Source organism: Streptomyces sp. NPDC014894 (assembly GCF_043080985.1).
Classification (GTDB): domain Bacteria; phylum Actinomycetota; class Actinomycetes; order Streptomycetales; family Streptomycetaceae; genus Streptomyces.
This window is the reverse complement of the sequence record NZ_JBIBWD010000017.1, coordinates 1-54,557: the sequence shown is the minus strand read 5'-3', so window position 1 is coordinate 54,557 and position 54,557 is coordinate 1. Positions and strand designations below refer to the sequence as shown.

Genomic DNA, 54,557 nt, shown 5'->3' with positions numbered 1-54,557 from the left:
AACCCGCAGGCGTAGTAGCCGAAATCGCTGGATCCGGATGTCACCTTGCTGCTGTCTCCTCGGTACGGGGCGTGGGGGAGGTCCGGGCCGAGCGGATCAGATCCGGCGGATGCGGTGCGCCATGGACGCCCGGATGCGCCCGGCGAGGTTGTGCGGGTCGGCGGGCGTGCGGATCTCCGCCAGGGCGGCCTGCACATCCGTGGCGAACCGGATGCCGAACAGCTCCGCCTCGACCTCCTCGTGCACATTGCGGGCGTCGGCGCGGGCCGCGAACTGCAGAGCGGCGTCCCGGCGGGTGGCCGGATCGCCCTCGGCGTCGTCGGCCCGCGCGATCTCGGCCGCGAGATCCGCCAGCGCGCCGGCCGGCTCGTACTCCGCGGCGCGGGAGGCCGCCGGACCGTGCGCGGTGGCGTTGCCGCAGTGGCCCTGGAACATGTGCCACGCCTCGTGCCCGATGATCACCAACTGGTGCTCCGGGTCGGTGTTCTCCTCGTACGCGATCAGATCGTGGCCGGTGCGGTCGACCCACAGCCCGCTCGCGGTCCCGGGCGGAAACGCCGCCTTGCGTAATCGGACCGGCCGTCCCCGCACCTGGGTGAGGACCTCGCCTATCGCGGGGATGACATCGCCCTCGTCGGCGGGCGTCCGCAGATGGCGGACGAGCCGCGCACTGAGCTGCCGCATCGATCTCGCTGCCGTACTCATGGCTCTCCTTCGGCCTCGTCGAGCTCCAGCAGCGCCTTGAGGGTCGCGTTGAGTACGTTCCAGCGCTCCTGGGGGAGTTCGCGCGCCTGGCGGAGGGCGAAGCCGCGGACGTCGTCGAACCCCGCCAGGGTCTCGGCCGGCGGGTCCGCCGCCGGGCCCTCCGGTCCCGCCGGCTGCCGCGCGGCGACGACGGGCAGCAGAACGCGGTTGAGGGCCTCGGCGGCCGGGGCGGTGAAGAACGCCTCGCCGCCCCCGACCCGGAAGAAGTCGACCAGGCCGTGGAGGAGTTCGACGCTGGGCATCTTGTCGCCCGAGCAGACCTGGCGCGCCCAGACCCGGGAGACTCCCAGCTGCTGGGAGATGCTGCCGGCGAGATCCTGCATCCGCCCGCCGGTACGGGCCAGATGGGCGTCGGAGAGGGCTTTGACGCGTGCCCGGACCCGGTCGTTGACCGTGTCCGCCGGCGCGCGGCCGCCCTGGAGCAGCACACGGACGGTGTGGACGGGCAGAGCCGTCTCGGCCGCCAGCTCCTCGGGGGTGGGCAGATCCGATCGCTCCAGGTACCGCTGTCGGATCAGCGCCTCAAGGTGCTCAAGGGTCTCGCGCAGTGACCGGGCAGGGTCCACCGACGTGCTCCCAGGTGCTCTGGATCGAAAGCTGGTGTGCATGCAGCGGTCACGGTACGTGCCCCCGGCGCATATTTCAACGATCGTTGGCCGGGTGGAAACGATCATTGACATCGCCCGGGCGGGGCTCGGACGGCGCTCGCGCGGCGGGCGTCCGCGCGGGCGCGGGCGGGGCGGACCGTCGCCCCACATCCCTTGCGCGGAGGGCGTGTTGCCGACGGCCGGGAGGGGAGGGCGTGGGTACGCGCCGCCCGGTCGGGGGCTTCTGTACGCGCTGCCGGGCCGGGGCTTTCGTCCGCGCCGCCGGGCCTGGCGCTTCCGTCCGGCGGGCGCTCGGTGCGGCCCGCGTCGGCGCGTACCGCCGTCCCCGCCCCGGTCGTACGCGGTCGTGGTCGGTGGCCGCCCCGGCGCTCAACGATCGTTGCTCAACTGAAAACGATCGTTGACAGGTTGAGGTCGCCCGTAGGAGGATCACGCCACGCCGCAGCCCGGCCGAGCGAGTCGAGATCCGAAGCCCGGCAGGCCGTGGACGGTCCGGGCCTCGGGGGAGCCCGGACCCCGTGGGTACGGGACTCCCGCGGTTCGGCCGCCCGGCCGATCCCTCCGACGAAGTCCGCGCCGAACCGGAGCCCTTGGCGGAAACAGGATCGGAAGCGGAAGCGGGAACAGCGCACCGGGCGGGCGGCGCCCCGGCCGGGCCGGTTCGGCGGCCCCGCCGCGAGGCCCGTGGCCGGGACCCGGTTCCGGACGACCGCGAAGTCCGGTGCGAGCGCGACCACGTGACCTCGGACGCCGATGAGGAGAAGACGTTGACGACCATCGATACCGTTTCCCCGGTCCATGACCTCGCGGCCGCCCGGACCGGAGCCACCCGCCCGGATCCGGCGGCGAGAACCGACCGTCACCCGCCGCCGTCGTCGTCGTACCGCCCCGGTCGACAGCCGCGACCCGCTCCGGCGCGGCCGGCCGGCCGCCGGGACCGGCGCTCCGGCGCACACCGATCCAACCGGGCGGAGGCCCTCATGACCGGCACGGCTCGACCCGTATGTTCCGCGGACCCCGGCAGCTGGGATCCGGGGGTCCGGCCCGGCGGCCCGCTCCGGTCGCTGACGGCGTGACGGCCTGACGGCCTGACGGCATCTCCGCGCCCGCGGCCGAGGCCACCGGGTGGATGAGCGAGGCGCGGGTGAAGCAGACCCTCGACCGGACCGGGATGTGCTCGGCGCGTCCAATCTGGATCCCGGGGTGCCGCGCGGGGAGCATCCCACGGCGGCCGTCGCGCTGATCAATCCGCGCCAGAAGGACGTCAAGGACTTCCTGTCGACCGCGTTCCGCGCGCCGGACGGGGCGAACGACCCGCTGATGCTCTTCAGCCGGTTCGACCGGACGCGGACGCGCCTGGTCGGCGACGACATCAGGACCCGCGGCCGGATGACGTTCCGGGAGGGCGAGCGGGGCGCCCTGGAGGTGACCGCCGATGTCACCTTCGTCCATCCGGTCGCCCGGGCCGGGGCGGACAGCGACGAGGTCACCCGTACGATCGTCCGGCGCGAGGCGGTGCTGAGCCGGGGCGACCCGGCGAAGGTGATCACCGAGCCCGGGACCTTCTCCCTCGTCTCGTACGCGGTCCGCACGGCGAACGGCGGCTGCGGCGAGGTCGCCGGCTACCTCGCCCCCCGGTTCTCCGCCGATTCGGCGGCGGCCGACGGCCCCGCCGTCGACCCGTACGACCGCAGCACGCCGACGGCCGAACGGACGCGGGACTCGGCGAAGGGGGAGCGCGGGGCCGCCACGCGCTCCTGAGGACGCCCCTCCTCCGTACGGGGCGTCCGCGCCGTCGGCGGGGCCCGTTCTCGTGAGCCGCAGGCCGGCGCCCGCCCGGGCCCGGTCAACCGTCCGCCGGGGCCGTCCGCGCCGGCGGCGACGCCTGTTCCGGTGAGCGGCGGTTCGAAGCCGACCCGACTCCGTGAACCGTCCCCGGTGTCTCCGGACGCCGGTCCGGTCGTGGACCGCCGCCGGCTCCGGCCCGTACGAGCCCCCGCCCCTCGCCGATGCCCGCCGGCCCGCTGCCGCAGCCGTGTTCGCACCGGCTCGGGCCGAGGCGGTGCGACGGCCGACGCCGGTGGCGCGCGCGGGGGTTCGCCCGCCGGGCGGCCACGCCGGGTTCGCCCGCCGGGCGTCATGGAGCGGGGGTGCCTACGCCCAGCCGATGCCGTGCCGAGCTGGGTCAGCCATCCGGATCAGGTGACACGCCATACGCCAGGAGCGGCTCAGGTCCAACGATTAGTCCACTGTTGGGACAGCTCCCGACGCGGCCGGCCAGTTCCTGGCCAGGTCTGGGGCCAAGGGCGCGTACTTCCTGCGGGCCAGCTCGGTGGGGGAGCGGCTGGACAAGCTGGAGTGAGTGTCGGGGCTGGGCAGACCTGCTTGCGGTGGGGCGAAGAGCGGCACTGGTGCAGACGCCGTGCCGGACGCCGGTGAAGGGTGGACGGCAGGCCCGCTTCTTCCGGCTCAGAGACCTCCGTGGAAACGCTGGATCACGACCAGCTGCCTCCTGGATGATCAATTCCAAGGGGTCGTCTGGCGGCCCGCAGTCGGGCTCGGTGTGGTTCCGAGGGGGCGGTCACCACTTTCGGTGCACGGTTGCCTTGCTGCCGGTCACCAGGCTTTCGGGTGGAACGTCATCAGCCACGACTGCGCCGGCGGCGACCACGGCGTCACGGCCGATGCTGACGCCGGGCAGAATCGTGGCACCGGCACCGATCCACACGTTCTCCGCGACGTCGATGGGCGCGCCGGTGAGATACAGCCGCCGCTCCCCGGGATCAACCGGGTGGCCGCTGGTGATGAACGTGACCTTCGGTCCGATCATCACGCGCTCGCCGAGCCGGATGCCGGCGTAGTCCAGGAACGTGCAGTTCTGGTTGATGAAGACACGGTCGGCGAGGTCAAGGTTCAGGCCGTGGTCCGTGTAGAAGGGCGGATGGATCGTGGCTCTCGGCGGCAGTGGCTTGCCGAGGATCTGCTCGAACAACTCCGCCTTGCCCGCTTCGTCTTCGAAAGGCAGGACGTTCAGGCGGGAGGTGAGCCCGGTGACCCGCAGGACCCTCTCGGCCATGGCCTGGAACTCGGTGCTGTGGATGCGCATGAGACGGTCGCTGGACATGCCGCGATCCTGTCTGCGCAGCGGTGACTGGGCAACTCCCCGAGTGATCAGAGTCAAGGGTGCCGCCGGGAGCGAAATGCCCTCGGGCCGTGCGCGGGTCCGCCCGCCGGGCGTCGTGCGCTCCGGCCGCGCCGGGCCCGCCTGCCCCCCGGTCGGCCGGCCCTGCTCCGGGGCCGTCGTCGGCGCGGCCGGCCGACGGGCTGAAATCCACACCCCCGCACCGCGATTCACAAGCGCACAAGCGTTCAACGCGTGAACGCCCCGAACGCGAATACTCCGTTCCCGGCGGGCAACCCGATGGTTTGTATGGGGGAGCCGATAAACCGTCGGCCGCCCTTCGAGCCGCTCCGGAAAGCTTCGCCGACCCCGCACGGGGGCGAATTCCATGCTGCGGTTCGCGCAGCGGCGCATTGAGTTCCGCGCCCCGCCGGAGAGTCCGGCGTATCCCCCTCTTTCAGGAGGCCCGATGAGCAAGGATTTGCAGAGCTTCGACACCAGGAACACCTACAGTGTGGCGTCGTCCGACTATGCCGTGGCCGCGGAGGAATTCTGGGGCTTCATCTCCGACGACACCGTCGCGAGTCTCGATCTGCGGCCCGGCATGCGGGCGCTGGACTTCTGCTGCGGCCCGGGGCCGATGACGGTCCGCATGGCCGAGCGGGTCGGCCCGACCGGCCATGTCGAGGGCGTCGACATCCTGGACGAGATGCTCGGCATCACCCAGCGCAGGGTCCGCGAACGAGGGCTGGACCAGGTCACGCTGAGGCACGGCGACATCGACGCGCTGCCGCCCGGCGGCGAGCGCTTCGACGTCGTGAACTGTTCGCTGGGCATCTACTTCGCCGAGGACATGGTGCGCACGCTTGCCGCCTTCTGGTCGTATGTCCGGCCCGGCGGAACGCTCGCGATCACCACCATCGGCCGGCGGCTGTTCGAGCCGGTGCTCCCCGTCTTCTTCGAAGCATGCCGGTCCGAACGGCCCGGCATGGGGACCTATCTGCCCTGGGTGCGGACCGAGGACCCGGACGTCGTGCGCGCGCTGCTGGACGAGGCCGGGGTGACCGGCGCGGAGGTCACCGCCGCGGACACCCCGCTGCCGCTGGGCTCCCCCGAGGCCTGGTGGCCGATCGTGCACGGCAGCGGGCTGCGCAGGCTGGAGACGGAACTCGGCCCCGAGGCCGAGGAGCGGGTCAGGAAGACCTGCGAGGAGTGGATCGCGGAGCACCGGGTCGACCGGATCAACGTCGGCACCGTGCGCGCCATCGCCGTCAAGCCCTGACAACGCGGTCGCCCGGGCGCCGCCGGAGCGTCCCTTCCACGGCAGGAGAGAGAACATGCTCAACAGGTCCGACATCGCTTCCGTGACGGTCAAGGCCATCACCGAGATTCTTGAGGAGGAGGGGGAGAAGCCGTCCCGGATATCGGGCGGAGACAGTCTCACCGGCCTCGGCGTGAGTTCCCTGGTCTTCGCCCGGGTGGCCATCGAACTCGAAGACGAACTGGGCGTCGACCCTTTCAAGGAAGGGCTGGAAGGAGAGGTCTCCGTGCAGACGGTGGACGATCTGATCGACGCCTACGAGAACGCTCTGGCGAAATCGGGTGCGCAGTGAAACTCCACCGCTATGAACTCACCCCGCAAATGAAGCAGTACGACGACTTCGACAATCGCGGGCACACCCGGTATCTGCCGTATCTGATGTACTTCAACCACGCGGACTACCGCTCGGAGGTGCTGAACACCGACCGGTACGGCTTCCGGTTCACCCACGGCCCCTCCGGCGAGCGCGCGGCGGTCGACGGCGAGACGGCGCGGGGGCCGGTGCGGCTCTTCGTCGGCAGCTCGGTGGCGCTCGGCATCGGGTCCACGAGCGACGCGACGACCATCCCGTCGTACCTGTGGTCCCGGTACGCCCCCTCCACCCCCTGGCTCAACTTCAGCGGCCGGAGCTTCAACTCCGTCCAGGAGCTGATCCTCATGCAGCTCTACCGCCATCTGCTGCCGCGGGTGGAGGAGATCGTCATCCTCTCCGGGGTCAACAATCTGCTGCTCAGCAGGTTGCCCGCCGAACAGCACGGGGACCACGGCGCGTTCTTCTACTGCAATGAGTACTACGAGCTGATGGAGCAGCTGCGGACCCGGCACCGCAGGCCGGGCCGCCGGCTCTGGGGCCGGGCCGCGCGGTCGCAGGACCCGCCCCCGCCGCGAAGCGCCCCGGCCCCCGTGCCGGACCTCGACCGGCTGATCACCCACGCCACCGCTCTCACCGAGCGGCACGTGGACGGCTGGCGGCACCTCGCGGCCGCCACCGGGGCCCGGGTCTCGTACGTGCTGACACCGCTGGCCCCCTGGATCCGCGAGGAGCCCGCCGAGGAAGAGGCCCTGCTCTTCGCGGAGCTGGACCGGCTGTCGGGATTCGGCGTCCCGCTGGACGAGATGTTCGGCGAGATCGCCACCCTGGACGCCGGCCGGCAGTACGCCCAGGCGCTGCGCACGGTGTGCGAGAAGCAGGACGTGCGGTTCCTGGAGATCGCCCCGCTCATCGCCGAGGCGACGACCCCGAAGGACTGGATCTTCGTCGACCGCGGTCACTTCACCGACAAGGGCAGCGACATCTTCGCCAGGGTCCTGGCGGAGCGGCTCGCCCTCTCCTGAAAGGACGGTTCCGCGATGCGGTTCGTTCGGAAGCTCATCACCGGCTGGCGTCGCCGCAAGGCCAGGCGGAAGACCGACGACTCGATCTACCCGATGTTCTGATCGCCCGCCGGCCCCCGAGGGCCGGCGCCGGTCACCCCGTACCGAAGGAGATGAGGCGGATGCCTGTCCAGGCCGCCATCGCGCCGATCGCATCGGCGAAGCCGGACGACTCGGCCTGCCGGTCCCTCTACGCTTGGGCCGCCGATCCGGAGGGGACCTTCCCCGCGGAGGGCTCGGCCGAGGAGATACGCGCCGAGTTACTGCGGCTCCGGGCCCCGGACACCGAGGGGCCGGGCCTCGACGGACTCCGGATCCGCCTCGCCACCTGGGCGGCCGACGAGCGGCGGCGCTACGGCGCGCTGCCGGCCGAGTCCGGCGGGGCGCCGGACGCCCGAGCCGAACGGGACGCGCCCGACGAACGGGACGCGCCCGCCGAGGGGGACGCTCCCGCTGAACGGGACACCTCGGCGAATCGTGACGCGCCCGCGAAACGGGACGCGTCCGCCGAGCGGGACGCCCTCGCCGAACGAGCCCTGCTGGCCTGCGCCCCGCTGGCCGCGCAGAACGGGGCCTGGCTCCAGTGGCTGACCTCCCCGGCCCGCGCCGACGACCCCACGGCACTGCGGATCCTCGCGCTCTACGCCTCCGACGTCGGGGTCGGCCACCCCCGCGCGTCCCTCGGCAGCGCCTATGTGACGGCGCTGCGGAGGGCGCGGCTGGCCGAGTACGCCGTACCCGCCTCCCGGCTGGCGCTCGACCGGCGGATCGCCGACCGGAACTTCTACCTCCCCGGACTGCTGCTGGCCATGAGCAGGCTCCCCGAGCACTTCCGGCCGGAGATCCTCGGCGCGGACCTCGCGCTGCGCACCGTCGGCGTACTGCCGCCGCTCGTCGTGGCGGAGGGGGCGCCGGCCCCCGGCCCGGCCCAGATCGGCGAAGGGGCCCCGAGGGAGGGCTCGGACGCCGATCACGGCTGGGCCGCGACGCAGGCGTATCTCCGGGTCAGGGGCGAGGAAACGGACCGGGTCGCCGCGGGCTTCGGCTGGGCGTGGGGGGCGCTGGCGCGCTGGAGCGACGATCTCCACGCCGAGCTGCGGTCCGCCGAGGACCCCGCCCACGACATGGCCGAACTGCTGCGGGGACGGGCCCGGGAGGCGGCCGTCTACCACCACGGCACCGTGCTCGCGGGCCGTTCGCTCTCCGAGTGGCTGCGGGAGTGCGGCCGGGACCCGTCCGGCTTCCTGGGCGCGCTGGCCGCCAGCGATCTGATCCGGCCCGGCAGGTCCGACCGGAGCCGGCTGGTCAACGGGCTGGTCATGCAGCGGGGGCCCATGTTCCGGGTCTTCTCGCCCAAGGACCTGGCGGTGATACGCCGATGGATCGACTCGCTGCCCGCCGGGCCCGGCGCCTCGTCCGCGGAGGCCGCCGCTCCGTCCGCCGGACCGGGCGCCTCACCCGCCGGGCCCGACACCCCGCCCGCCGGGGCGGCCCGGGCCCCCGCCTCGTACCCCCTTCCCGCCCTGTTCACCGCCCCCGCCCCCGCCGGCCGCGCCCCGACCGGCCTCAGGTCGGCCTTCCACCTGCTCCAGCACCGGCGGCGGACACCGGAGCTGAACCGGTACACACGGGACTACGTCCGCGGCTGGCTGGCGCGCTCCCGGCACGGCATCGACCAGGACCCGAAGGCGCTGCCCCGGCGGTGGCCGGCGACCGGCCTGCGCCCCTGGCTCCTGGACCAGCACGACCGGCACGACCGGGATCTGGAGACGGCCGCCGGCGCCCCGCTCCCCTCCCGCGAGGAGCTGATCGACGCCACCGTGCAACTCGCCCCGCTCACCCTGATCGACGGCTCCTGGCTCCAGGGCTTCACCGACTACGAGCTGGCCTCGTCCGAGCACGGGCACTTCCTCTTCGAGACGTACTGGGACGAGCTGGGCAACGGCGTGCCGAAGCTGAACCATCCGCTGATCTACCGCGAGGTCCTCGGCGAGATGGGGGTGGAGCTTCCGCCCACCGCCTCCGAGGAGTTCGCCCACTGGCCCGGATTCCGCGACAGCTCCTTCGAACTGCCGGTGTACTGGCTCAGCGTCGGACGGTATCCGCGGACCTGTCTGCCCGAGGTGCTCGGGCTCAATCTGGCCATGGAGCTGTCCGGCGTGGGCGGCGGCTATCGGCGGGCCCACCGGGCGCTGGAGCGGTACGGGTACTCCACCAGGTTCGTCGACATCCACAACACCATCGACAATGTGGCCACCGGTCACTCCGCCTGGGCGGCCGACGCGGTCGACGCGTTCCTGACCTCGGTCCTCGGATCGCAGGGCGCCGACGCCCAGGCCGAGGCCTGGCAGCGGGTGCGGACCGGCTTCAGGTCGCTCGACCCGCCGAAGGGATTCGGGGCCCGCCGGGCGGCGCGCCTGGCCCGCCGCGCCGGACCGGCCCGGCCGGCGGCGGACGGCGGCCGCACCCGGCGCGGCGAGGTGCGGTCATGACCGAACTGGTGCTGGGGATCTCGGCCTTCTACCACGACAGCGCCGCCGCGCTGGTCGCCGACGGGACCCCGCTGGCGGCGGCGCAGGAGGAGCGGTTCAGCCGGCGGCGGCACGACCCGGCCTTCCCGGAGCGGGCGGTGCGCTCATGTCTGCGCGAGGCGGGCGCGGGGCTCGGCGATGTCTCGGCGGTCGCCTACTACGAGGACCCCGCGGTGAAGTTCCGGCGGGTCATGGCCACCTTCGCCGCCACCGCTCCGCACGGATACCCGGTCTTCCGGGAGCGGCTGCCCGAATGGCTCTCCTGGCGGATGCGCGCGGCGGCGACCGTACGGCGACGGCTGGCGGACCTGGACGCGGGCCCCGTGCCGGAGGTCGTGTGCCGGGCCCATCACGAGTCGCACGCGGCCTCGGCGTTCCTGCCGAGCCCCTACGAATCCGCGGCCGTGCTGTGCGTGGACGGCGTCGGCGACTGGGCCACCACGACGATCTGGCACGGCCGGGACACCCGGCTGACCAAGGTCGCGGAGATCCGCTTCCCGCACTCGCTCGGACTGCTGTACTCCGCGTTCACCCACTTCTGCGGATTCAAGGTGGACTCGGGGGAGTACAAGCTCATGGGGCTCGCCCCGTACGGCGCCCCCCGTTACGCGGACCTCATCCGCGAGCGGCTGATCGACATCAGGCCCGACGGGTCCTTCCGGCTGAATCTCCGTCACTTCGCCTATCTGCGCGGCCGGGTGATGACCGGCCGGGCCTTCGAGACGCTCTTCGGCGGTCCGCGCCGACGGCCGGAGGACCCGCTCACCGAGCGGGAGTTCGATCTCGCCGCCTCCGTGCAGCAGGTCGTGGAGGAGGTTCTGACGCTGCTGGCCCGAACGAGCGCGCGGCTCACGGGCGAGAAGCGGCTGTGCCTCGCCGGCGGGGTGGCGCTCAACTGCGTGGCCAACGGGAAGATCGCCCGATCCGGGATCTTCGACGATCTGTGGATCCAGCCCGCGGCCGGGGACGCCGGCGGCGCGCTGGGCTCGGCGCTGTCGGTCGCCATGGAACGGGGAGCGGCCCGCCCCGGACTCGGGGAGCGGCCCGACGCGATGTCCGGAGCCCTGCTCGGCCCGGCGTTCGACGACGAGGAGATCGCGGCCCATCTGGACCGGCACGCCATCCCGTACGTCACTCCCGGCCGGGACGCGCTCGTCGGACAGGTCGCCGACGCGCTGGCGGACGGCCGCGTCGTGGGCTGGTTCCAGGGCCGGATGGAGTTCGGCCCGAGGGCGCTGGGCGCGCGCTCGATCCTCGGGGATCCCCGCGATCCGCGGATGCAGAGCACCATGAACCTCAAAATCAAGTTCCGGGAGTCCTTCCGGCCGTTCGCCCCCGCCGTGCTCGCCCAGGACGCCGCGGACTACTTCGACCTGGAGCGGGAGAGCCCGTACATGCTCCAGGTCGCCGAGGTCGCGCGCGCCCAGCGGCTGGCGGGGGCCGGTGAGTCGGACGCCCGGGGGCTCGATCTGCTCCGGGTGCCCCGCTCCACCATCCCCGCGGTCACCCATGTCGACTCCTCGGCGCGCGTGCAGACCGTGGACCGGCACACCAACCCCGTCTTCCACGATCTGCTCACCGCCTTCCGCGCCCGGACGGGCTGCCCGGTCCTGGTGAACACCTCCTTCAACGTGCGCGGCGAGCCGATCGTCCACTCGCCGCGCGACGCGTACGCCTGCTTCATGCGCACCGACATCGATCTGCTGGTGCTCGGCGGACATCTGCTGCACAAGGAGCGCCAGCCGAAGTGGCGCGAATCGGCGGACTGGCGTGCGGAGATCCCCCTCGACTGACCCACCCCTCGCGCTCCTCGGCGCGAGGCCGACGCCCACGCTGAGAAGGACCGACGCATATGCGGGACCTGCTGCTGTTCCCGATCTACTTCCTGGTGTTCACGCCGCTGAGCCTGCTGCTCCGGCTGTTCCACGATCCGTTGCACCGCCGCTGGGACCCCTCGGCGGACCACTACTGGCACTACCGCCGGCCCCCGACGGGAGAGAGCGATGACCAGCGTCCACCCGACCGCGCCACGGCCGTCTGACGGGCCGGGGCCTTCCGGACCACCCGCGCCCGCCGGGCGCCCAGGGCCTGCCGAACGGCCCGCGCCGTCGGACGGGCCGGGCCCGGACGCCGGTCCGCGCCCCGCGAACGGGGCCTACCGCACCGCCGAGGCCCGTACCGCCGTCCTCGCCGGAATCGGGTACTGGCTGCCGCCGACCGTGCTCACCAACGACGACCTCGGCCCCCGGGTGGGGACCTCGGCCGAGTGGCTGCGCAGCCGTACCGGGATCACCAGCCGGCATGTGGCCGGACCGGGCACGGCGACCGCGGATCTCGCGGTCGAGGCGGGGAGACGGGCGATGGCCTCGGCGGGCATCGACCGGGTGGACCTGGTGTTGGTCGCCACCACCTCCCCCGACCGGGTCTGCCCGGCCACCGCGCCCGACGTCGCCGCGCGGCTGGGCCAGCCGCAGATCGCGGCGCTCGACGTCGGCGCGGCCTGCAGCGGCTTCCTCTACGGGCTCGCGGTCGCCGGCGGCATGATCGCGAGCGGCGCCGCCGGGCGCGTTCTGGTCATCGGCGCGGAGACGCTGACCTCGCTCCTCGACCCGGGCGACCGGGCCACCTCGGCCATCTTCGCCGACGGCGCGGGAGCGGTGGTGCTGCGCGCGGGGCGGCCCGGGGAACCGGGCTCGATCGGGCCGGTGGTCCTCGGCAGCGACGGCGCGGCGAGCGATCTGATCGAGGTGCCGGCGGGCGGTTCGCGGGACCCCGGGCCCGGCACACCGGACAGTCCGGGGGCGCGCTATCTGTCGGTGTCCGGCCCCGAGGTGTTCCGGCTCGCCGTCAAGCGCATGACCGAGGTGTCGCACCGCGCGCTCGCCGAGGCGGGCTGGCGGCTCCCGGAGGTCGACCGGGTCGTCGCCCACCAGGCCAACGCCCATATCCTCGCCGCCGTCGGCCGGAAGCTCGGCGTCCGGCCGGACCGGATGGCGACCAACATCCAGCACGTGGGCAACACCTCCGCCGCGTCCATCCCGATCCTGCTCGCGCAGGACGCCGACGACGGGCGGGTCAAACCGGGGGACCGGGTCCTCCTCACCGCGTTCGGCGGCGGGTTGACCTGGGCGGCCACCACCCTCGTATGGCCGACATCGACATCGACATCGACACGTCCGCCGCCGCCGACAGCGGACGCGTATCGCGCCGGCACGAGCGGCGGTGACGCGGAGGGTCACGTCCCCGACGGCCGTGGTCCGAACGCCCATGGCGCGAACGGCCACGGGAGAAACGGCCCCGGCGCCGACGCCCACCGCTCCGACGCGCACCACACGGACGCCCACCACACGGATGTCCACCGCACGGACGCGCACCGCCCGGACGCGCACCGCACGGACACGCACCGCACGGACGCCCACCGTACGAGCGGATAGGCCGCGGCGCCCCGACGGCGGCGGCCACGGCCGAGAGCCCCTCGGCGAACGCCCGCACCCCCGGCCCCCGGCCCTCCGGAAGGGCCGCCCGACCACCCTGGGAGCTGTCATGCCCACCCCTGCCGCGGTCCTGTGCGGTCTGGGCACGAGCCTGCCCGAACGCGCCGTCACCAACCGGCGGCTGATCCGCGAGAACGGTCTGGACTCCGACGACCGGTGGATCCTGGAGCGCACGGGAATCGCCGCCCGCCGGCTGGCCGACGCCCGCACCAGCACCGGCGACCTCGCCCGCGCGGCGGGCCGGGCCGCGCTGGACTCCGCCGCCGAGCTGGCCGGCGGACCGGTCCCGCCCGACATCGTCCTGCTCGCCACCACCACCCCCGACCGCCGCTGCCCGGCGACCGCGCCCGAGGTCGCCCACCGACTGGGCCTCGGAGACATCCCGGCCCTGGATCTCTCCGCCGCGTGCGCCGGCTACATCTACGCGCTGAGCTGCGCACAGGCACTCGTCGCCGCCGGTCTCTACACCCGCCCCCTGGTCATCGGCGCCGAGACCTACAGCACCACCCTGATCGATCCGCGGGACCGCGACACCGCGATCCTCTTCGGCGACGGAGCCGGCGCGGCGCTCTTCCGCTCCGGCTCCGCCGACGAGCCGGGGGCGCTGCTCGCCCAGGAACTGGGCAGCGACGGAGCCCGCGCCGAGCTGATCCAGGTCCCGGCGGGCGGCTCGCGGCTGCCCTTCGGCGCGCCCGGCGCCGCCCCGGAGAAGTACTACTTCGCCATGAAGGGCCGCACCGTCTACTCCCAGGCGGTCCGCCGGATGACCGCCTCCTCGCGCGGCGTTCTCCGGCGGTCCGGCTGGAGCGCCGAGGACGTCGACGCCTTCATCAGCCACCAGGCCAACCAGCGCATCATCGACGCGGTCGCGGACCGCCTCCGGATCCCCGCCGCCCGGTGCCACGGCAATCTGCGGGAACTGGGCAACACCGCCGCCGCCTCCATCCCCCTGGCGCTCGCCGACGCGGCGGAGCGCCGACTGGCCGCCCCCGGCGCGCGCACCCTGATCACCGGCTTCGGCGGCGGGCTGGCCTGGGGCTCGCACACCCTGCTCTTCCCCGAAGCCCGACCGCACGCGTGCTCCCCGCACGCCGACGACGACAAGGCCCCCTCATGACCACCCGTTATCAGCATCTGTCCCAGCGGCTCGTGGAGAAGTTCCACGTCGACCCCGCCGCCATCCGACCGAAGGCGACCCTCTCCGAACTGGATCTGGACTCCCTGGCGATCGTGGAGCTGACGATGACGCTCCAGGACGACTGGGGTCTCGACCTCGACGAGATCGAGACGCCCCCGGAGATGACCCTCGACGAGCTGTTGTCGACGGCGGAGACCGCGCCCGCGGTGGACGCGTGACGCCGCCCCGGCCGCCCCGGCGGCCCGACTCCCCGCGCGCCCCGGCGAGGACCGCCCCGTCGAGGACCGCCGTGCGCGTCCCCCTGGGAACCACCGCGCGAGTCCCCCTGGGAACCACCGCGCGGGTCCCCCTGAGAACGACCCCGCCCCGCGCCCCTTCCCCCGTACGAGCCGACCCGATTCAGTGGTGATCAGCATGTCGAACAGCACTCCGCGGCACGGGCCGGGAACGGCCCCCGACCTCGGAGCCGAACTCGCGCTGGGAACGGCGAGCCGTCCCGTGGCACGGTTCAGGGACCGCGTCCGCACCCTCATCGACGACCGGGTGGCCCCGCTGGTCGCGGCGGGCGAACGGGACCGGCGCTTCCCCCGGGAGGCGATCGAGAGCTTCGGCGCCGCCGGGCTGCTGGCCGAGCGCTGGACGGGCGGCGTCCACGGCGATCTGGGGCGCTCCGTGCTCCTCTCGGAGGAGATGGGACGGGCGGGACTCGGCGGCGTCGGCGTCGGGGTGGGCCTCCATCTGGAGGCCGCCGTGTCCCTGCTGCGCCGCTTCGGCCGCACCCGGTACGCCGAGGAGGTGCTGCGCCGGGCGCTGGCCGGCCGGAGCGTGTGCTGTGTCGCGACCTCCGAGGAGCGGGTCGGTTCCGATCTGTCGGCCGTCGAGACCGAACTGACCGAGGAGGACGGCCGTCTGCGGGTTCGCGGGGTCAAATGGTTCGTGTCCCCGGGCGCCGCCGCCGACTTCGCCCTGGTGCTGTGCCGGGGCGGCGACGGCCCGGCGATCGTGATCGTCCCCCGCGAGGGTCTGACCCTTCTCCACCGGTGGCCGACCACCGGTATGCGCAGCCTGGAGACCTCCCGGCTCGCCGTCGACGCGATCGTCCCCGAAGAGGCCGTCCTGGTCCGCCCCGGCTCCGGGCTGACCGCGATGGGCCAGGGCCTGCTGTACGAGCGGCTCTCCCTCGCCGCCCAGGTCATCGGCGTCCTGGAACTCTCGCTGAGCCTCACCGTCACCCATCTCAAGAAGCGCCGGCAGTTCGGGGTGCCGCTCCTCGGCCACCAGGCCCTCCGGCTGCGCGTCGCCGATCTCCACGCCCAGGTGCTCATCGCCCGGCGGGGCCTGTACGCGACGGTCACGGAGATGGCCGCGGGCGGCCGGGTGCCGATGTCGGACATCGCCGCGCTGAAGGTGACCGTCGCCCGCCTCGGCGAGCGGGTGACGGGCGAGTGCGTACACCTCTTCGGGGGGCGCGGCTATGTCGAGGAGGCGACGCCGCTGGAGCGCCTCTGGCGGGACTTCAAGGTGAGCCGGATGGGCGGCGGGAGCGACGAGATGATGTGGGAGCTGGTGGCGACGGGGCTGAGGCCCGACCGCACGCTGTACGAGCGGTGGATCGAGGACTGACCGGCGCCGGCCGGCCACGGCGCGGCGGAAATTCCGGCCCGCCGGTGAACCGAGGAGCCCGGCGGGCCGTCCTTGTGATCAGGACGGTCGCGGCGGCCGTACGAAACCGTGGGAATGGACGGGGGACGCATGGTCCTGGTGCTGCTCGGTGTTCTGGCGCTGGCCGTCTTCGGATGCGCCTGCGTCGTCTGGTCCCAGCGCGGCGGGCCGCCCTGGAGCGGGAAGGTGGCGACGGGGACCCTGGCCGCCGGCGCGGTCGTCCGCGCGCTCGGGAAGAGCCGGGGCGGCGGCAGCGGCGGCAGCGGCGGCGGCGGAAACGGCGGCGGCGACGGAGGCTGACGGTCCGTCCCGGAGCGGTCCCCGGGCCCCCACCGGGGGGCGGCGGCCGCGGCGTGAGTGAATAGGGGCCGTGCTCTTCGACTTCACACACGATCACGACGGTGAACGGCTCAGCGGCGTGTACGGCGGCGATCCGTCCGCGCCCACCGCCGTGATGCTGCACGGCGCCGGTTCCGGCAGTGCGGAGCGACTGCTTCCGCTGGTGCGGGAGTTCATGTCCCAGGGCTGCCGGGGGATCGCCTTCGACTTCTCGGGGCACGGCGCCAGCACGGGCCGGCTGGGCGAGCTGAGTCTGCGGCGGCGGTTCGAGCAGGCCGTCGCGGTGATCGACGCGTACGCGGGGACGGACGGGCCGCTGGTCCTCGTGGGATTCAGCATGAGCGGGCAGACGGTCGCGGACCTCGTGGCGCACTACGGGGACCGGGTGGCCGCGCTGGGGCTGTGCGCGCCCGCCGTGTACGGAGCCGAGGCGTGGGACCTGCCCTTCGAGGACGGGAACGGCCGCTTCAGCGCCGTCATCCGGCAGCCCGGCAGCTGGCGGGAGGCCCCCGCGCTCCGGACGCTGCGGGCGTACGGGGGCCGGGCGGTGCTCGCCGTGCCGGGCACGGACACGGTGATCCCGCCCGAGGCGACCGAGGCCGTCCAGGACGCGCTGGCCGCGCGCGCCCAGTACACGCGGTTCGACCTTCCGGACGCGTCGCACTGGCTGGGGCTGTGGCTCCGCGATCACGCCGACGACCGGCGGAGGTTCGTGGAGACGGTGCTGACCGGCCTCGGCGACCGCGGCTGACCGGCCGCGCGCGCATGGCCGGCCGGGCGCATCGACCGGGCCGCTCGGTCACCGGCCCGGGCCCCGACCCTCTGTACGGGCGGCCGCTCGACGCCCCGCACCGGTGCCCCGACGCGGCGAGGCCCGCCGGGCCGTGGCATCAACCGGGGCGGGCCGATCCGACGCCCGGGGTGCTGGGCGAACGGCTGGAGGCGTGTGCGGACGGACCGCTGAGACGGTGGGCAGCGGTACGCCTGACGGCCCGCGAGCCCGCCCGCCCGGGGCGGCCGCGCCCCGGCCGGCGGCCCTCGCTCCGGACGCCGGCGGGAGCGCGGCGGCCCGGCGTCATCCGGGCCAGGTGCCGGTGAGGCGGTGGACCGCGGTCGCTCCGGCGCGGTCCACCGCGGCCTTGACCGTGGAGAACACGGCGCCCTGGATCGCGGCGGCGAGGAGCACCTCCGGCCAGTCGCGGTCCCGGTCGGTGGGTCCCGGCGCGTCGTCGTCGTGGCCGAGTCTCTTCCAGACCTGGCCGAAGACGGCCGTGGCGAGGAGGCCGCTGACCGCTCCGAGAGTCATCCCGACGGGCTTGTAGAAGACCTTGGAGGTCTTCATCGGCGGGCACGCCGGCGGCAGACGACCAGGGTGAGGACGACGGCGAGCGCGGCGGCGCCGGCGATGACCGGGCCGCGGTTCCGGTTCGCGGTGGCGGCCGCCTGTACGGCCTTCTCGCGGACGGGCTCGGGCGTACTGTCCCGCGCCGTCGCCCAGGCCTGCGCCGCGGTGTCCTGGACCTGCTGCCTCACCAGGTCCGCCTTCTCCTTGGCCTGGGCCGTGACATCGGCCTTCTCCGCGAGCGCCCGGACCGTGTGGCCCAGCTCCTCGCGGGTGATCCGGGCCTGCTCGCGCAGCTCCTCGGGCGTGAAGTCGCGTCCGGTGGGGATCTTGTCGTTCATCGGTGTGCACTCTCCTTGATCAGGGCCACATCGGCCTTCACATCGGCGACGGCCCGCTGGGGCACGGGCGGGGCCGCCCGCCCGACTTCCTTCCTGCCCGCCGCGCCGAGAGCACCGGCGATCGCGAACAGGACGAGCGTGGTCACGAGGGCGGACAGCCACAGCGGCAGAACCAGGCCGAGCGCGATGACAGCGGTGGCCACCAGCGCCTGAAGCGCCAGCACGGCGACCAGCCCCGCGCCGCCGAGGAGCCCGCCTCCCCGGCCGAGCCGTCTGCCCTTCTCCTTCAACTCCGCCTGCGCCAGGGCCAGCTCCTGGCCCACCAGCCGGGAGAACTGCCCGGACGCCTCGGCGACCAGATCTCCCACGGACGTGCTGTCGGAGGGCGGGGGGCCCGTTGACCTGTCCATACGCACCGCCTTTCTTTCCTTGCTCTGGGCCACCGCGTACCCCTCGTACGCCGCCCCATGCGGCCCCGGGCGGTTCGGCATCAAGGTGCGGACCCCGGGTAGTGGTCCCACTCTCAGATGTACGGGGCAATGATCCGGAGGGTGACATGGCGGTACGGCATCGGCTCATCGAAAGGCCGCCGGCGGACGTGTGGCGGGTGCTGGAGGACGCCGACCGCTACGCCGACTGGGTGGTGGGCACGTCGGACTCCCGGCCCGTGGACAGCGACTGGCCCCGGGTCGGGGCGCGGCTCGAATACACGGTGCGGCTCGGGCCCTGGACCGGGAAGGGCCGTACGACGGTACGGCGTCTGGACCCACCGGGATGGCTGGAGCTGGAGGTGGACAGCGGTTCGCTCGGCACCGCGCGGATCGCGATCGAGATCCGCCCCTGGGGCGCGGACACGCTGGTCATCGTCGACGAGCACCCGCTGCGCGGCCCCGGCGGCGCCCTGCACAACTCTGTCGTCGACGCGGTGATCCAGCTGCGGCACCGCAGCATGCTCGGCCGGCTCGCCCAGGTCGTGGAGAACCTGCCGGCCGTCTCCCGGCCCGTCTGAGAAAGAGCGACGCCGGGCCGAACGGCGCGTTCGCGTCGCATCCGGGGCGCGGTCAGGGCCCGGGGGTGTGACCGGGGCGCCCGGGGGTGCGGCGGGCTTCCTTCATCTCCGCCTCGTACACATGCTCGCGACCCTCCAGCAGCTCCCGCCGGACGCGGGCCTCGACTTCGGTGAAGGGCCGGTAGTAGTGGGCGTTGTACGCCTCGACGATCTGGAAGGTCCAGTGGCCGGGGATGACGTCGCGGCCCACGATCTCGCGTTCCAGCAGGTCGGCCTGGGCGTCGTGGCCCGCGGCGCGCAGCTGCTCCAGGGCTTCGTCGAGCTTCAGGTCCGCGCCGCCGGTCAGCTGGTGGAAGGCGTAGAGGCTGCCCCGGGCCCGTTCCGCGGTCTCCAGGGCCTCGGACAGGGATCCCAGGGCCCGCACCGTGGCGTCGCCGACGCCCTCGGGGCGCCGGTGCGACGGGTCCGTCGGCCCCGTCCGGCCGGGGCGGGCCCGGTCCCGCCGCTCGAACTCGGGCCGCGGGTGCTCGTCCGCCGGATCGGCGGCCGGCCGGTTCTCGGACATGGTGCGCCTCTCTTCGGTTCGCGGACGGCGTCCTCGGTCGCGCGGGCCCGGGACCCGGTCGCGCGGCCCCGGGGCTCAGCCGGGCGGGTACGGGGACTGCTGGAGCGCCTTCGCGAGGTGGGCCGCGTTCGCGGCGAGGGTCTTGGTGGCGGCGGCGACGGCCTCGGGGGTCTCGTCGAGGTCCTGGTAGTCGGTGCCCTGCCGCGCCTCGCCGACCCAGTAGGCGACGGCGCCGGGCGCGAGGGAGAACCCGAGGTCGTTCAGGCCCTGGAAGAGGTCGGCGCTCACCTTGTGCGCGCCGTCCTCGTTCCCGACGACGGCCACCGCGCCGACCTTGCCCGAGAACAGCTGCCTGCCCTGGTCGTCGGTCTCCGAGATGTCGGCGTTGAGCCGCTCCAGGACGCGCTGGCAGAGGCTGGAGGGGTGGCCGAGCCAGATGGGGGTGGCCAGGAGCAGGATGTCGGCGGCCATGACCTTCTTCCACAGTCCCGGCCAGGCGTCGCCGCCGCCCAGATCGCGGGCGATGCCGGAGCGGACGTCGTGGTCGGCCACCCGGATCGTCTCGCCCCGGACGCCGAGGGCGGCGAGTTCGGACATCACCTGTCCGGCGAGGTGATGGCTGCTGGACGGGTCGGGGGAGGGGGTGAGGGTGCAGACGAGCGCGAGGGCGCGGGGCATCGAACCTCCGAGTGTGTGTGAAGTCGCGTGTCAGGGGGCGAGCAGGGTCTTGACCATGCCGTCCCGCTTCTCCTGGAAGGTCTTGTAGGCGGCCGGGCCCTCTTCGAGCGGCAGCCGGTGGGTGGCGAAGCCGTCCACGCCCAGCGGGTCGGAGTCGTCGAGCAGCGGCAGGATGTCGTCCACCCACCGCCTGACGTTCGCCTGCCCCATCCGCAGCTGGATCTGCTTGTCGAACAGCGTCAGCATCGGCACGGGGTCGACGGCGCCGCCGTAGACCCCGACGACGGAGATCGTCCCGCCCCTGCGCACCGCGTCGACGGCCAGATTGAACGCCGCCATGCTGTCCACCCCGGCGCGGCCCATCACCTTCTCGCCGAGCGCGTCCGGCAGCAGCCCCGCGAACCGCTGGGCCGCCCTGGCGACCGGACCGCCGTGGGCCTCCATGCCGACGGCCTCGACGACCGCGTCCGTGCCGCGCCCCCGGGTCAGCCGGCGGATCTCGTCGCCGATGTCCTTGCCGTACTGGCCGAGGTCCAGGGTGTGGACTCCGTTGGCACGGGCCCGGGCGAGCCGCTCGGGCACCAGGTCCACCCCGATGACCAGTTCCGCGCCCTGGTGGAGGGCGATCCGGGTGGCCATGTCGCCGATCGGGCCCAGGCCGATGACGGTGACGCTGCCGCCGCGCGGGATGTCGGCGTACCGCACCGACTGCCAGGCGGTCGGCAGGACGTCGGAGAGATAGACGAACCGGTCGTCCGGCGGCCCGTGCGGCACCTTGACGGGCAGGGTGTTCCCGAAGGGGACCCGGAGGTACTCGGCCTGCCCGCCGGGGACTTGGCCGTAGAGCTTGGAGAAGCCGAACAGGGAGGCGCCGGTTCCGTACTCGGTGACCTGGGTGGTCTCGCACTGGGAGTGCAGGCCCTGCCCGCACATCCAGCATGTGCCGCAGGAGACGTTGAAGGGGACCACCACCCGGTCCCCGGCCGACAGGGCCGTGACCTCGGGGCCGGTCTCCTCCACGATGCCCATCGGCTCGTGCCCGAGGATGTCCCCCGCGTCGAGATAGGGGCCGAGGACCTCGTACAGATGCAGGTCGGATCCGCAGATCCCGGAGGAGGTGATCTTCACGATGACGTCGTCCGGGTCCCGGATCCCGGGATCCGGGACCGTGTCGACGCGCACATCGCGCCTGCCGTGCCAGGTCAGAGCCCTCATGCTGCCTCCCTTGTCGGATTCCCCCGCGTCCCGGCCCCACGCCTCCCCACTCCATCATCCGGGCAAAAGCGGATGAATGCCGTGCGAGGTGTGAGCGGGGCCGCGCGTGCCCGCCGTCGTGGGCGGTCCGCACGGGGACGGGGCCCCGGCGGACTCCTCGATCTCCGGCATGTTCACTGCCTGTGACGATGCGGGCGGTGACAGAGCGGCGTGTGCCCGGGATGTCCCGCCCGGCCCGGCCCCGGAGCCCGGCCCGGGCCAGGCGGGGAAGGGCCCGGGCTGCCTGCGGGCCCCGGCGGAGCGAGCGGCTCGTGTTGTGCGACCGGGCGAACCGGGCAACCCTGGGGATCAGGGACCGCTCTCCACCGGAGGCGCGCCACGATCTTCCTGGCGGGGATCGGCGTCGCGGATCCCGGGAGCCCCGGGACACGCGGAGGGCGGCCGACGGCGGTACCGGCAGCCGGAAGGAGCGCCCGCTCGCGGCCCGGACGATCACGAGCCCGGGGCCGTACCGACATCCCCGCCCCCGGACCGGGCGATCACGGGCCCGGGGCCGGACCGGCCGTGTGAAGAACGATTCGCCGGGCAGGCGGGGTGTGACGCATTGGCCGGGTGTGCCGTACGAGGCCCGCCCGCGGAGCGCCCCCTCACCGCACCGACCGGCCCGCACGGCGGGCGCGCCCGGTGACGGCCACGGGGGGCGCGGACGGCGAGGTGCACATGCTCGGTCTGATGACACGAAACGACCCGCGGGGCGGGCGCCTGCTCGCCCCCTGGACGGTGTACGAACCGCAGGACGACACCCTGCTCCTGGCCCGGGCCCTGGAACGCGAGCACCTGGCCGAGGGCGCCGCCGTCCTCGACGTGGGAACCGGCGCCGGGGCGCTCGCCCTGGCCGCGGCCCGGCGGGGCGCGCGCGTCACCGCCGTCGACACCGCCCTGCGGGCCGTGCTCACCGCCCGGCTCAACGCCCGGCTCGCCCGGCTCCCGGTGGAGGTCCTCCACGGAGACCTCTTCGCCCCCGTCGCGGGACGCCGGTTCGATCTGATCGTCAGCAACCCGCCCTACGTTCCCGCGCCCGGAACCGCCGTGCGCCCCCGGGGCGCGGCGGTCGCCTGGGACGCGGGCGAGGACGGGCGACTGCTGCTGGACCGGATATGCCGCAGCGCGCACACGGCGCTCCGCCCCGGCGGCGTGCTGCTGATGGTGCACTCCACGCTGTGCGGCACGCCCCCGACCCTGGCCGCGCTGGAACGGTCGGGCCTCGGCGCCGATGTGATCGACCGCGGCCGTATCCCCTTCGGCCCCGTACTGCGCTCCCGTCTGGAATGGCTGCGGGAGCGGGGACTCGTCCGGTTCGACGAGGAGAAGGAAGAGCTGGTGATCATCCGTGCCGAACGGATCCGCTGAACAGCAGCCGCCGGACGGGTCCGCTCCGCCGCCCCGGCGCGTCACCGTGACGAAGGACGGGCCGGTGCTGGTCGAAGGGCCGGTGGAGGTCGTCCTGGAGGACGGGACCACGGCGGTGTCGGACCGGTTCACGGTCGCGCTCTGCGTCTGCCGGCGCAGCCGCGCCTTCCCCTGGTGCGACACCAGCCACCGCGGCCGACGGAGGAACACCGCATGACCGCCCCCGCCCCCGCCCCCGCCGCCCGGACCGCCCTCCCCGTACCGCCCCGGAGCAGGGGCGAACTCTCCCGCACCGTCCTCCGGGCGCTGACCCGGCCCGTCGGCACCCCGCTCCCCGGGGAGGCGACGACGGCGGCGGCGGTCGCGGACCCGTACGGCGACGACCTCCAACTGGCGCTCTACCTCTGCTACGAACTGCACTACCGCGGCTTCGCCGGCGTCGACGCGGAATGGGAGTGGGAGCCCGGACTGCTGGCGCTGCGGGCCGCGATGGAGCGCCGGTTCCTCACCGCGCTCCGCGCCGACACCGGCCCGCCGAGAACGGCGGAGGAGGCGCTGGCGGACCTCCTCGTCGAACCCGTCGACGGCGAAGGGACCTCGCACTTCCTGGCGAAGCGGGGGGAGTTGCGGCACTTCCGCGAGTACGCGGCCCAGCGCTCCCTCTACCACCTCAAGGAGGCCGACCCGCATCTGTGGGTCATTCCGAGGCTGACGGGCCGCGCGAAGGCCGCGATGGTCGCCGTGGAGTACGACGAGTTCGGCGCCGGCCGGGCCGAACGCGTCCACGCCCGTCTCTTCGCGGACCTGATGGCGGACCTCGGCCTGGACACCGCGTACGGGCGGTACGCCGACTCCGCCGCCGCGCCCATGCTGACGAGCGTCAACCTCATGTCCCTGTTCGGACTGCACCGCGCGCTGCGCGGAGCGCTGGTGGGCCACTTCGCCGCGGTGGAGACCACCTCGTCGCCCGGCTCCCGGCGTCTCGCCCACGGCCTGGAACGGGTCGGCGCGGGCCCCGCCGCCGTCCGCTTCTACGCCGAACACGTCGAGGCCGACGCGGTGCACGAGCAGATCGTCCGCCGTGACGTCGTCGGCGGCCTCCTCGAAACGGAACCCTCCCTCGACCAGGACGTCGCCTTCGGCGCCGACGCCACGGAGTTCACCGAGGCCCGGCTCGGCGACCATCTCCTCACCGCCTGGCGGGACGGCCGCACCTCACTGCGCACGCCCGGGTGAGGCGCGGGCGCGGGGATCCCCGCGGCGCGTCCCGGCCCCCAACCGCGCCCGGCCGAGCCGTCGCCGAGTCGCCCGCCGAGCCGCCCGGACACGGCGGACCCGCCTTCGACGGCGGACATGCGGCGGACATATGGGGAGGTCCGGTCGCACCCCCGCCCCCCTCCCGTGGAGCGGCGGGGGATATGGGAGCGTGAGCGGGTGAGTGAGACGACGACCAAGACCCTGCAATACCGTGTGGACGGGCCGGAGGACGCGCCCGTCCTGATCCTGGGCCCCTCTCTCGGGACCACCTGGCACATGTGGGACCGGCAGATCGCGGATCTGTCCCGGGAGTGGCGGGTCTTCCGCTACGACCTCCCCGGCCACGGAGGCGCCCCCGCCCATCCCGCCACCGCCGTCGGCGACCTCACCGACAGACTTCTCTGCACCCTCGACGACCTGGGCATCCAGCGCTTCGGCTACGCGGGCTGCTCCATCGGCGGCGCGGTCGGCATCGATCTCGCGCTGCGCCACCCCCACCGCGTCGCCTCGCTCGCGCTGGTCGCCGCCTCGCCCCGGTTCGGCACCGCCGACGAGTTCCGCCGGCGCGGAGTGGTGGTGCGTACGAACGGACTCGACCCGATCGCCCGCAGCGCGCCGGAGAGCTGGTTCACGCACGGCTTCGCCGCCGCCCAGCCCGCGATCGTGGAGTGGGCCGTCCAGATGGTCCGCACCACCGACCCCGGCTGCTACATCGCCGCCTGCGAGGCGCTCGCCGCCTTCGACGTCCGCGCCGAACTCGGCCGGGTCGGGGTCCCCACCCTCGTGGTCGTCGGCTCGGACGACCGGATCACCGGCCCCGCCGAGGCCCGCACCCTGGTCGCCGGGATACCGGACGCCCGGCTCGCGCTGGTGCCCGGAGCCTCCCACCTCGCCCCCGTGGAGCAGCCCGCCGCCGTCACGGACCTCCTCGGCCGCCATTTCGCGGGCGTCGCCCAGGACACCCTCACCGCCATCCCCGCGCCGCCCTCGCCCGCGGTCTCCCCGCCCGTCACCCCGATCGCCGAGATCGCCCCCGCGATGCCGCAGATGGCCGCGTCGGGCCGCCCCGACCCGTACGAGCCGGGCATGAGGATCCGCCGCGAGGTCCTCGGCGACGCCCACGTCGACCGGGCGGCGGCCGAGAGCGACGGCTTCACCGCCGACTTCCAGGACCTCGCCACCCGCTACGCCTGGGGCGAGATCTGGGCCCGGGACGGCCTGGACCGCCGCACCCGCAGCGTGATCACCCTGACGGCGCTGGTCGCGGGCGGTCACCGGGAGGAGCTGGCCCTCCACACCCGGGCCGCGCTGCGCAACGGCCTCACCCCCGACGAGATCCGCGAGATCCTCCTCCACACGGCCGTGTACTGCGGCGTTCCGGCCGCCTCCGCCGCCTTCGCGGTGGCCCGCACGGTCATCCAGGAGGAGACCGCACCCGGCCCGTAGCAGGATGGAGCCATGAGGCTCACCAAGATGAAGCACTCCTGCGTCCGGCTGGAGAAGGACGGCGCGACCCTCGTCATCGACCCCGGCGCCTTCAGCGAGCCGGACGCCGCCGCCGGGGCCGACGCCGTCCTGATCACGCATGAGCACCCCGACCACTTCGACGAGGGCCGGGTCCGCGCCGCCGTGGAGGCCGGCGCCGAGGTGTGGACGCTGCGGAGCGTCGCGGAGCGGCTCTCGGCCGCGTTCCCCGGCCGGGTGCGCACCGTCGGCCACGGCGACGCCTTCACGGCCGCCGGCTTCGACGTCGAGGCGCACGGCGAACTCCACGCCGTCATCCATCCCGATCTGCCCCGGATCACCAATGTCGGCTTCCTGGTGGACGGCTCGGTCCTCCACCCCGGCGACGCGCTCACCGTGCCCGAGCGGCCCGTCGACACGCTGCTGCTCCCCGTGCAGGCCCCCTGGAGCAAGATCTCCGAGGTCATCGACTACGTCCGCGCGGTGGGGCCGCGGCGCGTCATCGACGTCCACGACGCCCTGCTCACCGATCTCGCGCGCCCGATCTACGACACCCACCTCGGCAATCTCGGCGGCGGCGCGGAGCACGGGCGGCTGACCCCGGGGGAGGGCGCGGACCTGTGACGACGGAGGGCGCGGGCCCGCGGCGGTGAAGGGCCCGCCCCGCGGCGGCGGGCGCGGACCTGTGCGCGGGCCTGTGGGGGAGCGCGCCGATCCCTGACGGCGAAGAGCGCCGATCGGTGACTGTCGTACCCCGGCATTAGGCTTCGTCCCATGCGCATCGCCACCTGGAACGTCAACTCGATCACCGCCCGACTGCCCCGGCTGCTCGCCTGGCTCCAGAGCAGCGGCACCGATGTCCTGTGCATCCAGGAGACCAAGTGCACCGCGGAGCAGTTCCCCGCCGAGGAGCTGCGGGAGATCGGCTATGAGTCCGCCGTCCTCGCCGACGGCCGGTGGAACGGGGTGGCGCTGCTCTCCCGCGTCGGGCTGGACGAGGTGGTCAAGGGTCTGCCCGGCGGCCCGGAGTACGGAGGGGTGCGGGAGCCGCGGGCGATCGCCGCGACCTGCGGCCCGGTCCGCGTCTGGTCGGTGTACGTGCCCAACGGCCGCGAGGTCGCCCACGACCACTACGCCTACAAGCTGCGCTGGCTGGGCGCGCTCAAGGACGCCGTCGCCGGGGACGCGGCGGGCGGCCGCCCCTTCGCCGTCCTCGGCGACTTCAACATCGCCCCCGCCGACGAGGACGTCTGGGACCGCGCCGCCTTCGAGGGCAGTACGCATGTGACCGAGCCCGAGCGGGCCGCGCTGGCCGCGCTGCGCGAGACCGGTCTCGCCGACGTGGTGCCCCGCCCGCTGAAGTACGACCACCCCTTCACCTACTGGGACTACCGTCAGCTGGGCTTCCCGAAGAACCGCGGTATGCGCATCGACCTGGTCTACGGCAATGAGCCGTTCGCCTCGGCCGTCAAGGACGGCTATGTCGACCGCGAGGAGCGCAAGGGCAAGGGCGCCTCCGACCACGCGCCGGTCGTGGTCGACCTCGACCTCTGACGGACCGCCCGCCCCTTCGGGTCCCGCCCGGGCCCGTCGGGACAACCGGGAGCCCCGGCGCGCGCCCTGTGGTGTGTCCGGGGCCCCGGATGCGACGCTGAGCGGTATGAACATCCCTTTCTTGGACAACTGGCGCAGGAGGCACGGCGACGACCGGCCGCGCGGCGGCCCCACCGCCCACGGAGCCGGCGGATCCCGGGGGGCCGAGGACGATCCCGAGCGCGCGGCGGCCATCGCCGAACTGCTCTCGGAGTGCGAGCTGCTGCGGGTCCGGGCCGAGCGGCTGGGGCTGACGCTGGACGACACCCCGGCCTCCCTGGCCGCGCTCGACCAGCTGCCGCCGCGCTGGCGGGACGACCCGGAGGAGCTGCCCTGGGTGGGCAATGACGCGGGCCTCTACCTCGGCACCGTGATCGTCCGTACGGTGCCCGGGGCGCGATGGCACATCTGGCCGGGAGGTCACCCGGTGGTGAGACTCGCCTCCGGCCGCGAGATCGGCGTGGTGGAGGCCGGCCTCGACTGGGCGTCCCACGGCGCGCCCCAGCTCTCCCAGGTCTACGCGGAGGCCGCGGAGGCATAGGGCCTTTCTTTCGGATCTTGCCGGGCTCGCGTGCCCTGGCACCGCACCTCGCGGCGTTGTCGTCAATCGCCGATGGCCCCCTGCGCCTGGCGGCGCGGGAGGTACCCCCACCGCATGGACTCATTCCTCCGCCTTGCGATGCACGTCACCAGGCCCCGCTCCCTGATCCGGCCTGATCCAAAAGAAAGGCCCTAGGGAGGACCGCCCCCGGCCCCCTCCGGCGCCCCGCCGGACCCCGTTCACCCGGGCCGATAAATACGGCTTATGCCCCATTTATGCGTGTCGTGTGTGAAGTCCCTTATCGCGCTGGATAGTTTGCGCTGACCTCGACACAGCGATGAGTGGGTAGGGCAGCGTATGGCCGTCGTCGATCCGTTGATCGAGCTGCGGGACGTGAACAAGCACTATGGACAGTTGCACGTTCTCCAGGACATCAATCTCTCCATCGGGCGCGGGGAGGTGGTGGTGGTCATCGGGCCGTCCGGCTCCGGGAAGTCGACCCTCTGCCGGACGATGAACCGGCTGGAGCCGATCGAGTCGGGCAGCATCACCATCGACGGACAGCCCCTGCCGGCCGAGGGCAAGGGGCTCGCGGCGCTCCGCGCCGACGTCGGCATGGTCTTCCAGTCCTTCAATCTCTTCGCCCACAAGACCGTGCTGGCCAATGTGTCGCTCGCCCCGATGAAGGTCCGGGGCAAGAAGAAGGACGAGGCCAACCGCCGCTCCCGGGAGCTGCTGGAGCGAGTCGGCCTCGCCTCCCAGGCCGACAAGTACCCCGCCCAGCTCTCCGGCGGCCAGCAGCAGCGGGTGGCCATCGCCCGGGCGCTCGCCATGGACCCCAAGGTCATGCTCTTCGACGAGCCCACCTCCGCCCTCGACCCGGAGATGATCAACGAGGTCCTGGAGGTGATGCAGCAGCTCGCCCGGGACGGCATGACCATGGTCGTGGTCACCCATGAGATGGGCTTCGCCCGCTCCGCCGCCAACCGCGTCGTCTTCATGGCCGACGGCCGGTGCATCGAGGACCGCGCCCCGGAGGACTTCTTCACCCACCCGGAGAGCGATCGCGCCAAAGACTTCCTCTCCAAGATCCTCAAGCACTGACGGGGGGTGCACGGCTGATGGCACGCACACGACGCGCCCTCGCGGCGCTGGCGCTCCTCCTCCTCGCGGCCACCGCCGCCTGCGGCAAGGAGGGCAGCCCGCCCGTCAAGGGCCCGCAGCCCGAACAACTGCCGGAGTACCGGGTGAACACCGGCTTCCGGCTCGACGACTCGCCCACCTGGCGCCGGGCCGCCGCCCGCGGCCACTTCGTCGTCGGCGCCAAGGACGACCAGCCCTATCTGGGCGAGAAGGACCCCGCGAGCGGCCTCTACTCCGGCTTCGACATCGAGATCGCCAGAATGATCTCCGCCTCGCTCGGCCTCGACCCCGCGAAGATCGTCTTCCGGACCATCGCCTCCGCCAACCGCGAGACCGCCCTCCAGAACGGGCAGATCGACTACTACGTCGGCACCTACACCATCAACGACAACCGCAAGAAACTCGTCGGCTTCGCGGGCCCCTACTACCTGGCCGGCCAGTCCCTGCTGGTGCGGGCCGACGAGAAGGACATCGAGGGACCTCAGGACCTCGCGGGCAAACGCGTCTGCTCCGCCACCGGATCCACCCCGTACCAGCGCATCCAGAAGGACTACCCCGAGGCCGACCTCGTCTCCTACGACACGTACTCCATCTGCGTCGACAATCTGCTGACCTACCAGGTCGACGCCGTCACCACCGACGACGCCATCCTCATCGGCTACGCGGCCAAGGCCCCCGACGAACTCAAGGTCGTCGGCAGGCCCTTCTCCGAGGAGCCCTACGGCATCGGCGTCCCGCGCGACGACAACGCCCTGCGCCTCGCCATCGACGACGCCCTGGAGGCCAATGAGAAGAACGGCGACTGGAAGAAGGCCTACGACGCCACCCTCGGCCTCTCCGGAGTCCCGGCGCCGAAGCCGCCACCGATCGACCGCTACCCGGCGGGCTGAGGAGCACGAGGACGGACATGGACGTACTGACCGACAACTTCTCCCTGTACGCGGAGGGCTTCCTCGGCACCGTCGAACTGACGGTCTACTCCTCGCTGCTCGCCCTCGCCCTCGGCTTCCTGATGGCCGGCTTCCGGGTCGCGCCCGTCGGCTCCCTCCGGGCGATCGGCACCGTCTGGGTGACCGTGCTCCGCAACACCCCGCTGACCCTGCTCTTCTTCGCGGTCCTGCTGGGTCTGCCGCGCTTCGGCCTGGTCCTGCCGTTCAAGGTCTTCGCGGTGCTCGCCCTCGGCTGCTACACCTCCGCCTTCATCTGCGAGGCGCTGCGCTCCGGCATCAACACCGTCCCCACCGGGCAGGGCGAGGCCTCCCGCAGCCTGGGCCTGAGCTTCAGCCAGACGCTCGGCAGCGTGGTGCTGCCGCAGGCGTTCCGCACCGTCATCCCGCCGGTGGGCTCCACCCTCATCGCCCTCGCCAAGAACTCCGCCATCGCCGGGGCGTTCAGCGTCACCGAACTCCTCGGCACCTACAAGACCCTCAGCGAGCTGGGCTACAACATCATCTGGACCTTCGTCTGGATCGCCGTCGGCTATCTGATCATCACCCTCACCATCAGTGCGCTGTTCAACGTGCTGGAGAAGCGCTATGGAGTCGCCCGATGACCGATTCCACCGCCCTCTACGACATCCCGGGCCCCCGGACCCGGCGGCGGCACCGCCTGTACGGGATCGTCTCCACCGCCGCCATCGCGGCGCTGCTCGGCTGGATCGTCTATCTGCTCTTCGACACCGGGCAGTTCACCGCCGAGAAATGGGCCCCCTTCGAGTACAAGGGCATCCAGGAACTGCTGCTGCGCGGCCTCGGGAACACCCTCAAGGCCTTCGTCTACGCGGCCGTGCTCTCCCTGGTGCTCGGCGGGATCCTGGCCTGCGGCCGGCTCTCCGAGCACCGCCCGGTGCGCTGGGTCTCCACCCTGCTGGTGGAGTTCTTCCGCGCGATGCCCGTACTGGTGATGATCTTCTTCATCTTCGTGGCGCTGAAGGTCCAGCCGCTGCCCGCCCTGGTGGCGGGGCTGACGCTCTACAACGGCTCGGTGCTCGCCGAGGTCTTCCGGGCGGGCGTGCACTCCGTCGACCGCGGCCAGCGCGAGGCCGCGTACGCCCTGGGCATGCGCAAGACCCAGGTCATGACCCATGTCCTGGTGCCGCAGGCGGTACGGGCGATGCTGCCCGCCATCATCAGCCAGCTGGTGGTCGCGCTGAAGGACACCTCGCTCGGCTATCTGATCACCTATGAGGAGTTCCTCCAGGCCGGGAAGCTCATCGCGTCCAACCTCGACTACGACCTGCCGTTCATCCCCGTGGTGATGGTGATCTCGCCGATCTACATCGGGATGTGCATGCTGCTCTCCTGGTTCGCCAACTGGGTGGCCCGGCGGCAGCGCCGCAATCCGAAGACCGAGGCCGCGGACATCGCCCCGGCCGAACCAGGGACGCTGCTGACCCAGGGCCCCACCGCCCCCGGGCGGACATAGGGGCCGGGACAGCAGTGCATGGGGCACGAACCGGCGTCCCCGGGCGGGGGCTCCGGCCGCGGCCGGTGATCACTTCTGGCGCGGCGGAACCGGCGGATGCGGCGGTTCGGACGCGGGCGAGGAGAAGGTCAGCCGCGCGCCGGCCCGGTCGTGCCCGGTGGAGAGCGGGTCGACAGTGTCGACGACCACGGCGAGCCGGTGGCCGGCCGGACCGCCACAGGCGGTGGAGGACGGCTCCGGGGCGACGGCGAACGGCTCGCCGGCCGCCCCCGCCGTGGACGGGGTACGGGCATTGCCGACCGGCTTGCCGAGGCCGAGCGGGCCCCCGCCGTGGAGAGCCACGACGGGGGCGCCGCTCTCCTTGGCGCCGGCGACCGGGACGGCGCGCCGCCGCCGCTCGGCTCTCAGCCGCCCGCGCGGTGGGAGGCCGGGGCCGGGGGCGGCACGGGCTCACGGGCCGCCCGGGTGACATCGGCGACCAGCTCCACGACATCGGGACCGTACGCCTGGGAGTTGACCACCTTGAGCAGCAGACAGAAGGAGGCCGACCCGTGCGTACGGGCCAGCTTCTCGTGGTGGCGGGCGAGATAGCGGGTGGCCGCCTGATTGGTGATGGCCCGCTGGCCGCAGAAGAGGAAGACCGGACGGGCGCCCGGCTCGGTCGTCAGCCGCGCCAGCAGCGCGTACTCCGCGACCCCGGGCTCCACCCGGTACCGGTCCCGGCCGATCTGGAACGCCCCCTGGTCGGGCCCCGGCTCGAGGTCGACGTTGATCCGGACGCCGGGCAGCATGCTGTGCAGATGAGCCGCCATACGGCGATTGGAGAAGGGGCCGCCGACGCAGAACTCCGTACGTTCCCCGAAGCCCTGCCGGGCGGTGTCGTGCCACACGATCTGCGCCAGCGAGCCGCACCCCTTGATCAGCGCGGACAGCTCCAGCAGGGCGAACACGTCGAACCGGTGCACCGAACCGTCCCGGCCCGCCTCGCGATTGACCACCAGCAGCGATTCCGAGCCCTCCGGCAGCCCGAAGAACGCCCGCTTGCGGCGGAGTCCGCGCCGCCACAGATAGGTGCGCGCGACCCAGCCCAGCGCGGCGCTGATGCCCGCCGCCGCCACGCCGAGCACGATATTGCGTACATCGTCGTTCATGGGCGCGCATGATATCGGTGCTGTCGCAACCCTGTTCGAGCAGTCATGACGTCGGCCGTCCGGTGACGTTACAGTGCGCGGACATTCGCTGATCCGGAGGTATGGATGAGTCGCTCAGCCGTACGGAATCTGTCCGTTCTGGCCGTTTCCGTGGCCCTGGTCTCGTCGGTCGGCGCGGCGGCGCCGTTATCCCCCGCCCCCGCCGAACCGGTGAAGACGCCCGTAGCGGTCGGCCACGGCGGGGCCGTCGCCAGCGTCGACGCCGACGCCTCGGCCGTCGGGATCGAGGTGCTGCGGCGCGGCGGCAACGCCGTCGACGCGGCCGTGGCGACCGCCGCCGCGCTCGGCGTGACCGAGCCGTACTCCGCGGGCATCGGCGGGGGCGGCTACTTCGTCCACTACGACGCCGACAGCCGCACCGTGCGGACCATCGACGGCCGGGAGACCGCGCCGCGCTCCGCCGACTCCTCGCTCTTCCTGGAGGACGGCCGGCCCATCCCGTTCGACGAGGCCCAGACCAGCGGGCTCGGCGTCGGCGCCCCCGGCACCCCCGCCACCTGGGACGCGGCGCTCGACGCCTGGGGCACCCGCTCCCTGGAGGAGCTGCTGAAGCCGGCCGAGCGCCTGGCGAAGGACGGATTCACCGTCGACGCCACCTTCCGCGCCCAGACCGCCGCCAACGAGGCCCGGTTCGCCGACTTCCCCGCCACCGCCGAACTCTTCCTGCCCGGCGGACGGCTGCCGGAGGTCGGCTCCGTCTTCAAGAACCCGGATCTGGCGCGGACCTACCGGGAGATCGCGCGCAAGGGCACCCGCGCCCTGTACCGGGGCGACATCGCCCGGGACATCGTCCGCACCGTCCGCACCCCGCCCGTGGACCCCGACGCCGCGCGCACGGTCCGGCCCGGCGATCTGACCGCCCGCGACCTGCGCTCCTACAAGACGCTCCGGCAGGCTCCCAGCAAGCTCTCCTACCGGGGGCTCGACGTCTACGGAATGGCCCCCTCCTCCTCGGGCGGGACCAGCGTCGGCGAGGCGCTCAACATCCTGGAGCGCACCGATCTGTCGAAGGTCTCCGAGACCCGCTATCTCCACCGGCTCATCGAGGCGAGCCGGATCGCGTTCGCGGACCGGGGCCGCTGGGTCGGCGACCCGGCGTTCGAGTCCGTGCCGACCGCGGAACTCCTCTCCCAGCGGTTCGCCGACGCGCGCGGCTGCCTCATCAAGGACGACGCGGTGCTCACCAGCCCGCTCGCGCCGGGCGACCCGCGGAACCCGGTGGCCTGCGCCGCCGCCGACCGGGCCGCGCCGACCACGTACGAGGGCGAGAACACCACCCATCTGACGGTCGCCGACCAGTGGGGCGATGTCGTCGCCTACACCCTGACCATCGAATCGACCGGCGGCAGCGGCATCACCGTGCCGGGCCGGGGCTTCCTGCTCAACAACGAGCTGACGGACTTCTCCTTCGCTCCCGCGAACCCGGCCGTCCACGACCCCAATCTGCCGGGCCCCGCCAAGCGCCCGCGCTCGTCCATGGCCCCCACGATCGTGCTGAAGAACGGCCGGCCGGTGCTCGCGGTCGGCTCCCCGGGCGGGGCGACGATCATCACCACCGTGCTCCAGTCCCTGACGGGCCGTCTGGACCGGGGCCTTCCACTGGTGGACGCGATCGCCGCGCCCCGCGCCAGCCAGCGCAACCAGACCACCACCGAGCTGGAGCCGGGACTCTGGAACAGCCCGCTCAGGGGCGAGCTGGAGGCGATCGGCCACGCCTTCCGGCAGAACCCCGAGATCGGCGCGGCCACCGGCGTCGAGCGGCTGCCCGACGGGCGGTGGCTCGCCGCCGCGGAGAAGGTGCGCCGGGGCGGCGGCTCGGCGATGGTGGTGCGCCCCGACCGCACGGGCCGTTAGACCGTCCGGCTCTGAGCGCTCGCGGCCCGTCCGGCGTCAACCGCCGGGCGGGCCGCCCGCTTTGACCTCCCGGCGGTCCGTCCGCGGCGGAAACACGGGGGATCGTTTGCGACCGGGACCGGGTAAGGACGCTTTTCCTACCGAAAGGCGAATCATCCGATGCCCTCCCGCACGCTCGCGCTCTCCGCCGCGCTCTCCGCGGCCCTCCTCCCGGCCCTCGCGCCGCCCGCCGCCGCCAGCGGCGTCCACCGGGTCATGGTGCCGGGCTCGTACGGCGTCCGGGACGTCCCGGCGGACGCGGCCCGTCTGCTCGCCAAGGTGCGGGGCTGCGCCGCCCAGGTCTCCCGGGGCGCGTACCGCGAGGACGCGAACGGTCCGGCGAGCGTACGGGTCTGCGAGAAGGACGGCGCGGTGTACTGGAAGGCGGATCTGGACGTCGACTGCGACGGTCTGAGCACCCGCCGGTGCAACGCCGCGACCGATCCGTATTTCGTCGGGCAGACCGCCTTCACCCAGTCCGACGGGAGACCGCTGAGCGCGGAGCGGCTGCCGTTCGTGGTGGTGCCCGCGCCCAGCGCGATCTGGCGGCACTCCGCCTCCGGCGTCAGGGGCGGGGGAGTGGTCGCCGTCGTCCACGAGGACAAGGTCCGCTACGGCGTCGTCGGCGACACCGGCCCCGCGAGGATCATCGGCGAGGCCTCCTACGCCATGGCCGAGTCACTGGGCATCGACCCCGACCCCAGAACCGGCGGCGCCGGCTCCGGGGTCACCTACATCTTCTTCAAGGACTCCCGCGCGACCCCGATCGAGGACCGTGCCGAGGCGGCGAGACTCGGCGAGTCCCTCGCCCGGAGATTCCTCCGCGCCGACTGACCGTGCGCGGCCGGCGCCCGCGGGTCCCCCGGACCCGGACCGGGACGTGACCCGGGACGTGACCCGGGACGTGACCCCGGACCCGGACGTGACCCGGGACCCGGACGTGACCCCGGACCCGACCCCGGCCCCGGTGGGCTCAGAGGGCGGTCAGGACGCGCGGGCCGTCGTCGGTGATCGCCACGGTGTGCTCGGCGTGGGCGGCGCGGCTGCCGTCGATCGTGCGGATCGTCCAGCCGTCGCGGGCCGTGTAGTGGTCGTCCGTGCCGCCGCCGATCACCATCGGCTCGATGGCGAGCACCATTCCGTGGCGCAGCTGCATCCCCCGGCCCGCCCGGCCCTCATTGGGCACCCCCGGGTCCTCGTGCATCGCGCGGCCGATCCCATGGCCGCCGAACCCGTCCGGTATGCCGACGCCGGCCGTGCGGCACACCCGGCCGACGGCGTGCGCGATGTCGCCGATGCGCCCGCCGACCACGGCGGCGGCGATCCCCGCCTCCAGGGCCTCTTCCGCGACCCCGATCAGCCGGGTGTCCTGCGGACGGGCCCGGCCGACCGTGAAGCTGACGGCGGCGTCCCCCGCCCAGCCGCCGAGGATCGCGCCGCAGTCGACGCTGACGAGGTCCCCGTCCCGCAGCCGGTAGGCGTCCGGGATGCCGTGCACGATCGCGTCGTTGACCGAGACGCACAGGACCGCGGGGAAGGGGACCGGGGCCCAGTCGGGGTGATAGCCGAGGAAGGGCGAGCCCGCCCCGGCCTCCTTCAGCACCGCGCGCGCCGCCCGGTCCAGCTCCAGCAGGCCGACGCCGACGGCCGCCCTCTCCCGCGCCGCGGTCAGGGCCTGGGCCACCACGCGGCCGGCCTCGCGCATCGCCTCGATCGATGTATCGGTCTTGATCTCCACCATGCCAATTACTATACCGCTTCAGGCGTTATTCTCATACCGGTCCGACCGGCATTAGAATAACGGCATGGTGCGCACCCCCCTCACCCCCGAAGAGCGCGAGCGCGGCGAGCGGCTCGGCCGACTCCTCCGTACCGCGCGCGGCGAACGCAGCATGGTGGAGGTCGCCGCGGCGGCCGGGCTCTCCGCCGAGACCCTGCGGAAGATCGAGACCGGCCGTGCCCCCACGCCCGCGTTCTTCACCGTCGCCGCCCTCGCCGTCGCCCTCGAACTCTCCATGGACGACCTGATGGCGCGCTGCGCCCCCGCCCCCGTGGTCTGACCGCCCGGCCGGTGTGGCGCGTTCGGTGTTCCCCGACGGGTCCGACGGCGTACTCTCGCACCGTGACCGCCGAGGAATTCGCCGCTGTCAGGTACATCAGCCTGACCACCTTCCGCAAGGACGGGACGGGAGTCGCCACCCCCGTCTGGTTCGCCCAGGACGGCGAGAAGCTGTACGTCTGGACCAACAGCGAGTCCTGGAAAGTGAAACGGCTGCGCAACGACAGCCGGGTGACCGTGACCGAGTGCGACGCCCGCGGCAAGATCGCCGAGGGCGCCCGCAGCGCCCGGGGCACGGCCGAGCTGTTCGACGATCTCACCGAGACCCGCAGGCTGCTGGCGCGTAAGTACACCTGGCAGTTCTGGCTGGTCGACCGGCCGGCCACGCTGCTGCGCCGGGGGAAACGGCCCCAGACCGGCATCGCGGTGACTCTCTCCGAAAACGGCCTGTAACAGCGCGCACCCCGCCGCCGTAACGCGGCCGGGGTGCAATGCCAGCGGATTCCCCGGACATCTCCGGACAGGAGCGGCGGCGATGGCGGTTCACCCACTCCCCTCGGAGCGCGATGTCTTCGCACGGTACTTGCGAGGACTGACCGCGCTTCTCGACCAGGACACCGGCTGGTACGCCGTCTTCGCGCGGCGCGACCCCGAGGGAATGCGCGAATGCCTCGACGGGGTCGAGGTCCCGCCGTGGGACGTGGTCGAGGCGCTGCTCCACGACCTCGCGGCGGCGCGCGGCGCGCAGTTCGCGGCCCGCGAGGAGGATCGCGCCCGGCGGCTGCACACAACGGCGGCCGCCGTCTACGACCGGCGGCCCGGCGGCCGCGCGGCCCTGGCGGAACGCGTCGAGCTGATGCGCCAGGAACTGATCCAGGCCACCCTCCGGGCCGAGGAGCTGATCCGGCGGCTGACCGTCGAACCGGCCCGCACCGAGACCGCGGCGAGGCTCGAACACGAGCTGGAGTGGACCCGGGACGACCAGGCCCGCGCCACCGCCCGCCTCGCCGAACTCCGCTCCCGCCTCGCCTCCCTGACCCCGGCCTCCGGGCCGCCGCAGCACCCCGGGGAACGGGACGCCGGACCCCGGGAGGGCTGGTTCCGCCCCGGGCGGGACCGGGAGGCCGCGCCGGCGGCCCCCGCCCCCGAGCCCTCCTGGCGCCGCGCCGCCGGCCCCGAGGCCGCGCCCCCGGCCGAACGCCCCCGCCCCGGCGCACCGTCGGGCGCGCGCGCCGACCGCCCCGGAGCGCCCCGCCCCCGCGCCGAGAACCCCGGAGCGCCCCGCCCCCGCACCGCGGGCCCCGGAGCGCCGTCACCGTCCCCGTACCGGGGCGAGCCCCCGCTGCCCGCGCCCCGCTCCCGGGAGCGCGGCCGCGCCGAACCGCCGGAGCGCGAGCCGGAGCGGGCCGCGATCCCCGAGCCCGCCGGAGCCGACGGCCGCGCCCCCCGGCGCGGTCTGCTGCGCGGCGCGCGGTTCGCGGGCGCGGCCCAGCAGACCGACGCGCGGGACACCGCGGTCGCCGCACCGCCGACGGCCGCCCCGGAGGAGGCCCCGCGCGGCGCGCGCCACGCCCCCGCCCCCGATCACCCCGCCGTCCACGCCCCCGATCCCGACCCCGACCACACCGCCCCCGCCGCCGAGGCCCCCGCCTCCGCCGGACACGCCTCCGAGACCGCCCACGAGGTCGTCCGCACCCTCGCCCGGCTGCGGACCGAGGAGCGCGGCGGCGAGGCGCACGCCGTGCTCTGCGAGGCCGCCGTACTGCCCGCCGCCTGGCTGCCGGTGCTCGCCGGCGAACTCCACCGCGCCGGGCTCGACGCCGACTGGACCACCCTGCTCTGGGAGGCCGCCTCACAGCCCCTGCCCCGCGTGACCGCCATCGCCGGAGCGCTCGCCGCCGAGGGCCGCGAGGAGGACGGCGAACGACTGCTCCGCCAGGGCGTCTCCCGCCCCGCCGACGAGATCGCCGCGGCGGCCCTGGACCTGGCGGGCCAGGGCCGCGCGCCCGAGGCGCACGCCCTGCTCACCGCCTGCGTCCAGCTGCACTCCGCCGCCGACGCCGCCCGCATCGCGAGCGGCGACCCGCGTCGGCTCGTACCGCTGCTGCTCACCGCCGCCCGGGCCCAGTCCCGCTCCCACGAGCACCGTCTTGTGCACGCCCTGCGGGTCGCGGGACACCTCGCCACCTGACGCGTCCCTGATCGGCGACGGCGTCCCCGGCACGCTCCCGGGGGCGGCCCGACAGCGCCCCCGCACGGGCGCTGTCGACCGGCCGGGTGAAACGAGATCGACTCCGCCGGTTCACGGCGATGGTCTTGCCCCCGTGTGTGACGGGGCTTACGTTCTCTCTCTACGCACCGCGTCTACGTGCGTAGAGGCTCGCTGACGCCCGGCCGAAGGAGCAGCTCATGGCCCATGTCGTACGCGCCGCCCTCGTCCAGGCGACCTGGACCGGCGACACCGAATCCATGATCGCCAAGCATGAGGAACACGCCCGTGAGGCCGCCCGCCGGGGCGCGGGGATCATCGGATTCCAAGAGGTCTTCAACGCGCCCTACTTCTGCCAGGTCCAGGATCCCGAGCACTACCGCTGGGCCGAACCCGTCCCGGACGGCCCCACGATCCGCCGGATGAGCGAGCTGGCCCGGCAGACCGGGATGGTGATCGTGGTCCCGGTCTTCGAGATCGAGGGCCCGGGCTTCTACTACAACACCGCCGCCGTGATCGACGCCGACGGACGGTATCTCGGCAAGTACCGCAAGCATCACATCCCGCAGGTCGAGGGCTTCTGGGAGAAGTTCTACTTCCGCCCCGGGAACGCCGGCTGGCCCGTCTTCGACACCGCCGTCGGCAAGATCGGCGTCTACATCTGCTACGACCGCCACTTCCCCGAGGGCTGGCGTCAACTCGGCCTCCACGGAGCCCAGCTCGTCTACAACCCGTCCGCCACCTCACGCGGGCTCTCCGCCCACCTCTGGCAGCTGGAGCAGCCGGCCGCCGCCGTCGCCAACGAGTACTTCGTCGCCGCCATCAACCGCGTCGGCCGCGAGGAGTACGGCGACAACGACTTCTACGGCACCAGCTACTTCGTCGACCCCAGGGGCCAGTTCGTGGGCGAGGTCGCCGACGACCGGGCCGAGGAACTCCTCGTACGCGATCTCGACTTCGGCCTCATCGACAGCGTGCGGCAGCAGTGGGCGTTCTACCGGGACCGCCGTCCCGACGCGTACGAGGGGCTGGTCCGGCCATGACCCTGTACGACCGGCACCGGGCCGTCGCCCCCGACTGGACGGCCCTCTACTACAAGGACCCCATCGAGATCACCCACGGCGAGGGCCGCCGGGTGTGGGACGCCGACGGCAAGCGCTATCTCGACTTCTTCGGCGGCATCCTCACCACCATGACCGCCCACGCCCTCCCCGAGGTCACCCGGGCCGTGAGCGAGCAGGCCGCGCGGATCGTCCACTCCTCCACGCTCTACCTCAACCGCCCGATGGTCGAACTCGCCGAGCGCGTCGCCGCCCTCTCCGGCATCCCCGACGCCCGGGTCTTCTTCACCTCCTCCGGCACCGAGGCCAATGACACCGCCCTGCTGCTCGCCACCGCGTACCGCCGTTCCTCGCAGGTGCTGGCGATGCGCAACAGCTACCACGGACGGTCCTTCTCCGCCGTCGGAGTCACCGGCAACCGCGCCTGGTCGCCCACCGGGCTCTCCCCGCTCCAGACGCTGTACGTCCACGGCGGCGTCCGCACCCGGGGCCCCTTCGCCCGGCTCCGTGACGCCGAGTTCATCGCGGCGTGCGTGGAGGATCTGGAGGACCTGCTCGGCCACACCCACGACGTCGCGGCGCTGATCGCCGAACCCGTGCAGGGCGTCGGCGGGTTCACCTCGCCGCCCGACGGGCTCTTCGCCGCCTTCCGCGAGGTCCTGGACCGGCACGGGGCGCTGTGGATCTCCGACGAGGTACAGACCGGCTGGGGCCGCACCGGCGACCACTTCTGGGGCTGGCAGGCCCACGCCGCGAGCGGCCCGCCGGACCTGCTCACCTTCGCCAAGGGCATCGGCAACGGGATGTCGATCGGCGGCGTCGTCGCCCGCGCCGAGATCATGAACAGTCTGGACGCCAACTCCATCTCCACCTTCGGCGGCTCGCCCGTCACCATGGCCGCCGGCCTGGCCAACCTCACGCATCTGCTCGAACACGACCTCCAGGGCAACGCGCGCCGGGTCGGCGGACTGCTGATCGAACGGCTGCGGGCGCTCGGCGCGGGCGTGCCCGCCGTACGGGAGATCCGCGGCCGCGGACTGATGATCGGCGTCGAACTGGTCCGCCCCGGCACCGACGACGCCTGCCCCGAGGCCGCCGCCGCGGTGCTGGAGGCCGCCCGCGAGGGCGGGCTGCTCATCGGCAAGGGCGGCGGCCACCGCACCAGCGTGCTGCGCGTCGCCCCGCCGCTCAGCCTGACCGTCGCCGAGGCGGAAGAGGGCGCGGCGATCCTCGGGGAGGCGCTGAGCCATGCGTAGGCCGATCCGGCGCCCGTCCCCGTACCCCTTCGTCTCCGATCCCGATCCCGGAGCCGGACCCGGCCCTGATCCCGGCCCTGATCCCGGACCCTGCCCTGATCCCGGACCCTGCCCTGGACCCGATCCCGATCCCGGTCTCCGCCCCGAGGGAGCGCACCGCCCATGAGCAGGACCCGCACCCTGATCCGCGGCGGTCTGGTCGTCACGGCGGCGGACGAGATCCACGCCGATGTGCTGATCGAGGACGGCAGAATCGCCGCGCTCGCGGCCCACGGCTCCGCCGCCGCCGAATCCTGGACCGCCGACCGCACCATCGACGCGACCGACCGCTATGTCATCCCGGGCGGCGTCGACGCCCACACCCACATGGAGCTGCCGTTCGGCGGCACCTTCGCCTCCGACTCCTTCGAGACCGGCACCCGGGCCGCCGCCTGGGGCGGCACCACCACCATCGTCGACTTCGCCGTACAGAGCGTCGGACACGGACTGCGCGAGGGCCTGGACGCCTGGTACGCCAAGGCCGACGGCAACTGCGCCGTCGACTACGGCTTCCACATGATCCTCTCCGACGTCGACGAGCGCTCGCTCCGGGAGATGGACCGGCTGGTGGAGGAGGGCGTCACCTCCTTCAAACTCTTCATGGCCTACCCGGGCGTCTTCTACAGCGACGACGGCCAGATCCTGCGCGCCATGCAGCGCTCCGCCGGAAACGGCGGACTGATCATGATGCACGCGGAGAACGGCATCGCCATCGACGTCCTGGTGGAACAGGCGCTCGCCGCGGGCCGCACCGATCCGCGCCACCACGGCGAGGTCCGCAAGGTGCTCCTGGAGGCCGAGGCCACCCACCGCGCCATCCAGCTGGCGCGGGTCGCCGGAGCCCCCCTCTATGTCGTCCACGTCTCCGCCGACGAGGCCCTCGCCGAGATCACCGCCGCCCGCGACAAGGGGCTCCCCGTCTTCGGCGAGACGTGCCCGCAGTACCTCTTCCTCTCCACCGACAACCTCGCCGAACCCGGCTTCGAGGGCGCGAAGTACGTGTGCAGCACCCCGCTCCGCCCCAAGGAGCACCAGGAGGCGCTCTGGCGCGGACTGCGGACCAACGACCTCCAGGTCGTCTCCACCGACCACTGCCCCTTCTGCTTCAGCGGACAGAAGGAGCTGGGCCGGGGCGACTTCTCCAAGATCCCCAACGGGCTGCCGGGCGTGGAGCACCGGATGGACCTCCTCCACCAGGCCGTCGTGGAGGGACGGCTCACCCGCCGCCGCTGGATCGAGATCGCCTGCGCCACCCCGGCCAGGATGTTCGGCCTCTACCCCCGGAAGGGCACCATCGCCCCGGGCTCCGACGCCGACCTCGTCCTCTACGACCCGCGCGCCGAGCACACCCTGTCCGCGCGCACCCACCACATGAACGTCGACTACAGCGCCTACGAGGGCCGGCGCGTCACCGGCCGGGTGGAGACCGTGCTCTCGCGCGGCGAGGTCGTGATCGACGGGCGGACCTTCACCGGCCGCGCCGGACACGGCCGTTACACCCCGCGCGGCACCTGTCAGTACCTCGGCTGAAGGGCACAACCATGGACTTCGGACTCGTCCTCCAGACGGACCCGCCGGCCTCCGCCGTCGTCGATCTGATGCGGCGCGCGGAGCGGGCGGGCTTCAGCCACGGCTGGACCTTCGACTCGGCGGTGCTCTGGCAGGAGCCCTTCGTCATCCACAGCCGGATCCTCGAACACACCGAGAAGCTGATCGTCGGACCCATGGTCACCAACCCGGGCACCAGAACCTGGGAGGTCACCGCCTCCACCTTCGCGACCCTCAACGACATGTACGGCAACCGGACGGTCTGCGGCATCGGCCGCGGCGACTCGGCGATGCGCGTCGCCGGACGCCGGCCGAACACGCTGGCCCGGCTCGGCGAGGCCGTCGAGGCGATCCGGGACCTCGCCGAGGGCCGTGAGGCCGAGATCGACGGCGAGCCGCTGCGGATCCCCTGGATCGAGGAAGGCCGGCTGCCCGTCTGGACGGCCGCGTACGGCCCGAAGGCGCTGGCCCTCACCGGACAGAAGGCCGACGGCTTCATCCTCCAGCTCGCCGACCCGTATCTCGCCGAGTCGATGATCACCGCCGTGCGCACCGCCGCGTCCGACGCCGGCCGCGACCCGGACGCGCTCACCGTCTGCGTCGCCGCCCCCGCCTACCTCGGCGACGACCTCGCCCACGCGCGGGACCAGTGCCGCTGGTTCGGCGGCATGGTCGGCAATCACGTCGCCGATCTCGTCGCCCGCTACGGAGAGCACTCCGCCCTGGTGCCCGAGGCCCTCACCTCGTACATCAAGGCACGTCACGGCTACGACTACAGCCACCACGGCCGCGCCGGGAACCCCTCGGCCGACTTCGTCCCGGACGACATCGTCGACCGCTTCTGTCTGCTCGGCCCGGCCGAGGCCCATATCGAGAAGCTGCGGGCCCTGCGCGACCTGGGCGTCGACCAGTTCGCCCTGTACGCCATGCACGACGCGAAGGAAGCGGTGATCGACGCGTACGGCTCCGAGATCATCCCCGCGCTGAACGGCTGAACGGCCGCCCCGGGGCCGGGGCGGCCGTTCAGCCGGACGGGGATCCGCCGGGCTAGGGCCTCTCTTTCGGATCCTGCCGGGCTCGCGTGCCCCGGCACCGCACTCCCCCTGCGCCTGGCGGCGCGGGAGGTGCCCCCACCCTGCGCCTGGCGGCGCGGGAGGTGCCCCCACCGCATGGACTCAATCCTCCGCCTTGCGACGCACGGCACCAGACCCCGCTCCCTGATCCGGCCTGATCCAAAAGAAAGACCCTAGGCCTCCGCCCGGTCGTCGGCCCGGGGCGGGGCATCGGGCAGGAGCACGGCGACCAGCCAGAGCATCGCGGCGATGGTCAGGGCCGCTGGAGAGGACGGCTGCTGGATGGACCAGGCCCACCACTCCGGGGTGTTGTCCGGCGCCACCCCGAACAGGAGGGTCGGACCGAAGATGACCAGCGGCAGCAGCCAGGCCAGTCCGCTGCCGAAGAAGCGTGCGCTGATCGAGGCCAGCGCCAGATAGCCGATCGCGTTACGGGCCGCTGCGCCGGCGGTGTCCGCGGGCAGCCCGGTGACCAGGGGCAGCGCCGACAGAACGGTGGCCAGCAGGGTGAGCGCGACCAGATGGAGCCGCCGGAGGACCGCCATCGGCTGGGCGGCGGTGTGCTCCAGATCGTCCATGGGGGAGTGGAACGTGGTCCCCAGGACGACCGCGTGGATCACCGGCACGACCGCCGCCACGGGCACCGCGTAGTCGACCAGATAGCGGAAGTCGGGGATCTCCACCCTGTTGCCCGAGGCGAACAGCACGGTGGCGAGCGCCAGCACCAGCGATGTGACCGCCGCGCGCGGCAGGTTCCGGCTGCGCGCGAAGGCGAGGACGGGGTTCACCGGGGCAGCGGGGGGACGGGCCGGCAGTCGCCGACAGCGGTGGCGGCGGCGCTGAGCCACCGGTCCTGGACGGCGGGCGGAGCCTCGCGGATGCGTTCGAGCACCTCGCCGAACTGCTCGCCGAAGTAGGTCGTGGGCACCTTGGCGCGCGCGAACAGCACGGCTTCCACCATGAAGTAGTCGGGATAGCCGCCGGTCTCCGCCAGCACGTGCGGCACGCATGAGCCGGGCCGCTGCGGGAGCGCCGAGGCCAGCATGATGTGGGTCATGGCGGCCGAGTCCGTGACCGGCTGCTGCACGGGCAGTTCCACGCTCTTCGGGCCGCTGAGCCGCAGTCCCCGCTGCGCGAAGTCGCGGTTGAACCCGGTCATGGAGCCGAGGGCCCGGTCCACGGTCGAAGCCGCGGTGCGCGCCTGGTGCAGCAGATGCCGGTCGTCCGGCCAGAGGCACGCGCGGGTGCGGCCCTCCGTCACACAGACGGGTTCGGCGGGCTGTTCGGCCCGTACCGCCCAGAACGGTTCACCCTTCGGGGCGTCCAGGGTCATCAGCGCCGCACCGGCCGCCAGCGCCACCGCCGCGGGCGCCGCCGCGAGCGGACCCGGAGAAAGGGGCGCGCGGCGCAGCAGCGCGGGCAGCGCCAGCAGGGCGAGCGCCGCGGCCGCGCACCAGAGGGCCGCGATCAGCAGCCGGCCCGTGTTCGGCTGGAAGAGGGAGTCCCAGTGCTCGTCGACGGCCGGGAAGAGCCGGACGAGGGGCAGGTCCGGGAAGAAGGCGGAGACGACGAACACCGAGTACCAGAGCGCGCCCATGGCCGGGGCGGTGATCCTGGACGGGAGCAGGCTGCCCGCCGCGACGCCCGCCGCGATCTGGAACGCCGTCATCGCGGCGGCCAGCAGCAGCGGGCTCCACACCGGCGCGATGACCTCGCTGACTCCGGCCGTGCGCTGGAAGGCGACCGCGGTCATCACCGCGTAGACCAGCAGCGACCACAGCCAGGCCGCCGCCCACAGCAGCACGGCCTGCGACCAGCCGCTCCGGGGGGCGGTGTCCGACCAGGCGCTCACCCGGGTGCGCCGGGCGCGGCCGGCCGTCCACGCGGCGGCGGCGCTCATCATGGAGCCCACGACGATCACGCCGAAGACCTGGACCTTGACGCTCGCCTGACCCCACCAGCCGATCCAGTCGCTGGTCGCCGCGTCCGCCGAGGCCAGGTACCAGACCCCGATCACGCCCGACAGCAGTGCGACCTTGCCCGCCTCGCCGCGCCGCATTTCGTAGAGCAGGACCCGTGTCACACCGACACCCCGTTCCGCTCCACCACGGCCAGATAGCCGGACTCCACGGCCGAGCCGTCGAGCTTCTCGCCGTCGTGGCCGTCGGCCTGGGCGCACAGCTCGGAGGCCGTGCCGGTGAACCGCACCTGACCCTCCAGCAGGACATGGACACGGTCGCAGACCTGGGCCACGTCCTCGGCGAGATGGGTGCTCATCACCACGGCCGAGCGCTCCCCGAGGTCCTGGATCAGAGCGCGGAAGCCGATCCGCTGCGCGGGGTCGAGTCCGACCGTCGGCTCGTCCAGCAGCACCAGGGCGGGCCGGTTGACGACCGCCTGGGCGATGCCGGCCCGGCGCAGCATGCCGCCGGACAGCTGGCTCATCTTCCGGTCGGCGTACCGCTCCAGCTCCACCAGGCGCAGCGCCTCGCGGACCTGTTCGCCCCGGTTCGCGCGCGGCACCCTGCGCAGCCAGGCCGCGTACTCGACGAACTCCCGCACGGTGAAGCGCGGGTAGTAGCCGAACGCCTGGGGCAGCACGCCGATGCGCTCGCGCACCTCGCGTACGCCCGCGCGCCCGCGCACGGGCGCGCCGAGCAGGCTCACGCTTCCCTCGTCCGGTTGCCGTGCGGTGCTTAACAGGGAGAGCAGTGTGGTCTTGCCCGCACCGTTGGGTCCGAGCAGAGCGGTGGTGCCGGGACGGAACTCGGCGTGGACGCCGCCGAGGGCGACCACGGTCTTGTAACGGACCGTGGCGCCCTCGACGGTTGCGGTCGGCGCACTGCCGACCGCGGTGGTGTCATTTTCTACGGACACGGTTTCCTGTCAGTTCTCGGCGGCCACGTAGCCGTAGGCGCGGCTGCCGGGAATGCCGGACCACGTGGCCGTGGTGTAGTACTTGTCACCCGTGCTGGTGTTCTTGTAGGAGCCACACCCGTAGGCCTGGGAGTAGGCCCGCGAGGTCGAGGCGATCTGCGGGTCGGGCAGTGCCGTCCTGTCCCGGTAAACATAGGCGCTGAACGAGTTCGGCTCGTTCACCGGGACGTCGCCGCACGCCTTGACATGGCCGGATCCGGGCCCGCTCCAGCGGTTGTTGTCCTCCGCCGAGCCGGAGGTGGCGATGGAGAAGGGCAGTCGGCTGTTGGTGATCTCGCCGGCGACGGCGGCGGTGGCCGGCAGAGCCAGCACGGTCGCGAGACCGATGGTGACTATTCGCTTCGTGAAGAACATCGAGAGCTCCTGTTCGCGATCTTCGGACGGTCGGGCTCGATGAGATTAGGACGCCGGTCAGGGTTGCCTGAGTGATCGACTTCACATGTAAGGTCGATTGGCCGGAAGCGCCCGCACCGCTGTCCTGGAGGGCACTCCTCAAGCACTCATCCACCGCCTCGCATGCCGTCTGACCACGTGATATCACGTGGTCAGACGGCCTTTCGGACGACGAGCCCCCGCGTCCGCCCGACATCTGCCGCCGTGCGTGGAGCGGATCGTTCCGTACGCCGGTCCGGCGATCCGCAGGCCGCCTCGGCCCTGTCCGGGCGCCCCGCGCGGATCAGGAGTTCTGGACCGCCGCGAAGAGCGGGTGCGTGACGCGGGCGGTGAACCGCGGCCCGACCAGATGGCGGTGGCAGCCGGCGGCCGAGGACTCGCAGTGCCGGCCGCTCGCGTCCATGTACGCCCCCATGCTGTTCACGCCGACGACCGTGCCCCGGCCCGTCGAGGCGTCGAACCCGGCCATCCGGGGCCCGCCGCTGGAGCCGCCGCCCATGTCGCAGCGGACGCCCCACTGGTCCTCACGGCGCGGTGCGTCGCCCCACCCGAGGAACTCCCCGGCCGTGCCCCGGCAGTGGGCGAGCCGCTTGCCCGTGAACTCCGGCCGCCCCCGGTGCTCCTCCTTGTACGCGGCGGCGCGGGGATAGCCGAACTGCCGCACCGGCCGGTCTCCCGGCAGGTCGTGGCCGAGACGCTGGACGGACCCGGCGGCGTCGGCCGCGCGCAGCCCGGCGGCGCTCCGGCCGAGCGCGAGGAACGCCTGGTCGTACGCGGAACTCTCCCCGCTTTTCACCCATTCGGGGTGTACGGAGGCGAGCCGGACCGCGAAGGCTCCGTACGGGGTCCTCGCGTCGCGGTAGCCGGGCGCGAAGAGCTGGTTCGTGTGCCACCGGGGGTTCTCGCCGAGGAGGTCGTGCCCGAGGGCGCAGTGCGCGGCGGTCACGACGGTGCTCCGGTTGGCGGCGGCGACCAGGGTGGCCGTGCAGCTGGAATCCTCGCCGTCGCGGTCGGTGTAGAACAGCCGGCCGACGGAGGCGGAGAGCGCGGCGGAGCCCTGCCAGGCCGCTCCGTCGGGGCCGTCGGCGGGCGGCCGGTCCGACGGCGGCTCGGAGAGGACGCCCGCCATCCGCGCCGGCGTCCAGTAGTCACGTACCGCCTTCTCGTCGGCGGCGGTCGGGGCGACGGGACGGACGACGGCGGAGGCGCTCGCGCCGCGTACGGCGGGGGCCGCCCCGGCGGTGGGCGGGGCGAGCAGGGCCACGGCGGTGACGGCGGCGAGGGCGCCGCCGAGCCGGAGGAGGCCGCGCTTCGGACGGACCGGCGGCGCCGGGGAGTCCGGGGGGCCGGCGGGGAGGGCGCGATGGTCTGCGGGACGGGGCACGGGATCTCTCTCTGACGTGTCGGGGGTGCCCGCCCGGGGCGGCCGGGCGGGGCCGACGAGGCATCGGCGGGCGCCGTCCGGAGCGGCGGGGCGGTACGCGCCGGAGCGCCGGGCGCGGGCCGTCCTCGGCTCGGGTCCCCGGTCCGTACGCGGCCGCCCCGGACACGCGCCGGGACACCGTGCGGGGAATCCTGGCGGGGCGATGTGAGGATCCGGTCAGGGAGATCTTTCCGTGGTGTGGCCCGGTGCGGCGGGCCTCCCGCCCCTATCGGGCCTCCCGCCCCTGTCGGGCGCCGGGCCGGTGGGCCGCGCGGTACGCCGTCGGGGTGGCGCCCGTCAGCCGCCGGAAATGGCGGCGGAAGCTCTCGGGGGAGCCGAACCCGGCCCGGGCCGCGATCTCGTCGATCGTCCCGTCCCCGGCCTCCAGGAGCCGCCGGGCCCGCTCCAGCCGGGACCGCAGCAGATACTGACGTGGCGTCATGCCCGTCCGCACCCGGAAGCGGCGATTGAGGCTGCGCACGCTGGTCTTCGCGTGTGCGGCGATCTCGGCGAGCGTCGGTGAGTCGTGCGGACGCGTCTCCAGCCACCGGATGGTCGGCTCCAGGCCCGCGGTCTCGGCCAGTTCGCGGTCGATCTCCTCCCGGGTGGCCCCGGCGTCCTCGTACAGGGGCGCGATCAGCTGCCGGGCGGTCCGCGCGGCGACCGACGGGCCGTGGTCGAGGCCGATGAGATGGAGGAAGAGGTCGATCCCGCCGAAGACGCCCGCCGAGGTGGGGAACGGACCCTCCGTCACCACCGCGCCGGCCGGGTCGACCTCGACGCGCGGGTGGCGTGCGGCCAGCTCTGCCGTACGGCCCCACTCGGTGGTCGCGCGCAGGCCGTCGAGCAGACCGGCGGCCGCGAGGGTGAACGTGCCGGAGCCGACGGCCGCGAGCCGGCTGCCCCGGGCCGCCGCCGCGCGCACCGCGTCGAGCACCCCCTCCGGCGGCTCGGCGAGAGGGCCGTCCCGACCGGCGATCACCACCGTGCCGGCCCCTTCCAGCCCGTCCAGTCCCCAGGGGACGGCGATGTCCAGGGACAGCGGCCCGGCCGTGGCGACGGTCGGCCCGGCCGAACAGACGCGCAGCTCGGTGCGGGCGGGCCGGTGCACGCCCGCGGCGGCTTCGAGGACCAGGCCCGGCGTGGTGAGCTGGGGTCCGGGGACGGTGTCGAGTACGAGAAGGGCGACCACGGGCATACGGCGACGGTATCCCCGCGCCCCGGGCGTCCGGGCGCCGGAGGGCGCGGTCGGGTGCGGGTGTCCGGCCGGGCCGGGAGCGAGGGCTCCGTCGCCGGAGCGCCCGTACGGGGCCTTCGGGCCCTGGTCCGAAGGCCCGAAAGGCCCGCCGGAGCGGGGCCTTCGGGTGTCCCGTACCGGCGGGATCAGCGGTTCTTCCAGATCGTCTTCATGATCCAGCTCTTGTGGGCGGGCACCGAGGTCCAGACGCCGGGACCGTTGCCGCACTGGGGGCCGGCCGCCGGGTTTCCGTCCCCGGAGGTCGCCCCGACCAGCTGCCAGCGCCCGCCGATCCGCTGGATCTGGGGACCGCCCGAATCGCCCTGGCACGCCATGGCGCCCGGGACCAGCGATCCGGTGCACAGCTCGGACCCCGGCTTGAAGGGGGAGCAGGCGGAGTCGGCGATCCTGCGGGTGTCGAGCTGCTGGAGCCGCTCGGCGAACGACCAGCCGGGGGCGTCGACCGTGTTGCCGAAGCCGATGACCCGTGTCTGCGCGCCCTGCTTCGGGTCCCGGTCGGCGATCCGCGCCGGCTGCTGGGCGACCGGGCGGTCCAGCTTCAGCAGCGCGATGTCGTCGTGACCCCGATAGGCGTCGTGGCCGACGGCGTAGTCCGGGTGGAGCACCTTCTTGGCGATGGCGCGGACCGTCCCGCCCTTGCTCTGGTACTCGCTGCCGATCCGGACCGTGCCCGCCGGATCGGTGGGGAGGTCCGGGTGGCCGGCGCAGTGGGCCGCGGTGACCACCCATTGCGGGGCGATCAGCGTTCCGCCGCACACCCCTTCGACCGTGCCCTCCGGCGTCTGCATCACCTGCGGGATCGAGACCATGAACGAATACCGCTGGGTGGAGTCCTCCCCGTTGACGACGGCCCCGGCGGTTCCGGCCAGACCGGTGACGGCGACGGCGGCGGCCGCGCCGACCGCGGCCGTTCGCGCCAGCCGTCGGCGGGCGGGGCGGCTCTGCTGCTGAGAGGTCGGGTGGACCATGGTGGATATCCCTTTCACGGTGGTCTGGTGGGGTGCGCGCGGCCCGGGCGTCCCCTCGCTTCCGGAGCGTGCGCCTTCATCCTCCGGGCCGCCGACCGGTCGGAAACAGCGCCCGTGATGCCACCCTCGGTTAAATTCTGGCCATGACAGTGGTCGCTCTGCTCGTGCTCGACGGCATCCCCGGACCCCAGCTCACCGTCCCCGGCGCGCTGCTCGGAGCCGTCGCGTACGCCGGTGAGGCACGGGCCCCCTACGAGCTGAGGATCTGCGCGGACCCCGGCTTCCGCGCCACCGCGGGGCCGGGCCCGCTCGGACTCGCCGCCCCCACGGGACTCGACGGCCTCGACGGCGCGGAGACCGTGGTCGTGGGCGGATACCGGGGCTTTCGCGAGGAGCCCCCGGCCGCCGTGCTCGACGCGCTCCGCGCCGCCGCCGGCCGGGGCTGCCGGATCGGCGCGGTGGGCACCGGCGCCTTCGCGCTCGCGGCCACCGGACTGCTCGACGGCCGGCGGGCCACCACCGACTGGCGGCACACCGGCGAGCTGGCCGTACGCCGCCCCCGGGTCGAGGTCGCCCCCGGGACGGAGATCGTCGCCGACGGCCCCTTCCTCACCTCGGCGGGCGTGCTCGGCGGCAAGGACCTCTGGCTGCGCCTCATCGAGGAGGACCACGGCGAGCCCGTGGGGCGGGAGGCGGACCGGCGGCTCTTCCTCCGGCTGCCGGGGGCGGGCGGGGCGCCGCGGGTGACCGGCACGAGCGCGGACGGAGCCGGGGAGGGCGGGCTCGGTCCGACGCTGCGGTGGATGGAGGCCGGTCTCCACCGCCCGCTGACCCTCGCGGAGATCGCCGCGCACGCGGGCGTCGGCGTCCGTACGCTCAATCGGCGGTTCGGCTCCGCGACCGGGCTCAGCCCGCTCCAGTACCTCCTCCGGGTCCGGATCGAGCGGGCCCAGCAGCTGCTGGAGCGCGGTGATCTCCCGGTGGAGCACATCGCCGCGCGGACCGGGCTCGGGACGCCCGCCAATCTGCGCCATCACTTCCAGCGCCTCAACGGCACCACCCCCGGCGTCTACCGGGCGGCCTTCCGCTCGATGGTCGCCATGTTCACCCAGGACGGCGAGGCCGCGCGGGACGGCGCGTTCGCCCCGGACTCCCCGGACTCCTAGGACTCCCCGGACTCCTCGGACTCCCCGGACGCCCCGGAAGACCGGGAGAGCCGCGAGGACCGCTCCTCGACCGGGCGGCGCGGATCGCCCCCGCCCGGGGGCGGTCCGCCGGACGCCCGCCCGGCGAAGTGACGGCCGCCCCGGGCCGTCGGTCTCCGTCTGCCGACCGTCGGCCGTCCTCTGCCGCCGGGAGTGTCGAATACGGCGGCTCCCGATCGACGCGAGGGTGACAGCAGCACCACGACCCCAGAGATTCAGGAGCCCACCGTGACTGTGACCGTGACCGCGGATCTGGCCGTCTCCCTCGACGGCTACATCGCCGGCGCCGGCGTCGCCCCCGACAACCCCGGCGGCGACGGCGCCGAGGCGCTCTTCGCATGGATCCACGGACTGGCGAGCTGGCGGGAGCGCCAGGGCCTGACCGGCGGGACGGAGAACCGTGACTCCGAGCTGATGCGCGAGTGGTTCGACGCCACCGGCGCCGTGATCATGGGCCGGACCATGTACGACCTGGGCGAGGAGTTCTGGGGCGACAACCCGCCGTTCCGGACCCCGGTCTTCGTGCTCACCCACCGCCCCCGGCCGGCCCTGGTCAAGGAGGGCGGCACCGTCTTCACCTTCGTCGCCGAAGGCCCGCACCGCGCCCTCGACCTGGCGCGGGCCGCCGCCGGGGACCGGAACGTCGACATCGCGGGCGGCGCGAACACCGTGCGGCAGTACCTCCGGGAAGGGCTCATCGACGAGCTGCAGCTGCATGTGGTGCCCGCGCTCCTCGGCGCGGGGCTGCCGCTCTTCGGCGGACCCGGCGCGCCGCGGGCGTCCCTCCAGCAGGTCAGGGTGGTCGAGACGCCCCTCGCCACCCATCTGAAGTACCGCTTCCCGAAGTGACCCGGCCCCGGCGGCGCGCCGAGGGGCCCGGCTCCCCCCGGCGCGCCGGCGGCCGCCGCGGCACCCGCTACGGCACCCGCTACGGCACCCGCCCGATCCACTCCTCGCTGCCGAACTTGCTCTCCACCAGCTCCAGCGCCCGGGCCATCTCATGGTCCGAGATCCCGCCGTCGGTGAGCCCGTACCGGCCCCGGAAAGAGTCGATCATCCGCTCGATGACGGCCTCGCGCGGCAGCCCGCTCTGCCGCCGCAGCGGATCGACCCGCTTCTTCGCGCTCCTGGTCCCCTTGTCGGAGAGCTTCTCCCGCCCGATCCGCAGCACTTCGAGCATCTTGTCGGCGTCGATGTCGTACGCCATCGTCACATGGTGCAGCACGGCCCCCCTGCCGCTGCCCACCATCCGCTTCTGCGCCGCGCCCGCGATCTTGCCCGCGTCCGTGGCGATGTCGTTCAGCGGCTGGTACCAGGCCTTGACGCCCATGTCGCCGAGCGCGCCGAGGACCCAGTCGTCCAGATAGGCGTAGCTGTCGGCGAAGGAGAGCCCCGAGACCAGGGCCTCGGGCACCGAGAGCGAGTAGGTGATCGTGTTCCCCGGCTCGATGAACATGGCCCCGCCGCCGCTGATCCGGCGCACCACCGAGATGCCGTGCCGCTCGGCCGCCTCGGGATCCACCTCGTTGCGCAGCGACTGGAAGCTGCCGATCACCACGGCGGGCGCGCCCCACTCCCACACCCGCAGGGTCGGCGGGCGCAGCCCGGCGGCGACCTCGGCGGTGATGACCTCGTCCAGCGCCATGTGCAGCGCGGGCGGCTGCGGGCCCTCGTGGACCAGCTGCCAGTCGTAGTCCGTCCAGTCGGTGGCGTGCGCCAGGGCACGGCGTACGGCGACCCCGACGCCCTCGGAGGTCAGCCCGAACATCTCCGTGCCGGGCGGCAGCGCCGCGTCGATACGGGCCGCGAGCCCGGCCGCCGCCGTATCGGCCGGAGCGCCCTCCAGAGCCCCGTCGATCGCGACGATCGCCTCGTCGGGCTCCAGGAAGAAGTCGCCGGCGACCCGTACGTTCCGCAGAACGCCGTCCTCGACGTCGAGATCGACGACCACCAGCTTGCCGCCGGGGACCTTGTATTCGCCGTGCATATTTCCTCCGCGGCCGCGGGGCCTTCCTGCCCCAGGAAGTCGTTCGTTCCGCCTCTCAGCGTAATGGGGTCCGCGATGACCTGCGGAAAGGGCGTACAGCACGGGCGCGGGGGCCGGGCGGCCGCCCCGGGCCCCCGCCCGGCCGCGGCGCGGCTGTGCCCCTGGGGGCGCGGCGGGGGGAGCCGCGTCCACCCGGGCCGGGGGGGGGGGCCGGCCCGCCCGGGGGGGGGGGGCCCGCGCGCACGGGCGGGGCGGGCCGGCCGGGGTGGGCCGCCCCGCCCCTCGGGAGGTGTCGTCGCCCGGTCAGCCCTTGGCGCCGACCGGCTTGCTGTCGCCGGCGACCTGGTGCACGGGGTGGCTGTGCTTCGGCTGGCCGAGGCCCATCATGCGCATGATGCCGCCCACGGCACCGCCGAGGAGGACGATCGCCATGCCGACCCAGAAGCCCACCGGCTGGGCCGCCACCATGAACAGGCCCGCGATGCAGAAACCGATGAAGGAGATGATGACACCGGTCCAGGCGGCCGGGGTGTGACCGTGGCTGCTGCCCGCCATTGCTTGCTCCTCGTTGCTGTGTGCCATGTCTGAGCAGGACGCTCGTCCCCATTGTCCCGCACGGTCGCACGCGCCGTGAGCGGGGGTGCTCCGCGGGGGCCCGGCCCTCTCCTCAGGCGCTGGTGGGGTCCTCGCCCCGGTCGATGG

Annotated in this window: 57 protein-coding genes and 1 pseudogene (1 of these 58 running past the window's edge); 36 read left to right on the top strand and 22 right to left on the bottom strand. The window is 73.5% G+C overall.

All coding sequences use genetic code 11. The features are described 5' to 3' along the window. The 3 genes in view from ACF089_RS30750 to ACF089_RS30740 are tightly spaced (at most 52 nt apart) and all read right to left on the bottom strand, a layout consistent with a single transcriptional unit that may run on beyond the window. Positions 1-44: the 5' end (the start) of an MAB_1171c family putative transporter gene (locus tag ACF089_RS30750; protein ID WP_392033706.1), read on the bottom strand. The gene continues 1,138 nt to the left of window position 1, outside the view; only the first 44 of its 1,182 coding nucleotides appear in the window; its start codon is at positions 42-44; its stop codon lies off the left edge, out of view. Between the two features lie 52 nt (positions 45-96). After that, entirely contained in the window at positions 97-705 is a 609-nt protein-coding gene (locus ACF089_RS30745; RefSeq protein ID WP_392033703.1) for a toxin-antitoxin system, toxin component, read from the bottom strand. Next, the gene (locus tag ACF089_RS30740) at positions 702-1,331 is read right to left on the bottom strand and encodes a hypothetical protein (RefSeq protein ID WP_392033701.1); all 630 of its coding nucleotides are present in this window, start codon (positions 1,329-1,331) and stop codon (positions 702-704) included. Before ACF089_RS30740 ends, ACF089_RS30745 begins: the two co-directional genes overlap by 4 nt. A 1,215-nt stretch (positions 1,332-2,546) precedes the next feature. Between ACF089_RS30740 and ACF089_RS30735 the strand changes: the two genes are divergently transcribed. Further along, positions 2,547-3,134 (top strand): hypothetical protein, encoded by a 588-nt coding sequence (locus tag ACF089_RS30735; protein WP_392033698.1) that lies wholly within the window; start codon positions 2,547-2,549, stop codon positions 3,132-3,134. Between the two features lie 820 nt (positions 3,135-3,954). Here the strand turns inward: ACF089_RS30735 and ACF089_RS30730 are convergent. Continuing rightward, positions 3,955-4,497, bottom strand: a complete 543-nt coding sequence (locus ACF089_RS30730) for a DapH/DapD/GlmU-related protein (RefSeq protein WP_392033695.1) — start codon at positions 4,495-4,497, stop codon at positions 3,955-3,957. A 466-nt stretch (positions 4,498-4,963) separates the two neighbouring features. Here ACF089_RS30730 and ACF089_RS30725 point away from each other — a divergent pair, with 466 nt between their 5' ends. The 12 genes and pseudogenes from ACF089_RS30725 to ACF089_RS30670 all read left to right on the top strand — a co-directional run. Then, a complete protein-coding gene (locus tag ACF089_RS30725; protein WP_392033692.1) occupies positions 4,964-5,776 on the top strand; it encodes a class I SAM-dependent methyltransferase in 813 nt (270 codons plus the stop codon). A gap of 55 nt (positions 5,777-5,831) precedes the next feature. After that, positions 5,832-6,107, top strand: coding sequence for an acyl carrier protein (locus tag ACF089_RS30720; RefSeq protein WP_392033689.1), 276 nt, complete (start codon positions 5,832-5,834; stop codon positions 6,105-6,107). A 29-nt stretch (positions 6,108-6,136) separates the two neighbouring features. After that, on the top strand, positions 6,137-7,150 hold the full coding sequence (locus ACF089_RS30715) for an Inducer of phenazine A (RefSeq protein ID WP_392033686.1): 1,014 nt from the start codon (positions 6,137-6,139) through the stop codon (positions 7,148-7,150). A gap of 161 nt (positions 7,151-7,311) precedes the next feature. Continuing rightward, positions 7,312-9,681 (top strand): iron-containing redox enzyme family protein, encoded by a 2,370-nt coding sequence (locus ACF089_RS30710; protein WP_392033683.1) that lies wholly within the window; start codon positions 7,312-7,314, stop codon positions 9,679-9,681. After that, complete coding sequence (locus ACF089_RS30705; RefSeq protein ID WP_392033681.1) at positions 9,678-11,513, top strand: carbamoyltransferase; 1,836 nt, start codon at positions 9,678-9,680, stop codon at positions 11,511-11,513. The genes ACF089_RS30710 and ACF089_RS30705 overlap by 4 nt, the downstream gene beginning before the upstream one ends. Before the next feature lie 59 nt (positions 11,514-11,572). Next, a complete protein-coding gene (locus ACF089_RS30700) occupies positions 11,573-11,761 on the top strand; it encodes a hypothetical protein (RefSeq protein WP_392033678.1) in 189 nt (62 codons plus the stop codon). Then, positions 11,724-13,154 carry a beta-ketoacyl-ACP synthase III gene (locus tag ACF089_RS30695; RefSeq protein ID WP_392033675.1) on the top strand — a complete coding sequence of 477 codons (1,431 nt, stop codon included), beginning with the start codon at positions 11,724-11,726 and terminating at the stop codon, positions 13,152-13,154. Before ACF089_RS30700 ends, ACF089_RS30695 begins: the two co-directional genes overlap by 38 nt. 109 nt (positions 13,155-13,263) lie before the next feature. Then, positions 13,264-14,331, top strand: coding sequence for a beta-ketoacyl-ACP synthase 3 (locus ACF089_RS30690; RefSeq protein ID WP_392033672.1), 1,068 nt, complete (start codon positions 13,264-13,266; stop codon positions 14,329-14,331). Then, entirely contained in the window at positions 14,328-14,570 is a 243-nt protein-coding gene (locus tag ACF089_RS30685) for a phosphopantetheine-binding protein (RefSeq protein WP_392033670.1), read from the top strand. The genes ACF089_RS30690 and ACF089_RS30685 overlap by 4 nt, the downstream gene beginning before the upstream one ends. Positions 14,571-14,766: 196 nt before the next feature. Then, complete coding sequence (locus ACF089_RS30680; RefSeq protein ID WP_392033668.1) at positions 14,767-15,975, top strand: acyl-CoA dehydrogenase family protein; 1,209 nt, start codon at positions 14,767-14,769, stop codon at positions 15,973-15,975. A gap of 114 nt (positions 15,976-16,089) precedes the next feature. Next, entirely contained in the window at positions 16,090-16,314 is a 225-nt protein-coding gene (locus tag ACF089_RS30675) for a hypothetical protein (protein WP_392033665.1), read from the top strand. A gap of 70 nt (positions 16,315-16,384) precedes the next feature. Continuing rightward, positions 16,385-17,101 (top strand): annotated as a pseudogene (locus ACF089_RS30670) (alpha/beta hydrolase); the annotation flags it as partial. 327 nt (positions 17,102-17,428) lie between these two features. Here the strand turns inward: ACF089_RS30670 and ACF089_RS30665 are convergent. The 3 genes from ACF089_RS30665 to ACF089_RS30655 are packed head-to-tail and all read right to left on the bottom strand — an operon-like array spanning position 17,429 to position 18,446. Next, entirely contained in the window at positions 17,429-17,695 is a 267-nt protein-coding gene (locus ACF089_RS30665) for a DUF4235 domain-containing protein (RefSeq protein WP_392033662.1), read from the bottom strand. Next, positions 17,692-18,036: a DUF3618 domain-containing protein gene (locus ACF089_RS30660; RefSeq protein ID WP_392033659.1), complete on the bottom strand. Its 345-nt coding sequence runs from the start codon at positions 18,034-18,036 to the stop codon at positions 17,692-17,694. The genes ACF089_RS30665 and ACF089_RS30660 overlap by 4 nt, the downstream gene beginning before the upstream one ends. Then, positions 18,033-18,446 carry a phage holin family protein gene (locus tag ACF089_RS30655; RefSeq protein WP_392033656.1) on the bottom strand — a complete coding sequence of 138 codons (414 nt, stop codon included), beginning with the start codon at positions 18,444-18,446 and terminating at the stop codon, positions 18,033-18,035. The genes ACF089_RS30660 and ACF089_RS30655 overlap by 4 nt, the downstream gene beginning before the upstream one ends. 146 nt (positions 18,447-18,592) lie before the next feature. Here ACF089_RS30655 and ACF089_RS30650 point away from each other — a divergent pair, with 146 nt between their 5' ends. Next, on the top strand, positions 18,593-19,045 hold the full coding sequence (locus tag ACF089_RS30650) for an SRPBCC family protein (protein WP_392033653.1): 453 nt from the start codon (positions 18,593-18,595) through the stop codon (positions 19,043-19,045). A 52-nt stretch (positions 19,046-19,097) separates the two neighbouring features. Here the strand turns inward: ACF089_RS30650 and ACF089_RS30645 are convergent, their stop codons facing one another. The 3 genes from ACF089_RS30645 to ACF089_RS30635 form a co-directional block, all read right to left on the bottom strand. Beyond that, positions 19,098-19,610, bottom strand: coding sequence for a hypothetical protein (locus ACF089_RS30645; protein ID WP_392033650.1), 513 nt, complete (start codon positions 19,608-19,610; stop codon positions 19,098-19,100). Between the two features lie 75 nt (positions 19,611-19,685). Continuing rightward, the gene (locus tag ACF089_RS30640) at positions 19,686-20,288 is read right to left on the bottom strand and encodes a flavodoxin family protein (protein ID WP_392033648.1); all 603 of its coding nucleotides are present in this window, start codon (positions 20,286-20,288) and stop codon (positions 19,686-19,688) included. 30 nt (positions 20,289-20,318) lie between these two features. Further along, the gene (locus ACF089_RS30635) at positions 20,319-21,503 is read right to left on the bottom strand and encodes an alcohol dehydrogenase catalytic domain-containing protein (protein WP_392033645.1); all 1,185 of its coding nucleotides are present in this window, start codon (positions 21,501-21,503) and stop codon (positions 20,319-20,321) included. A 732-nt stretch (positions 21,504-22,235) separates the two neighbouring features. Here ACF089_RS30635 and ACF089_RS30630 point away from each other — a divergent pair. The 11 genes from ACF089_RS30630 (at position 22,236) to ACF089_RS30580 (ending at position 31,335) form a co-directional block, all read left to right on the top strand. Continuing rightward, complete coding sequence (locus ACF089_RS30630) at positions 22,236-22,913, top strand: HemK2/MTQ2 family protein methyltransferase (protein WP_392033642.1); 678 nt, start codon at positions 22,236-22,238, stop codon at positions 22,911-22,913. Then, positions 22,894-23,130 carry a CDGSH iron-sulfur domain-containing protein gene (locus ACF089_RS30625; protein ID WP_392033639.1) on the top strand — a complete coding sequence of 79 codons (237 nt, stop codon included), beginning with the start codon at positions 22,894-22,896 and terminating at the stop codon, positions 23,128-23,130. The genes ACF089_RS30630 and ACF089_RS30625 overlap by 20 nt, the downstream gene beginning before the upstream one ends. Next, positions 23,127-24,149 (top strand): iron-containing redox enzyme family protein, encoded by a 1,023-nt coding sequence (locus ACF089_RS30620; protein WP_392033636.1) that lies wholly within the window; start codon positions 23,127-23,129, stop codon positions 24,147-24,149. Before ACF089_RS30625 ends, ACF089_RS30620 begins: the two co-directional genes overlap by 4 nt. 198 nt (positions 24,150-24,347) lie before the next feature. Beyond that, on the top strand, positions 24,348-25,616 hold the full coding sequence (pcaC, locus tag ACF089_RS30615; RefSeq protein WP_392033633.1) for a 4-carboxymuconolactone decarboxylase: 1,269 nt from the start codon (positions 24,348-24,350) through the stop codon (positions 25,614-25,616). Positions 25,617-25,628: 12 nt separating this feature from the next. Continuing rightward, positions 25,629-26,258, top strand: a complete 630-nt coding sequence (locus ACF089_RS30610; RefSeq protein WP_392033630.1) for an MBL fold metallo-hydrolase — start codon at positions 25,629-25,631, stop codon at positions 26,256-26,258. A 150-nt stretch (positions 26,259-26,408) separates the two neighbouring features. After that, positions 26,409-27,188, top strand: a complete 780-nt coding sequence (locus ACF089_RS30605; protein ID WP_392033628.1) for an exodeoxyribonuclease III — start codon at positions 26,409-26,411, stop codon at positions 27,186-27,188. Positions 27,189-27,294: 106 nt separating this feature from the next. Next, positions 27,295-27,768, top strand: a complete 474-nt coding sequence (locus ACF089_RS30600) for a DUF6278 family protein (RefSeq protein WP_392033625.1) — start codon at positions 27,295-27,297, stop codon at positions 27,766-27,768. Between the two features lie 357 nt (positions 27,769-28,125). Next, positions 28,126-28,872, top strand: coding sequence for an amino acid ABC transporter ATP-binding protein (locus ACF089_RS30595; RefSeq protein ID WP_392033623.1), 747 nt, complete (start codon positions 28,126-28,128; stop codon positions 28,870-28,872). Positions 28,873-28,889: 17 nt separating this feature from the next. Then, the gene (locus ACF089_RS30590; protein ID WP_392033620.1) at positions 28,890-29,801 is read left to right on the top strand and encodes a glutamate ABC transporter substrate-binding protein; all 912 of its coding nucleotides are present in this window, start codon (positions 28,890-28,892) and stop codon (positions 29,799-29,801) included. A gap of 17 nt (positions 29,802-29,818) precedes the next feature. After that, on the top strand, positions 29,819-30,463 hold the full coding sequence (locus ACF089_RS30585; RefSeq protein ID WP_392033618.1) for an amino acid ABC transporter permease: 645 nt from the start codon (positions 29,819-29,821) through the stop codon (positions 30,461-30,463). After that, positions 30,460-31,335 (top strand): amino acid ABC transporter permease, encoded by an 876-nt coding sequence (locus tag ACF089_RS30580; protein WP_392033615.1) that lies wholly within the window; start codon positions 30,460-30,462, stop codon positions 31,333-31,335. Before ACF089_RS30585 ends, ACF089_RS30580 begins: the two co-directional genes overlap by 4 nt. A 69-nt stretch (positions 31,336-31,404) precedes the next feature. Here the strand turns inward: ACF089_RS30580 and ACF089_RS30575 are convergent, their stop codons facing one another. Together ACF089_RS30575 and ACF089_RS30570 are read right to left on the bottom strand one after the other, a co-directional pair. Further along, entirely contained in the window at positions 31,405-31,677 is a 273-nt protein-coding gene (locus ACF089_RS30575; protein ID WP_392033611.1) for a hypothetical protein, read from the bottom strand. Between the two features lie 62 nt (positions 31,678-31,739). Further along, positions 31,740-32,486, bottom strand: a complete 747-nt coding sequence (locus ACF089_RS30570; protein WP_392033608.1) for a hypothetical protein — start codon at positions 32,484-32,486, stop codon at positions 31,740-31,742. Positions 32,487-32,591: 105 nt separating this feature from the next. Here ACF089_RS30570 and ggt point away from each other — a divergent pair, with 105 nt between their 5' ends. Continuing rightward, positions 32,592-34,400 (top strand): gamma-glutamyltransferase, encoded by a 1,809-nt coding sequence (gene ggt / locus ACF089_RS30565; RefSeq protein ID WP_392033606.1) that lies wholly within the window; start codon positions 32,592-32,594, stop codon positions 34,398-34,400. Between the two features lie 159 nt (positions 34,401-34,559). Further along, entirely contained in the window at positions 34,560-35,273 is a 714-nt protein-coding gene (locus ACF089_RS30560) for a glycoside hydrolase family 75 protein (protein WP_392033603.1), read from the top strand. Between the two features lie 139 nt (positions 35,274-35,412). On the opposite strand, the gene map is transcribed toward ACF089_RS30560, so the two are convergent. Beyond that, on the bottom strand, positions 35,413-36,180 hold the full coding sequence (gene map, locus ACF089_RS30555; protein ID WP_392033600.1) for a type I methionyl aminopeptidase: 768 nt from the start codon (positions 36,178-36,180) through the stop codon (positions 35,413-35,415). Between the two features lie 64 nt (positions 36,181-36,244). On the opposite strand from map, the gene ACF089_RS30550 reads away from it, so the two are divergent. The 7 genes from ACF089_RS30550 to ACF089_RS30520 all read left to right on the top strand — a co-directional run bounded on the left by ACF089_RS30550 (position 36,245) and on the right by ACF089_RS30520 (position 43,606). Then, on the top strand, positions 36,245-36,499 hold the full coding sequence (locus ACF089_RS30550; RefSeq protein ID WP_392033597.1) for a helix-turn-helix domain-containing protein: 255 nt from the start codon (positions 36,245-36,247) through the stop codon (positions 36,497-36,499). A 62-nt stretch (positions 36,500-36,561) separates the two neighbouring features. Beyond that, complete coding sequence (locus tag ACF089_RS30545) at positions 36,562-36,951, top strand: PPOX class F420-dependent oxidoreductase (RefSeq protein ID WP_392033594.1); 390 nt, start codon at positions 36,562-36,564, stop codon at positions 36,949-36,951. Positions 36,952-37,033: 82 nt separating this feature from the next. Next, a complete protein-coding gene (locus ACF089_RS30540) occupies positions 37,034-38,689 on the top strand; it encodes a hypothetical protein (protein WP_392033591.1) in 1,656 nt (551 codons plus the stop codon). A gap of 218 nt (positions 38,690-38,907) precedes the next feature. Continuing rightward, on the top strand, positions 38,908-39,750 hold the full coding sequence (locus ACF089_RS30535) for a nitrilase-related carbon-nitrogen hydrolase (RefSeq protein WP_392033588.1): 843 nt from the start codon (positions 38,908-38,910) through the stop codon (positions 39,748-39,750). Continuing rightward, on the top strand, positions 39,747-41,024 hold the full coding sequence (locus ACF089_RS30530; protein WP_392033586.1) for an aspartate aminotransferase family protein: 1,278 nt from the start codon (positions 39,747-39,749) through the stop codon (positions 41,022-41,024). Before ACF089_RS30535 ends, ACF089_RS30530 begins: the two co-directional genes overlap by 4 nt. Positions 41,025-41,186: 162 nt before the next feature. Continuing rightward, positions 41,187-42,593 carry a dihydropyrimidinase gene (hydA, locus tag ACF089_RS30525; RefSeq protein ID WP_392033583.1) on the top strand — a complete coding sequence of 469 codons (1,407 nt, stop codon included), beginning with the start codon at positions 41,187-41,189 and terminating at the stop codon, positions 42,591-42,593. 11 nt (positions 42,594-42,604) lie between these two features. Next, positions 42,605-43,606 carry a TIGR03842 family LLM class F420-dependent oxidoreductase gene (locus ACF089_RS30520; RefSeq protein ID WP_392033580.1) on the top strand — a complete coding sequence of 334 codons (1,002 nt, stop codon included), beginning with the start codon at positions 42,605-42,607 and terminating at the stop codon, positions 43,604-43,606. 251 nt (positions 43,607-43,857) lie between these two features. On the opposite strand, the gene ACF089_RS30515 is transcribed toward ACF089_RS30520, so the two are convergent. From ACF089_RS30515 to ACF089_RS30485, 7 genes are all read right to left on the bottom strand, one after another. Then, positions 43,858-44,472 (bottom strand): hypothetical protein, encoded by a 615-nt coding sequence (locus ACF089_RS30515; protein ID WP_392033577.1) that lies wholly within the window; start codon positions 44,470-44,472, stop codon positions 43,858-43,860. Then, complete coding sequence (locus tag ACF089_RS30510; protein WP_392033574.1) at positions 44,469-45,767, bottom strand: hypothetical protein; 1,299 nt, start codon at positions 45,765-45,767, stop codon at positions 44,469-44,471. Before ACF089_RS30510 ends, ACF089_RS30515 begins: the two co-directional genes overlap by 4 nt. Continuing rightward, positions 45,764-46,561, bottom strand: a complete 798-nt coding sequence (locus ACF089_RS30505; RefSeq protein ID WP_392033571.1) for an ATP-binding cassette domain-containing protein — start codon at positions 46,559-46,561, stop codon at positions 45,764-45,766. The genes ACF089_RS30510 and ACF089_RS30505 overlap by 4 nt, the downstream gene beginning before the upstream one ends. A 9-nt stretch (positions 46,562-46,570) precedes the next feature. After that, positions 46,571-46,975: a hypothetical protein gene (locus ACF089_RS30500; RefSeq protein ID WP_392033568.1), complete on the bottom strand. Its 405-nt coding sequence runs from the start codon at positions 46,973-46,975 to the stop codon at positions 46,571-46,573. 322 nt (positions 46,976-47,297) lie between these two features. Beyond that, the gene (locus ACF089_RS30495) at positions 47,298-48,398 is read right to left on the bottom strand and encodes a trypsin-like serine peptidase (protein WP_392033565.1); all 1,101 of its coding nucleotides are present in this window, start codon (positions 48,396-48,398) and stop codon (positions 47,298-47,300) included. 265 nt (positions 48,399-48,663) lie between these two features. Next, positions 48,664-49,635, bottom strand: a complete 972-nt coding sequence (locus ACF089_RS30490) for a GlxA family transcriptional regulator (protein WP_392033562.1) — start codon at positions 49,633-49,635, stop codon at positions 48,664-48,666. 185 nt (positions 49,636-49,820) lie between these two features. Next, complete coding sequence (locus ACF089_RS30485; RefSeq protein WP_392033560.1) at positions 49,821-50,663, bottom strand: S1 family peptidase; 843 nt, start codon at positions 50,661-50,663, stop codon at positions 49,821-49,823. Positions 50,664-50,806: 143 nt separating this feature from the next. Here ACF089_RS30485 and ACF089_RS30480 point away from each other — a divergent pair, with 143 nt between their 5' ends. Then, positions 50,807-51,829: a GlxA family transcriptional regulator gene (locus ACF089_RS30480; protein ID WP_392033557.1), complete on the top strand. Its 1,023-nt coding sequence runs from the start codon at positions 50,807-50,809 to the stop codon at positions 51,827-51,829. Positions 51,830-52,102: 273 nt separating this feature from the next. After that, entirely contained in the window at positions 52,103-52,717 is a 615-nt protein-coding gene (locus ACF089_RS30475) for a dihydrofolate reductase family protein (protein ID WP_392033925.1), read from the top strand. Between the two features lie 79 nt (positions 52,718-52,796). Here the strand turns inward: ACF089_RS30475 and ACF089_RS30470 are convergent, their stop codons facing one another. Continuing rightward, positions 52,797-53,855 carry a biotin/lipoate A/B protein ligase family protein gene (locus ACF089_RS30470; RefSeq protein WP_392033553.1) on the bottom strand — a complete coding sequence of 353 codons (1,059 nt, stop codon included), beginning with the start codon at positions 53,853-53,855 and terminating at the stop codon, positions 52,797-52,799. A gap of 303 nt (positions 53,856-54,158) precedes the next feature. Beyond that, positions 54,159-54,410: an HGxxPAAW family protein gene (locus ACF089_RS30465; RefSeq protein ID WP_392033551.1), complete on the bottom strand. Its 252-nt coding sequence runs from the start codon at positions 54,408-54,410 to the stop codon at positions 54,159-54,161. Between the last annotated feature and the right edge of the window lie 147 nt (positions 54,411-54,557).

What these genes read in the sequence shown, in the direction of transcription:
- ACF089_RS30745 (WP_392033703.1), bottom strand. Translation starts at nt 705, where the DNA reads ATGAGTACGGCAGCGAGATCGATGCGGCAGCTCAGTGCGCGGCTCGTC.
- ACF089_RS30730 (WP_392033695.1), bottom strand. Translation starts at nt 4,497, where the DNA reads ATGTCCAGCGACCGTCTCATGCGCATCCACAGCACCGAGTTCCAGGCC.
- ACF089_RS30725 (WP_392033692.1), top strand. Translation starts at nt 4,964, where the DNA reads ATGAGCAAGGATTTGCAGAGCTTCGACACCAGGAACACCTACAGTGTG.
- ACF089_RS30720 (WP_392033689.1), top strand. Translation starts at nt 5,832, where the DNA reads ATGCTCAACAGGTCCGACATCGCTTCCGTGACGGTCAAGGCCATCACC.
- ACF089_RS30715 (WP_392033686.1), top strand. Translation starts at nt 6,137, where the DNA reads ATGAAGCAGTACGACGACTTCGACAATCGCGGGCACACCCGGTATCTG.
- ACF089_RS30710 (WP_392033683.1), top strand. Translation starts at nt 7,312, where the DNA reads ATGCCTGTCCAGGCCGCCATCGCGCCGATCGCATCGGCGAAGCCGGAC.
- ACF089_RS30705 (WP_392033681.1), top strand. Translation starts at nt 9,678, where the DNA reads ATGACCGAACTGGTGCTGGGGATCTCGGCCTTCTACCACGACAGCGCC.
- ACF089_RS30700 (WP_392033678.1), top strand. Translation starts at nt 11,573, where the DNA reads ATGCGGGACCTGCTGCTGTTCCCGATCTACTTCCTGGTGTTCACGCCG.
- ACF089_RS30695 (WP_392033675.1), top strand. Translation starts at nt 11,724, where the DNA reads ATGACCAGCGTCCACCCGACCGCGCCACGGCCGTCTGACGGGCCGGGG.
- ACF089_RS30690 (WP_392033672.1), top strand. Translation starts at nt 13,264, where the DNA reads ATGCCCACCCCTGCCGCGGTCCTGTGCGGTCTGGGCACGAGCCTGCCC.
- ACF089_RS30685 (WP_392033670.1), top strand. Translation starts at nt 14,328, where the DNA reads ATGACCACCCGTTATCAGCATCTGTCCCAGCGGCTCGTGGAGAAGTTC.
- ACF089_RS30680 (WP_392033668.1), top strand. Translation starts at nt 14,767, where the DNA reads ATGTCGAACAGCACTCCGCGGCACGGGCCGGGAACGGCCCCCGACCTC.
- ACF089_RS30675 (WP_392033665.1), top strand. Translation starts at nt 16,090, where the DNA reads ATGGACGGGGGACGCATGGTCCTGGTGCTGCTCGGTGTTCTGGCGCTG.
- ACF089_RS30665 (WP_392033662.1), bottom strand. Translation starts at nt 17,695, where the DNA reads ATGAAGACCTCCAAGGTCTTCTACAAGCCCGTCGGGATGACTCTCGGA.
- ACF089_RS30660 (WP_392033659.1), bottom strand. Translation starts at nt 18,036, where the DNA reads ATGAACGACAAGATCCCCACCGGACGCGACTTCACGCCCGAGGAGCTG.
- ACF089_RS30655 (WP_392033656.1), bottom strand. Translation starts at nt 18,446, where the DNA reads ATGGACAGGTCAACGGGCCCCCCGCCCTCCGACAGCACGTCCGTGGGA.
- ACF089_RS30650 (WP_392033653.1), top strand. Translation starts at nt 18,593, where the DNA reads ATGGCGGTACGGCATCGGCTCATCGAAAGGCCGCCGGCGGACGTGTGG.
- ACF089_RS30645 (WP_392033650.1), bottom strand. Translation starts at nt 19,610, where the DNA reads ATGTCCGAGAACCGGCCGGCCGCCGATCCGGCGGACGAGCACCCGCGG.
- ACF089_RS30640 (WP_392033648.1), bottom strand. Translation starts at nt 20,288, where the DNA reads ATGCCCCGCGCCCTCGCGCTCGTCTGCACCCTCACCCCCTCCCCCGAC.
- ACF089_RS30635 (WP_392033645.1), bottom strand. Translation starts at nt 21,503, where the DNA reads ATGAGGGCTCTGACCTGGCACGGCAGGCGCGATGTGCGCGTCGACACG.
- ACF089_RS30630 (WP_392033642.1), top strand. Translation starts at nt 22,236, where the DNA reads ATGACACGAAACGACCCGCGGGGCGGGCGCCTGCTCGCCCCCTGGACG.
- ACF089_RS30620 (WP_392033636.1), top strand. Translation starts at nt 23,127, where the DNA reads ATGACCGCCCCCGCCCCCGCCCCCGCCGCCCGGACCGCCCTCCCCGTA.
- ACF089_RS30610 (WP_392033630.1), top strand. Translation starts at nt 25,629, where the DNA reads ATGAGGCTCACCAAGATGAAGCACTCCTGCGTCCGGCTGGAGAAGGAC.
- ACF089_RS30605 (WP_392033628.1), top strand. Translation starts at nt 26,409, where the DNA reads ATGCGCATCGCCACCTGGAACGTCAACTCGATCACCGCCCGACTGCCC.
- ACF089_RS30600 (WP_392033625.1), top strand. Translation starts at nt 27,295, where the DNA reads ATGAACATCCCTTTCTTGGACAACTGGCGCAGGAGGCACGGCGACGAC.
- ACF089_RS30595 (WP_392033623.1), top strand. Translation starts at nt 28,126, where the DNA reads ATGGCCGTCGTCGATCCGTTGATCGAGCTGCGGGACGTGAACAAGCAC.
- ACF089_RS30590 (WP_392033620.1), top strand. Translation starts at nt 28,890, where the DNA reads ATGGCACGCACACGACGCGCCCTCGCGGCGCTGGCGCTCCTCCTCCTC.
- ACF089_RS30585 (WP_392033618.1), top strand. Translation starts at nt 29,819, where the DNA reads ATGGACGTACTGACCGACAACTTCTCCCTGTACGCGGAGGGCTTCCTC.
- ACF089_RS30580 (WP_392033615.1), top strand. Translation starts at nt 30,460, where the DNA reads ATGACCGATTCCACCGCCCTCTACGACATCCCGGGCCCCCGGACCCGG.
- ACF089_RS30570 (WP_392033608.1), bottom strand. Translation starts at nt 32,486, where the DNA reads ATGAACGACGATGTACGCAATATCGTGCTCGGCGTGGCGGCGGCGGGC.
- ggt (WP_392033606.1), top strand. Translation starts at nt 32,592, where the DNA reads ATGAGTCGCTCAGCCGTACGGAATCTGTCCGTTCTGGCCGTTTCCGTG.
- ACF089_RS30560 (WP_392033603.1), top strand. Translation starts at nt 34,560, where the DNA reads ATGCCCTCCCGCACGCTCGCGCTCTCCGCCGCGCTCTCCGCGGCCCTC.
- map (WP_392033600.1), bottom strand. Translation starts at nt 36,180, where the DNA reads ATGGTGGAGATCAAGACCGATACATCGATCGAGGCGATGCGCGAGGCC.
- ACF089_RS30550 (WP_392033597.1), top strand. Translation starts at nt 36,245, where the DNA reads ATGGTGCGCACCCCCCTCACCCCCGAAGAGCGCGAGCGCGGCGAGCGG.
- ACF089_RS30540 (WP_392033591.1), top strand. Translation starts at nt 37,034, where the DNA reads ATGGCGGTTCACCCACTCCCCTCGGAGCGCGATGTCTTCGCACGGTAC.
- ACF089_RS30535 (WP_392033588.1), top strand. Translation starts at nt 38,908, where the DNA reads ATGGCCCATGTCGTACGCGCCGCCCTCGTCCAGGCGACCTGGACCGGC.
- ACF089_RS30530 (WP_392033586.1), top strand. Translation starts at nt 39,747, where the DNA reads ATGACCCTGTACGACCGGCACCGGGCCGTCGCCCCCGACTGGACGGCC.
- hydA (WP_392033583.1), top strand. Translation starts at nt 41,187, where the DNA reads ATGAGCAGGACCCGCACCCTGATCCGCGGCGGTCTGGTCGTCACGGCG.
- ACF089_RS30520 (WP_392033580.1), top strand. Translation starts at nt 42,605, where the DNA reads ATGGACTTCGGACTCGTCCTCCAGACGGACCCGCCGGCCTCCGCCGTC.
- ACF089_RS30500 (WP_392033568.1), bottom strand. Translation starts at nt 46,975, where the DNA reads ATGTTCTTCACGAAGCGAATAGTCACCATCGGTCTCGCGACCGTGCTG.
- ACF089_RS30490 (WP_392033562.1), bottom strand. Translation starts at nt 49,635, where the DNA reads ATGCCCGTGGTCGCCCTTCTCGTACTCGACACCGTCCCCGGACCCCAG.
- ACF089_RS30485 (WP_392033560.1), bottom strand. Translation starts at nt 50,663, where the DNA reads ATGGTCCACCCGACCTCTCAGCAGCAGAGCCGCCCCGCCCGCCGACGG.
- ACF089_RS30480 (WP_392033557.1), top strand. Translation starts at nt 50,807, where the DNA reads ATGACAGTGGTCGCTCTGCTCGTGCTCGACGGCATCCCCGGACCCCAG.
- ACF089_RS30470 (WP_392033553.1), bottom strand. Translation starts at nt 53,855, where the DNA reads ATGCACGGCGAATACAAGGTCCCCGGCGGCAAGCTGGTGGTCGTCGAT.
- ACF089_RS30465 (WP_392033551.1), bottom strand. Translation starts at nt 54,410, where the DNA reads ATGGCGGGCAGCAGCCACGGTCACACCCCGGCCGCCTGGACCGGTGTC.